This is a genomic window from Paenibacillus germinis, assembly GCF_013141785.1.
GTDB lineage: Bacteria > Bacillota > Bacilli > Paenibacillales > NBRC-103111 > Paenibacillus_E > Paenibacillus_E phytorum.
In genome coordinates this window covers 1-57,671 of record NZ_WHOC01000191.1, presented here as the reverse complement: position 1 = coordinate 57,671, position 57,671 = coordinate 1, and the positions used below count along the sequence as shown (strand labels likewise).

35 protein-coding genes and 2 pseudogenes (1 of these 37 running past the window's edge) are annotated in these 57,671 nt (G+C 44.3%); 9 read left to right on the top strand and 28 right to left on the bottom strand.

The window, feature by feature from the left end; translation table 11 throughout:
- The 4 genes from GC102_RS37375 to GC102_RS37360 form a co-directional block, all read right to left on the bottom strand.
- A protein-coding gene (locus GC102_RS37375) for a helix-turn-helix domain-containing protein (RefSeq protein ID WP_171694006.1) crosses the window boundary here: on the bottom strand, nucleotides 1-802 show its 5' portion. Its footprint begins 392 nt before the window's first position; 802 of the gene's 1,194 nt are visible here — the first part of the coding sequence; it begins with the start codon at nucleotides 800-802; its stop codon lies off the left edge, out of view.
- A gap of 77 nt (nucleotides 803-879) precedes the next feature.
- The gene (hutH, locus tag GC102_RS37370) at nucleotides 880-2,439 is read right to left on the bottom strand and encodes a histidine ammonia-lyase (protein WP_171694005.1); all 1,560 of its coding nucleotides are present in this window, start codon (nucleotides 2,437-2,439) and stop codon (nucleotides 880-882) included.
- 96 nt (nucleotides 2,440-2,535) lie between these two features.
- Nucleotides 2,536-3,867 carry an MFS transporter gene (locus GC102_RS37365; RefSeq protein WP_171694004.1) on the bottom strand — a complete coding sequence of 444 codons (1,332 nt, stop codon included), beginning with the start codon at nucleotides 3,865-3,867 and terminating at the stop codon, nucleotides 2,536-2,538.
- A gap of 605 nt (nucleotides 3,868-4,472) precedes the next feature.
- Nucleotides 4,473-5,684 (bottom strand): MFS transporter, encoded by a 1,212-nt coding sequence (locus tag GC102_RS37360; protein WP_171694003.1) that lies wholly within the window; start codon nucleotides 5,682-5,684, stop codon nucleotides 4,473-4,475.
- A gap of 141 nt (nucleotides 5,685-5,825) precedes the next feature.
- On the opposite strand from GC102_RS37360, the gene GC102_RS37355 reads away from it, so the two are divergent.
- Nucleotides 5,826-6,707 carry a LysR family transcriptional regulator gene (locus GC102_RS37355; RefSeq protein WP_171694002.1) on the top strand — a complete coding sequence of 294 codons (882 nt, stop codon included), beginning with the start codon at nucleotides 5,826-5,828 and terminating at the stop codon, nucleotides 6,705-6,707.
- Between the two features lie 60 nt (nucleotides 6,708-6,767).
- Here GC102_RS37355 and GC102_RS37350 read toward each other — a convergent pair whose 3' ends face one another.
- Nucleotides 6,768-7,640 (bottom strand): AraC family transcriptional regulator, encoded by an 873-nt coding sequence (locus GC102_RS37350; RefSeq protein WP_171694001.1) that lies wholly within the window; start codon nucleotides 7,638-7,640, stop codon nucleotides 6,768-6,770.
- A gap of 142 nt (nucleotides 7,641-7,782) precedes the next feature.
- Here GC102_RS37350 and GC102_RS37345 point away from each other — a divergent pair, with 142 nt between their 5' ends.
- On the top strand, nucleotides 7,783-9,360 hold the full coding sequence (locus GC102_RS37345; protein ID WP_171694000.1) for a HEAT repeat domain-containing protein: 1,578 nt from the start codon (nucleotides 7,783-7,785) through the stop codon (nucleotides 9,358-9,360).
- A gap of 290 nt (nucleotides 9,361-9,650) precedes the next feature.
- Nucleotides 9,651-10,523 carry an AraC family transcriptional regulator gene (locus tag GC102_RS37340; protein ID WP_171693999.1) on the top strand — a complete coding sequence of 291 codons (873 nt, stop codon included), beginning with the start codon at nucleotides 9,651-9,653 and terminating at the stop codon, nucleotides 10,521-10,523.
- Between the two features lie 109 nt (nucleotides 10,524-10,632).
- On the opposite strand, the gene GC102_RS37335 is transcribed toward GC102_RS37340, so the two are convergent.
- From GC102_RS37335 to GC102_RS37320, 5 genes and pseudogenes are all read right to left on the bottom strand, one after another.
- On the bottom strand, nucleotides 10,633-11,376 hold the full coding sequence (locus tag GC102_RS37335) for a LutC/YkgG family protein (protein WP_171693998.1): 744 nt from the start codon (nucleotides 11,374-11,376) through the stop codon (nucleotides 10,633-10,635).
- Between the two features lie 19 nt (nucleotides 11,377-11,395).
- A pseudogene (locus GC102_RS39900) lies at nucleotides 11,396-12,180 on the bottom strand (LUD domain-containing protein); the annotation flags it as partial.
- Nucleotides 12,181-12,639 (bottom strand): annotated as a pseudogene (locus GC102_RS39895) (heterodisulfide reductase-related iron-sulfur binding cluster); the annotation flags it as partial.
- Nucleotides 12,640-12,661: 22 nt separating this feature from the next.
- Nucleotides 12,662-13,624: an aldose epimerase family protein gene (locus tag GC102_RS37325; protein ID WP_171693997.1), complete on the bottom strand. Its 963-nt coding sequence runs from the start codon at nucleotides 13,622-13,624 to the stop codon at nucleotides 12,662-12,664.
- Entirely contained in the window at nucleotides 13,621-16,959 is a 3,339-nt protein-coding gene (locus GC102_RS37320; protein WP_171693996.1) for a DUF5107 domain-containing protein, read from the bottom strand. The genes GC102_RS37325 and GC102_RS37320 overlap by 4 nt, the downstream gene beginning before the upstream one ends.
- A 108-nt stretch (nucleotides 16,960-17,067) precedes the next feature.
- On the opposite strand from GC102_RS37320, the gene GC102_RS37315 reads away from it, so the two are divergent.
- Nucleotides 17,068-17,958 (top strand): AraC family transcriptional regulator, encoded by an 891-nt coding sequence (locus GC102_RS37315; RefSeq protein ID WP_171693995.1) that lies wholly within the window; start codon nucleotides 17,068-17,070, stop codon nucleotides 17,956-17,958.
- On the opposite strand, the gene GC102_RS37310 is transcribed toward GC102_RS37315, so the two are convergent.
- The 7 genes from GC102_RS37310 to GC102_RS37280 all read right to left on the bottom strand — a co-directional run bounded on the left by GC102_RS37310 (nucleotide 17,927) and on the right by GC102_RS37280 (nucleotide 27,508).
- Nucleotides 17,927-20,017 carry a hypothetical protein gene (locus GC102_RS37310; RefSeq protein WP_171693994.1) on the bottom strand — a complete coding sequence of 697 codons (2,091 nt, stop codon included), beginning with the start codon at nucleotides 20,015-20,017 and terminating at the stop codon, nucleotides 17,927-17,929. The genes GC102_RS37315 and GC102_RS37310 overlap by 32 nt on opposite strands.
- Before the next feature lie 393 nt (nucleotides 20,018-20,410).
- Entirely contained in the window at nucleotides 20,411-22,342 is a 1,932-nt protein-coding gene (locus GC102_RS37305; RefSeq protein WP_171693993.1) for a DUF8034 domain-containing protein, read from the bottom strand.
- A gap of 18 nt (nucleotides 22,343-22,360) precedes the next feature.
- On the bottom strand, nucleotides 22,361-23,788 hold the full coding sequence (locus tag GC102_RS37300; RefSeq protein WP_171693992.1) for a hypothetical protein: 1,428 nt from the start codon (nucleotides 23,786-23,788) through the stop codon (nucleotides 22,361-22,363).
- A 15-nt stretch (nucleotides 23,789-23,803) separates the two neighbouring features.
- Nucleotides 23,804-24,445 (bottom strand): hypothetical protein, encoded by a 642-nt coding sequence (locus tag GC102_RS37295; RefSeq protein ID WP_171693991.1) that lies wholly within the window; start codon nucleotides 24,443-24,445, stop codon nucleotides 23,804-23,806.
- Nucleotides 24,445-25,563 carry a glycoside hydrolase family 88 protein gene (locus tag GC102_RS37290; RefSeq protein ID WP_171693990.1) on the bottom strand — a complete coding sequence of 373 codons (1,119 nt, stop codon included), beginning with the start codon at nucleotides 25,561-25,563 and terminating at the stop codon, nucleotides 24,445-24,447. The genes GC102_RS37295 and GC102_RS37290 overlap by 1 nt, the downstream gene beginning before the upstream one ends.
- A 24-nt stretch (nucleotides 25,564-25,587) precedes the next feature.
- Nucleotides 25,588-26,490: an aldo/keto reductase gene (locus tag GC102_RS37285; RefSeq protein ID WP_171693989.1), complete on the bottom strand. Its 903-nt coding sequence runs from the start codon at nucleotides 26,488-26,490 to the stop codon at nucleotides 25,588-25,590.
- Between the two features lie 34 nt (nucleotides 26,491-26,524).
- Complete coding sequence (locus tag GC102_RS37280) at nucleotides 26,525-27,508, bottom strand: Gfo/Idh/MocA family protein (protein WP_171693988.1); 984 nt, start codon at nucleotides 27,506-27,508, stop codon at nucleotides 26,525-26,527.
- 158 nt (nucleotides 27,509-27,666) lie between these two features.
- Between GC102_RS37280 and GC102_RS37275 the strand changes: the two genes are divergently transcribed.
- The gene (locus GC102_RS37275) at nucleotides 27,667-27,822 is read left to right on the top strand and encodes a hypothetical protein (RefSeq protein WP_171643284.1); all 156 of its coding nucleotides are present in this window, start codon (nucleotides 27,667-27,669) and stop codon (nucleotides 27,820-27,822) included.
- On the opposite strand, the gene GC102_RS37270 is transcribed toward GC102_RS37275, so the two are convergent.
- The 6 genes from GC102_RS37270 to GC102_RS37245 all read right to left on the bottom strand — a co-directional run bounded on the left by GC102_RS37270 (nucleotide 27,781) and on the right by GC102_RS37245 (nucleotide 40,484).
- Nucleotides 27,781-32,025: a right-handed parallel beta-helix repeat-containing protein gene (locus GC102_RS37270; RefSeq protein ID WP_171693987.1), complete on the bottom strand. Its 4,245-nt coding sequence runs from the start codon at nucleotides 32,023-32,025 to the stop codon at nucleotides 27,781-27,783. The two genes, GC102_RS37275 and GC102_RS37270, sit on opposite strands and share 42 nt — an antisense overlap.
- Before the next feature lie 543 nt (nucleotides 32,026-32,568).
- Nucleotides 32,569-34,410, bottom strand: coding sequence for a heparinase II/III family protein (locus GC102_RS40470; RefSeq protein ID WP_171693986.1), 1,842 nt, complete (start codon nucleotides 34,408-34,410; stop codon nucleotides 32,569-32,571).
- A gap of 140 nt (nucleotides 34,411-34,550) precedes the next feature.
- Nucleotides 34,551-36,056 (bottom strand): ABC transporter substrate-binding protein, encoded by a 1,506-nt coding sequence (locus GC102_RS37260; RefSeq protein WP_171693985.1) that lies wholly within the window; start codon nucleotides 36,054-36,056, stop codon nucleotides 34,551-34,553.
- A 113-nt stretch (nucleotides 36,057-36,169) separates the two neighbouring features.
- A complete protein-coding gene (locus GC102_RS37255) occupies nucleotides 36,170-37,072 on the bottom strand; it encodes a carbohydrate ABC transporter permease (RefSeq protein WP_171643288.1) in 903 nt (300 codons plus the stop codon).
- 13 nt (nucleotides 37,073-37,085) lie between these two features.
- Nucleotides 37,086-38,000 carry an ABC transporter permease gene (locus GC102_RS37250; RefSeq protein WP_171643289.1) on the bottom strand — a complete coding sequence of 305 codons (915 nt, stop codon included), beginning with the start codon at nucleotides 37,998-38,000 and terminating at the stop codon, nucleotides 37,086-37,088.
- A gap of 195 nt (nucleotides 38,001-38,195) precedes the next feature.
- Nucleotides 38,196-40,484 (bottom strand): helix-turn-helix transcriptional regulator, encoded by a 2,289-nt coding sequence (locus GC102_RS37245; protein ID WP_171693984.1) that lies wholly within the window; start codon nucleotides 40,482-40,484, stop codon nucleotides 38,196-38,198.
- A 1,173-nt stretch (nucleotides 40,485-41,657) separates the two neighbouring features.
- Between GC102_RS37245 and GC102_RS37240 the strand changes: the two genes are divergently transcribed.
- Both GC102_RS37240 and fdhA read left to right on the top strand, forming a co-directional pair.
- Nucleotides 41,658-42,509, top strand: coding sequence for a sugar phosphate isomerase/epimerase family protein (locus GC102_RS37240; protein ID WP_246321345.1), 852 nt, complete (start codon nucleotides 41,658-41,660; stop codon nucleotides 42,507-42,509).
- Nucleotides 42,510-42,525: 16 nt separating this feature from the next.
- Nucleotides 42,526-43,740, top strand: a complete 1,215-nt coding sequence (gene fdhA, locus GC102_RS37235; RefSeq protein WP_171693983.1) for a formaldehyde dehydrogenase, glutathione-independent — start codon at nucleotides 42,526-42,528, stop codon at nucleotides 43,738-43,740.
- Between the two features lie 178 nt (nucleotides 43,741-43,918).
- Here the strand turns inward: fdhA and GC102_RS37230 are convergent, their stop codons facing one another.
- The 5 genes from GC102_RS37230 to GC102_RS37210 form a co-directional block, all read right to left on the bottom strand.
- Nucleotides 43,919-45,187 carry a Gfo/Idh/MocA family protein gene (locus tag GC102_RS37230; protein WP_171693982.1) on the bottom strand — a complete coding sequence of 423 codons (1,269 nt, stop codon included), beginning with the start codon at nucleotides 45,185-45,187 and terminating at the stop codon, nucleotides 43,919-43,921.
- Between the two features lie 313 nt (nucleotides 45,188-45,500).
- A complete protein-coding gene (locus GC102_RS37225; RefSeq protein WP_171693981.1) occupies nucleotides 45,501-50,717 on the bottom strand; it encodes an OmpL47-type beta-barrel domain-containing protein in 5,217 nt (1,738 codons plus the stop codon).
- A gap of 139 nt (nucleotides 50,718-50,856) precedes the next feature.
- Nucleotides 50,857-52,437 (bottom strand): ABC transporter substrate-binding protein, encoded by a 1,581-nt coding sequence (locus GC102_RS37220; protein WP_171693980.1) that lies wholly within the window; start codon nucleotides 52,435-52,437, stop codon nucleotides 50,857-50,859.
- Nucleotides 52,438-52,498: 61 nt separating this feature from the next.
- Nucleotides 52,499-53,374: a carbohydrate ABC transporter permease gene (locus GC102_RS37215; RefSeq protein WP_171693979.1), complete on the bottom strand. Its 876-nt coding sequence runs from the start codon at nucleotides 53,372-53,374 to the stop codon at nucleotides 52,499-52,501.
- A 12-nt stretch (nucleotides 53,375-53,386) separates the two neighbouring features.
- Nucleotides 53,387-54,364: an ABC transporter permease gene (locus tag GC102_RS37210; RefSeq protein WP_171693978.1), complete on the bottom strand. Its 978-nt coding sequence runs from the start codon at nucleotides 54,362-54,364 to the stop codon at nucleotides 53,387-53,389.
- Between the two features lie 239 nt (nucleotides 54,365-54,603).
- Between GC102_RS37210 and GC102_RS37205 the strand changes: the two genes are divergently transcribed.
- Both GC102_RS37205 and GC102_RS37200 read left to right on the top strand, forming a co-directional pair.
- Entirely contained in the window at nucleotides 54,604-56,889 is a 2,286-nt protein-coding gene (locus GC102_RS37205; protein ID WP_171693977.1) for a helix-turn-helix domain-containing protein, read from the top strand.
- 161 nt (nucleotides 56,890-57,050) lie between these two features.
- On the top strand, nucleotides 57,051-57,671 hold a 621-nt coding region (locus GC102_RS37200), incomplete at its 3' end, for an AraC family ligand binding domain-containing protein (RefSeq protein WP_281367750.1).

Sequence of the window (57,671 nt, the reverse complement as noted above, 5' to 3'; positions counted from 1 at the left end):
ATTTGTCATATCGAATGGTACTGTACAAGTCTTGAAGCATTCTCGCATTTTCAGATAAAATTTCAGAAGCGTTACCGCCCAAATCGACAACCATTCTTGACAAAGAAAGTACTAGATCATAGGCTTCCGACTTGAATAGATCAATATTATGCTTATACGATTGGGAAAGACTTTCTAATAACTCGACCAAATAAGCGATTGACCCTTCTTCATCGCCGATCCTCACACGTGATAGCAATTCTATCTTCTCTTCGTGTGTCACGGGCTTTGCACTTTCTTCTTGAATGTTTCTTTGTCCTTCATATTGAAAAATCATCCGGTTTCCTTGAAAGAAACGGTTGATTAATGATTCTTTGGCTTCGCTGTAGGAAAGATGAAGCTTGTAAGGATCTTCATAATAGGTGCCAATCCCAGCTGAAACGGAAAAGCCCTTCGTATCTACGAAGTTTTGAATTTTCCGGACCATGCCATACGTCACTTGCTTATAAGACGGTTCTACGGGTTGAACCTTTTGGAGTTCCAATAATACGGCTAGTACGCCTTCCCCTACCCAGACCCACAAGAATGGCAAGGTGATACTCTCAAAAATGGCTTCCACCAACACCTGCCCGATCTCAATACTCCATTGTAATGATTTATCCAAAGCCAAATCGGTATAACGGTCGATGGACAAAACGATAACGACTTGGGGCCGCGGTTCGATGCCAAGCCGCTCCCGCATTTCATCAAAATCCGCTTCATGGATTAACGTCCCGGAAATGAGAAGTTGCGAAAAGGAGGCTTGAGCCGTATCCAATTTCATTGTGTAATCACCTCCCCTATCTTAAAAAAGGAAGCCGTTTTGCTCTAAACTTCAGAGAAAACTGCTTCCATGTTATTTTATTCTATTTCACCTATCATGTCTTCAACAACCTTTACGATGTCGCCTTCATGAATTTGTTGATAGATCGTTACGATGTCTGGATAGAAAAAGCGGTCTTCCTCCACCGTTGGCACTTGCGTTCGTATCAGGTTATAGACCCCCTCAATAACCGGAGAAGATTTCATCGGCCGATGAAAATCGAGAGCTTGTACAGCCGTCATTAATTCAATCGCCAAAATATACGACAGCTTCTTCGAAATCTGGTACGCTTTCTTCGAGGCCGCATACGCGAAACTGACAACATCTTCTTGATTGGCGCTAGTGGGAACACTATCTACGGAAGCTGGATGAGAAAGAATCCTGATTTCCCCCAACAGCCCAACAGCTGTATATTGTGGGATCATATATCCATTGTTTAATCCCGGATTTCTCACTAGATAACTAGGCATCTCACTCAGGTGAAAATTTACTAATCGATCGATTCGTCTCTCAGCTATTTTCCCCAAATTGCCCATGGCTATACACATGATATCTGCCTGGATACCGACATAAGTGCCGTCAAAATTGCCCCCCATTAAGGCAATCCCGTCGTCTTCCTCGGGAACAATAACAGGATTATCACTTACAGAGTTAAGCTCATTATTAATGGTATAGGCGGCATCCTTTAAATTTCTTTTAGAAGCTCCATGAACCTGAGGGATACATCTTAAACTTAAAGCATCCTGCACGCGATAGTTTTTATATGTTTCGGCAATTTCACTGTCTTTAAGGATTCGCAATAAATTTTGTGCTGTCTTAGCCTGCTCCTCATGTTGTTTTAAAGCATGGAGCCTTGGATCGAAGGCATGAATCGTACCTTTTAAAGCTTCAAATGACATTGCGCCCGCAATATCCGCTGTTTTCACCGCTTGAATAGCATTAAATAGGGTTAATATGGCCATAGCTGTGACGGATGACGATCCGTTGGTCAGTGCCAGCCCTTCTTTACAACTTAATGTCGTAGGGATTAACCTTGCTCTTTCAAGCGCCTCTCTGCCTGGAAGGAGTTCTTCCTTGTGCCAAGCTTTGCCCTCCCCAATTAGTACTAACGCCATATGTGCTTCCGGGGCAAGATAACCGACGGATCCATCGCCTGGAGCAAACGGCGTGACTCCTTGATTTAAGAGCGATGCTATGAGCTCTAGCAGTTCCAATCGGACGCCGGAATAGCCATGACCCAAATGAATGAGCATCATCAGTTGAATCGCTCTGACAACTTCTTTCTCCAGTGGATCGCCTACGGAAACCGCATGAGATCTAACGATATTGCGCTGCAGGGCTTCGGCATCTTCGGTTGAGATGATTTCAGTCACATTGCTCCCGAAGCCGGTCGTTACGCCATAAATGATGCGGTTTTCGTTTAAAAATTTCTCGATAAGACTTCTGGAATGATTAACGCGATCGCAATAACTCGGCGAAAATGATACCTTTGCCCCGTAACGGGCTACGGCGACAAATTCAGCAATAGAGACCTGATGATCGCCAAGAATTACTTGATTTATGTTTTTAGGATGAGTGGGAGCAGAAGCAATTTTCATGAGAACATCTCCTTTTAAAACCAATACATACTATGCAATAGTTGTCGGTTAAATATTCATACAAGAGATGCCTTCCGACATCTCTTGTAAAAGTTTTTAATGATAATGAATGTCATCATCCAGGGCAAGCGATTTCGTCTCCGGCGCCCAGGCAATGGAAACAATGGTCCCGATCAGCAGAACTATTGTCATACCAATCATAGAAGGGGTTAGTCCCATGGAATTAATTGTTACCGGCAACAGAAATGTTCCTACCGCCGAACCGATGCGGCTTATTGCAGTCACGACACCGACACCAGATCCCCGGATTTCGGTCGGAAAGAGCTCGGCTGGATATACTAAGGTAAGATTTGAAGCGGCTGACATGACGAAGGTAAATAAACAAAAGATCGTAATAGCCACGAGGTGTGAACCAGCAGGTAAAAGAGTAAGCGCAAGCAAAGAGATTGTAAGGATAATAAACGTGTTAATCGTAAAGCTTCTGCGCGAATATTTCTCGGTAAACCACAGACCGGCAATCGAACCGACAAGCAGGAATAAATTTAAAATCGTGTCCATAAGGAACGTCTCTTCAAATCCCATTTTAGCTAAAATATCCGGTAGGAACGTATAAATTGCGAAATAGGGAAGGACTTGACAGACATAGAAGAGACCGCCAAAAGCTGTACGCTTCCAAAGCTGTTTTCCGAAAAGGTCTTGAAAACGGTACGTTTTGGAGGTATGCTCCAAACGCGTTTCATCAAGCTCTGCAAGTGGACCGATATGCTTCTTCACGATTTCCCTTGCTTCCTCCACACGCCCCATGCTAATGAGCCATCTCGGGGATTCAGGTGTTCCGATCCGCATTAGAAGAACGATAACTGCTGGGATAGCCGCACTGGCTAACATCCACCGCCAGGAATCCGGGCCGGTCTTTAGCAGATAATAACCGACAATGTTGGAGACTACATATCCGACAGTCCACATGACATTCAAGAAAGAAAGTAGAAAACCTCGATGTTTTCTAGGCGCGAACTCAGCTAGCAGCGTCGACCCAATCGCGTAATCGCCACCCAAAGCAAAACCAATCAATATACGCAGGATGAACAGAATCGTAGGATCTTGTACAAAAAATTGTAAGAAAGACGCTAAAGCAATAACTACGAAGTTACCAAGGAAGATTTTCTGTCTGCCTATACGGTCGGATAATCCTCCGAGAAGCAGACTGCCGAAAAAGAGTCCGATCAACGCTGAACTTCCTATTAATCCGCTCCAAATCGGGCTAAGGTTCATTTGAGGTCCAATCAAAGTCAGTGCCATTCCTATAATACCAAGAGCATATCCATCGGAAAAATTAGACCCAAAAGTAAGCGCTGTAATTTTAAGATGAAATTTATTGAGTGGAGCGTCATCAATCTTGTAAGGTTTCATGGATGTTTGTACGGACATTGAAGTAACCCCCCGTTTATGAAAATCGTTTTTATAAATGTCTTGACTAAGCCCTCCGGAGGCAAGTAACCAACTTTTAAACATGAATAAATGGTACATCTTTTCCTGCAATTTTCTAAATGTTAATTAACTTAACAAGAAACGAATCGAATCATTAAATCGAAATATTTATGTTAAGTTTATTAACATTAGAATACCTTCAAAACAGATGCATGGAACTAAACAATATTGCCAAACACTAGCACGATTTTGCTTTCCAATTTAGAACCAGACTATTTTGATCATTTCTAACTTTGACTAATAAAGTGATACAATCCATTCCTTTTCTTAGTTTTCAAAGCGATTTAAGCGTTTTCAAAATAGCAATGTTCCTTTGAGATACGTTACTGTAAACAAATTATAATCGCTCATTAAGGATTGTGCTCTGGATAATAATTCGGATCACTAGCACAATATTGTTGGAAAGAAATATAGCTGGAAAGGTTTATGAAATGATTTGGAGCTGCCATAATTCATTCAGCATACCCAATTTCACAATAAAAATAACCATACAGCAGTAGCTGAATGGTTATTTTTAAAACTTCAAATCAGATCATCCTCTTCTATCATCGAGATGACGAAGTCGCCGCTTGACCAGGAATCTCCAGGCTTGACTGCTCTTTTTTATTGCCAATGATAAGCTGGAGCAGCATCATCAGCACGACGACTATGACCATTCCGCCAAATGCCGGAACGAAGCTGCCTGTAGCATCATGTAGCCAACCAACAAAGATCGGACCCAAAGAGCCTATAACATACCCACCAGACTGGTTCATCGCTGACCAAGCACTCGCGGTTTCCGCATCACCTGTTTCTTCGAGCGGCAGCATTAAAACGATTGGGAACAGTCCGCCTGCACCGATGCCAAGTAGGATGGCACAGTACCAAGGGCTACCGTTCAACATGAAGACAAGCAATCCTGCAAGCTGAAAAACAGCGCAGCCCAATAACCAGTACATCCGTTTAGGAAAGCGAGCAATAAGGATTGGCAGCACGAAACTGACGGGTATTTGAATAAACGTGAACAACGTCAGCATTCCCCCGGCAAATGCTTTATCGTACCCCATGCTTTCAAACGCGGGAGCCAACCAGGCTGTTAAAGAATAAAAAATGACCGCCATAAAGCCAAAGAGCAGCGTTATGATCCGCGCTCTCTTATTTCTCCATGGGAGCTTAACCCTTTCTGAAGTGCTCTTTGAAGCAGTTGAATTCGAGTGCGATGCATGTACGGCCAGCCGCCACCATACTGGAAGTGCAACAATGGCGAATATAGCCCAAGAAGCTAACGAAGCGCGCCACGAATCGTGAAAAAGATGCTGAATCGGCACGGATAATCCTGAACTAAGCGCTGCCCCAATTACCATTGCTGAGGAATAAATTCCTACTAAGGAAGATGCACGATTAGCAAAATATCTTTTAATAAATCCTGATAGCAAGGGTCCAGTTATCGCAATGCCTACCCCCGCCAGAAAAGCGGTAAGCAACAACAGCAGCGAGGATGCCGCAAAATAGCGAAGAATAGTGCCTACACCTATAAGCAATAGAGACCAAGTCAGTGTCTTCTCCAACCCCCACCGATTACTTATCTTAACGGCTATAGGCGAAAATAAACCCATGCACAGCACCGGAATTGAAGTAAGAAGGCTGGCCAAAGCCCCGTTTATTCCAAGATCTTTACGCATCGTTTCCAATAATGGAGCAATCGACGAAATGGCCGGACGTAAATTAATGGAAGCAAGAAACAATGCACATACTAAATATCCAAACCTTAATTTCATCTTGCATTTCCCCTTACACTTCATTTTGTACGATCGAGCAGCGCTCAATTACACTAGTGTAAAAGAAAACGAATAATTGATCAATATTATCATTCCTATTATAATCATAAGCAATACTTATGATATATAGAGGTGAAACGTTTGGAATTTCGTCAATTAGAATATTTTATCGCCGTATGCGAGGAATTGCACTTCACTAGAGCTGCGGAGAAAATAGGAATCTCACAGCCTGCATTAAGCCAACAAATCCGCGCGTTAGAAGATGAATTAAACATTCCTTTATTTGACCGGATTGGCAAAAAAATCGCGATCACGGAGGCAGGATCCATTCTTCTTGAGCAAAGCCATGTTGTCCTGCGAAGTCTGAAAAACGTCAACGAATTTATCGGTGAACTTCATAATTTGCAGAGAGGCACATTAATCGTAGGTGTATTACCCTCGGATTTGGATTACAGAATATCAAAAATGTTAATTGATTTTTACCACGAATTCCCCAAAATTAAGCTCAGAATCGTATCCTCCGTTGAAATTGTTGAACAAGTATTGGCAAATGAAGTCGATATAGGCATTGGAATCATGCCTCAGCCGGATGAACGCTTGGTACGAATTCCTCTGTGCCTTGAAGAATATGTGCTAGCGGTTTCCGAGAACCACGCCTTAGCAGGCAGACATTCTATTGATATTGACGAGCTGCGCTATGTTGAAACCGTCATGCCTCCTAAAGGTATGATTGGTAGAGAGCTCGTTGACGATTTTTGCCGTGAGTATGGGTTTGAATTAACCACTATTATGGAAACCACCTCACCGACTTCCATTATTAATTTAATAAGGGCAAACATTGGAGCGAGCGTCCTCCCACTTCCTTTAATCCAATCCATTAATGAACCAGATCTGAGATGCATTCACATTTCCAAAAATGCGCCTAGCCGAAATATCGGCGTCATCTACCGATCCGATCGGTTTCTTGGTCAAGCAGCTAAAGCTTTTATTCGCAAAGTGACTGATCATTTTAGTCCGGAATAAACCGCCTCTAGCCGTACATAACGATCCGACTCCACATCATTATCCATATACACCATAACCTCAAAGACCGTCTCTCTTCGCTTCTCGGAACTCCCGTGGTGATAGACCATTTAACTTGCGAAACAGCTTCGAAAAATAATGCAAAGACGAAAATCCGTGCTTGTCTGCGATCTCGGTGATGTTCAGATTCGTAAAGAGGAGGTCCTCCTTCGCCCGGTTGATCCTGAATTGGATGACATATTGAGTTGGCGGCAATCCGGTTGCATCTTTGAACAAATCAAAAAAGTAACCACGGCTTATGCGCAGCTCTCTGTAATAGATTTCCAAGGGCTGCAGATTGCCTTGTACCAGATCCTGATCCAATCTCTCGAGCAACTTGGACATGCGGAGATTGGGGATATGCTCCTCTTTCAGGGCAAAAGTTAGAAAAAACTCGATAAACTGTTGGAAGCTGCTCTGGACCTTTAGGCTGCGAACGTACGTCCGCTGGTTTGTATAGTGATTTTCGGTATAAAACTTCTCGAACAAATCTATCCACAACCTCAGCTTCTCCACTTTCACATGCTCGGGCAATGAATAAGGAAATGCAGGTCCGATCAGGGTAGGAACCAGAGTGGCTGCATCATAGCAGATCATGCTCGGGTGGGTGAACTCAGCCCTACGATCTATGTATGACCAATCGAAATAACAGCAGATGTGGACCATCGGGTCTTGGCTATCGGCAACCCAATGGTGGGGCTGTCCTGCTGGTATGTACACGAGTGAGCCGGCTTCCGTTTCATAAGTGCGACCATCGGTGTGAATGACACCTCTTCCCTCGCTGATCAAATATAGGGAGGAGGCATAACAGATCCGATTGTTGCTAGTCTGTCCTTTGGAGAAAGGATACCGGGTTGCAAAGTACACGTAAGGATGTAAGTCCGCGAAATCCATCCACGATCACCGCCATTTTCACAAAAATAAATTGTAATTGATATGACGATTGTACAAATAATTGACGATTTTGCAAATACAAAATAAACCGAATACTGTAATATTTCTAAGTAAGGACGAAGATTCCTAAGGAGGATATAACATGTTAGATAGCAAATATTTGTTGACGGATGAGCAAATGATGCAATTTATTACCAAAGGATATCTGGTACTTCAGAACGACATGCCTCATCAGCTTCATTTGAGCATCATGAACCAGATCAATCACGTTATGCATAATGAAGGCAACCCTGGGAACAACATTCTGCCTCGTGTCCCGGACATTCAGCAGCTGTTCGATACACCGATTGTCAAGGGAGCCTTAAGCAGTGTACTTGGCCCAGACTTTTACATGCATCCACATCGCCACTGTCATTACAACCAACCGGGAAATCAGACGCCAGGTGGCGGAAAATGGCACAAAGACGGCTATTGGTCTTCCATGCGCAGCCATCGACCGTGGTGGGCGATGATTTTCTATTACACCCACGATATTACCGAAGATTTAGGGCCTACTGCGATCATGCCAGGCACCCAATACTACGAAAAATTTCTCGGCGACCAAGGTGAGACGCTGATGCCCACAGGCAAGGCGGGTACTATGGTACTAGTACATTTCGACTTGTGGCATAGAGCTTCGCTTAATGTATCAGAACTAGATCGTTATATGCTTAAGTTTCAATTTCTCAGATTGAGCGCCCCGGAATTTCCAAGTTGGAATCATCAAACCAAGGAGATGATAGTGCCGGAAGGAACGCCCGCTATCCATATGAATTTATGGCAAGACGTATGGGATTGGCTCCGCGGAGAACCTACGTCAAAGCAGGTTGTCACGGCAACGTCCAAGGATCGATTGTTGGCATTACGGCAAGAACTAGAGTCAGAGAACCCGACCGAACACGGGCAGGCAGCCGACGAATTGGGGCTCATCGGAGCAGAAGCAGCTTCTTGTGCTCCCTCGCTAGCGCTTTTATTAAACGATCAAGTGGAAACGACCGCTTTGAATGCAGCCTATGCGCTTGGGCAACTTGGAACTCAAGGGATCGACATGCTGATCAAACAAATATCGGAGGGGTCAAGCCTGACAGCAGAACGGGCTGCATACGGATTGCAAGGAGCTGGCATTGAGGCGATCCCTGAACTTCTCCGTGTTATGAAGCATGAGGATGAGAAGCGTAGGGCGTTGGCGATTTTCGTACTGGGGATGATAGGATCTTCCGATGGTGAAGTGGTACCCTCGCTTATCTCAAGCTTGCAGGATCAGAGCGAATGGGTTCGCAGGAATGCGGTAGAATCATTAGGTATGCTCAAGAATGGTGGTGAACAGGTTGTTTCGGCATTAGCAAAAGTATTGAAGGCTTCTATACGATGTGAAACTGACGATGCTTCAGAATCAAATCATACGGAATCGAAAAAGTCATATGTAGGCGATCAGCCATACATTACCAATAAGGTCGGATATACTGCGGCACTTTCACTGCTGCGCACTGGTAAGACTGGCGACGTGAAAGATGCTGTCCACTCCTTGGAGCAAGCGCTTTACAGCAAGGACCGTTACGTTAGAGCTTATGCAGCGGAAACACTCACCCATCTGCGAACGGAGGAAGCGGTCGATATCTTGATTCGATATTACCGCACTTCCCGCTGGTGTCCGGATACAAGTAAAGTCAGTACTTTTTAAGGCTCCGAGTACTAACTCAATACGAAAGCTGGGCTGTCCTATACGTAGGTAAATCTACTTATAGGACAGCCCTTTAAGTTCTTTTGACCTTCTGGAACATTCGAATCGTATTCTGCATGAAATGAATACTCCCATTGGAAATTTTCCAATGAAATCGACTCTCATGCTTCGAAATTCTCAATCTGAAGGGGTAACGATGAACATTAGAATAGACCCTACATAATTGTGCACGATATGTCGGATGGATACATTCAATTCCTGCTATTCTTTTGATAAAGGAGGACAGATAAATGGATTTGCTTAAAAACATGAATGGTGCTTTAAAGTACGTTGAAGAAAACCTTACGAACGATATTGATTTTAAAGAAGTAGCAAGAAGGGCTTTCTGCTCCGAATACCATTTTAAAAGGATGTTTTCCTTCCTTGCTGGTATTTCGCTATCGGAATATATCCGCCGCAGACGCCTTACTCTTGCTGCATTTGAACTCAAAGACAGCAGCGTAAAGGTCATTGACATTGCAGTGAAATACGGGTACAACTCACCAGATTCTTTTGCAAGAGCTTTTCAAAATTTGCATGGTATCTCACCGTCAGAAGCCAGAATTAATGGCCATTCACTCAAATCCTACCTACCAATGACCTTCCAGTTATCCATCAAAGGAGGAAATGAAATGATCTATCGACTTGAGGAAAAAGAGGCATTTCGCATTGTCGGAATTAAGAAAAGAGTTCCTATCCAGTTCAACGGGGTAAATCCGGAGATTGCGTCTATGTGGAAAAGTTTAGATAGCGAAACGATCAATAACCTTAAAAATCTTTCTAATGTCGAGCCTATGGGACTGCTTAGTGCATCCACGAACTTTTCTGAAGGTAGGATGGAGGAAAAAGGGGAGTTTGATCACTATATTGGCGTAGCAACAACGAATGAGTGTCTTGATCACCTAACACAGCTTGATGTGCCTGCTTCAACATGGGCTGTATTCGAAGCAATCGGACCCTTTCCTGATACACTGCAAAATGTATGGGGACGCATTTATTCCGAATGGTTTCCATCCTCAAACTATGAAGCCATAGAAGGTCCAGAGATCCTTTGGAATGAGAATAAAGATGTAGCCTCACCAACTTTTAAAAGTGAAATATGGATACCGATTTTGAAAAAGTAAAAACGGAGCCCGCGTGGCTCCATTTTTTTTGCGACCCCCTACTATTTCTCGAGACTGTTTAAGAAAATGACCGGTTCTGTCCCTAACGCATTGATTTTTATAAAGGCTTTTATTCAATTATAAGTGCATATACAATACCCGGACCATGAACTCCGATGGTTAAATCATTCTCAATATCAGCGGAACGACTGGGGCCAGAGATAAAATGAATACCTGAAGGCATGTCCGTCATTTCTAAATCATCGAAAGGCCGGAGCACTTCACCCAAACTTGTCTTTAGTCGCTCCACAGGTATGATAGCGATAAGCGTTGTGGGCAGCAAGCTGACACTTCTTCCCCTAGTCGGGGCTGAAGTAATAACAAGCGAACCTGTATAAGCAATTGCATACTCAGCGGCTATAACGCCAATGTCGGCTCCTGCGGCGATAGCGATGAGTTCATCTTTGCCGTCGCAATCAACTCCTTGCGCATTCCAAACCGCGATGTCAATTTCAGTAACTTTAAGTGCGGTTCCGAGGGATTCCAGTTCGGGTTGATCCTGGATGATCAAGTGCTTTGCTTGTGTCTCTTCAATGAAATGTTCAATAAATGCTTCGGCTTCAGCCATTCCTATCAATCGTTTGGCATGGCCACCAGTCTTATGCCAGTTCGACATAAATAATTGTATTCGTCCGTCAAGAGGCAGATCCACCAGATCCCAAAATTCAGGAGCCCCCTTCATGCTGTGTACCGGAGCTGTTTGCAAAGGCTTTGCTCTTCCGAGCCGTGCAGCAATATTTCCGAAAAATGATGTCTGGTCCTTGCGTGCTTCTACTTCTAGCTTCTGGAGAAAAGACATATCTGATTTAGCCATGATGATTTCCTCCTTCCTCTTAACGAGCGGCCACAAGCTTCTCCATTCGTGCATTCATCACCGAATCAAGCTCAGGCAATGCGCCTTCGAATCCTTGCTCAATATCTTTCCAAGATTCTCGGAACGTCTTCTTAGCTAGACTTGGTGCATAACGATACGAATTCCAACCTTTTAATGGGCCAACCCTGGCTTTAATACGTCCGTCACGGACTAACAATTTCTGCCCAATTCGCCCAAACTTGATTAATGCCTTAACTCGCTTGGCATCTGACATCAACAAGTTAAAGCCTTTCATTCCGGCTTTTTCCACGAGATCGGTCGCCCCGCTCTCCACTTTACGCTGACGCAAGTAAACCAGCATATCGTGCAGCGGAATCTTCACCGGACACGCCTCATAACAGGCCCCGCAAAGACTCGATGCACTTGCAATGTCATCCCATTGGTCGACATTTTTATTCAGTGCAGGTGTCAGTACAGCACCTATGGGTCCGCTATACACACCACCGTAAGCATGACCTCAAATATGACGATACACCGGACAAGCGTTAAGGCAGGCGCCCCGGTAGCGGAACGCGGAAGCAGGGTCGCCATCACTTCGAGATCGTCTAAGCTGGGAATGATCCGTTCCATACCCATAAATGTAATTTGTGTTTTCGGGATGGTGCTCACCATACGGGCATTCCCTTCATTTTCGAAAAGAACGATAGAGCCCGTCTCCGCAATGGCAAAGTTGCATCCCGTCATACCGATATCGGCTTCTAGAAATTTCTCCCGCAGCTTTCTGCGTACATAACCAGCCAAGATACCACGGTATGATAAATTTCCAGCAATGTTCATCAAGCATCCCATATCCAGACCCACCAGTACTTCTGCTTCCATCTCCAATACATGATCGGATTTCTCGGACACCATGGCACCGGAAATATCACACATTTTCACAGCAAACGTGCCCCCAAACCCGCAGCAATCCTCTGCATGCGGGAGTGGTACAAGATCCATGTCACGAACATACTGCATGAGAAGCTTTGGCTCCTCTTTTACGCCTAATAACCGACTACCGTGACAAGATGGGTGATAGGTAACTTTGTGAGGAAACATAGCTCCCAAGTCGGAAACACCCAGTACTTGAACGAGGAACTGCGTAAATTCGTACGTTTTCTCAACAAGACGGTTCGCCTTAGCTAAAATCACAGGATCATGATCAAAAAGCTTCGGATAATAATGATGGATCATACTCGTACATGAACCAGATGGCGATATGACAATGTGATGAATAATGAAACTTTCATGAGATCTTATCCCTTCTGTTAATCACATCACGCCATTCTCCTGCACCTATCGCAAGCTCTAAATGCCATTCAAAGGATGCTTTTGCCGGTATCATTTGTGCAGTCCCATTACCGACTGCCATTTCAAGTGAATCGTAATATCCTATACTCGGCTCCAATGCACAAGTAACCCGATCATTGAACATACCTTCGTCCATCCAAACACCTAAGTAGGGGACCTTGTTTTGTGGGACCGTAACAATCAAAAAGTTGCCGCTTTCTACACCGTATAACCCTGACCAACCTACCGGCACTTGACCACCGTAATAAAACTTTCTCGCATCCCCTGTAATCATTGGGGAAAGCAGCGATAAATCATCCCAGGCATACAATTCCCCATTCTTAAGGGTATGACCTTCGTACACACATAGCATCTCCTCCATAGATTCCGGAAGAAGAATACGTGTTGGTTCCGTGACAGTGAATTGTGGATGCGGCACCCACAAAAATGGTATCGGTTGGTCACTATCATTGTCAGCACGATAATCCAGCCGTACACGATCCGCAGAAGGGAATGAAATTCGTCTCGTGAACCGACATGGAAACTGCAGACTCTGGACCGAGCAAACTACCTCGTTCTCTTCGATCTTATACGCCCAAGGAAGCGCCCAAAGCTCACCATGGTCGGGTAGGTTAATGTCCTTATCCATTCCTGATTTACACGCATTAATCGTCGGAAAACATTCATCCCAACCGCTCATATCCCAATCTGTGAAGGTGGATCCGTGTATCGGCTTTTGTAAGGAACGGTGACCTGAATCCAGCATCCATTCCTTACCTGTTGGCTTATAAACGATAGAAACCAATTTCCCTCCGAGTTCCGGTACCATTTCAATGCTGATCTGTTTATTTTCGATTGTTATGGAAAAGAAGCTTTTATAGGTTCCCGTGGTTACGTGGACCATATTCTCTTTCTTCATAAGCACATGACACGATGAATGCGCGATCCAGAATGGTTAGGTTCCAGACGAAGCGCATTCTCAAATTGATCTTTCGCCAGCTCCAAATTACCTAGACCGAGATGCCCGAGTCCCATCATGTATCGGCAGTGAACTTCATTCCGCACGTTCAGATCGTCCTCGAAAACCAGGAAGTCCGGCAAGGAAACCGCGAAATAGTCGAACTTCACTTCGTCGAACAAGTGCTTCTCCGCGTAATCAATTAGCTTATTGAAGCGACGCTTCGCTTCCTTGTCATTGCCTAGTGCAAGCCAGGCCATCCCTTGATAGAAAATCATATCAGGCGGTTGATCGTTGTAATACATCGCGCTAGCCGGCTCCTCCAATCCTTGGGAAGCAATAAGGAAACATTCTTGTGCTTGTTCATCCTCCTGTAAGCCTTTATGAGCGAGTCCGAGATAGTAATAGACATTGTTCTCTTGCGCACCCGACAGCTTACCTTCTCCTAAACTTTCTGGATAGACAAGCGCTTGCCGTAATAGGGTGACTGCCTCTTCAAATCGTTCTTCGGCCAAAGCTCGCTTAGCCAGCTCGATATGGGCAAAAACATGCTGCCCCGTCACTTTGCCCTCCCCACCTTCCCAAGGGTGGAAATTGCGTGCATGCAGTGCTCGAGCTGCTTTCAAGTGATAACCTTGCGCATTCAGCAGGGTAATGTACTCCACGAAGAGATCGTCGCGCTTGTTAACCAAAGCTTGATGTTCCTCAAGCTTCCCGCAGCGAATCTCATCCTTATAACCAAGCTTTTTATACAATTGATCAAGCTCATAGAAGACGCGTGCATCATCCGGTCTGCAAGCAAAAGCATTCTCCATGGCAATAAGCGCTGATGCTGCATCTCTGCGTTTGTTGAAATATGCAAGAGACAGATTCCGATTTACCGTCGCGAAATCATCTCGTAAAGAACGCGAAGCTTCCCAGTGGATAATCGCAGCTTCGTGTCTTCGTTTGTCGTAATACCAATTCCCCAGGTAATAATGTGCTTTATCATCCTTAGAATCGGCCTTAATGACACTTGTCAGCACTTGCAAATCGAATAAATTATTGGGGAAACAATAATCAGATTTAGCTGCATTTCCTGCCTTTCTGTAGAGCTGAGCCAGTTCCAAATTTCCTGCATTCTCATGCAGATAGCCCAAGGTGTAATGGACCATCGGGTAGACTTCTGACGAATCGTGACCTTCCACGATGCGACTCAGCAATTCTATCGCTTCCTCGACTAACCCACAGTTGGCATAATCGGATGCCAGGTTCAAATAATTATGAGCGTCTCCGCGCATGAGTCGCACAAGCTCCGCTTTCGCTTCGCTAGCAGTTACTTGATCCCCTTGTGCTGCAAGCGTAAGGAATCGTTCGTTGGCAGAACCGAAATCAGCGATATCAAGCAGCAATGTCTCCTGCGAGTAGACTAATGCTTCCTGCAGCTGACCCAGCTTGCGAAGAAGCGCAGCTTTCAAGTGCCTTGCTTTGTAATTACGGGAATTGCGAACGAGAGAACGCTCTACCAGTTCCAACGCTTCTCCGCAAGCACCCTTCTCGCATGCAATTTGTGCCAACGTGAAGAAGCCAGCATCCTGCCAAGCCGCGGACCACGTCGATTTGTATAGCGCTGCGAAAGCCTCTTCCAGTTGTCCTTGCCCTTTAAGCGCAATCCCTAACTGATAGAGAGCTTCACTGTCATAAGGATTTGGATTCCGCCAAGTAAGTGACTTTATTGCCATACGGAAGTAACCTTCTGCCTCGGTAAATAACCCGCGGCGCAGCAAGAGTGTACCGTACGCCACGTTAATGCGGCTATCGCTTGGGTCTCGCTTTAATCCTTCCAGATAATAAGCTTCTGGCTCGAACGTTGCATGACGATACTGCTCTAGATGCAAACCAGCGAGGTACAGCTGCTCATTTGTCTTCAGCTCTTCAGGTGACTGCAGCTGCTTGGCTGCATCCGGCACCTGCTCGATCGATGGCTTCGCAGGCTGATAGGCAATGAGTAGGGTGCCATTTGCATCCCGAACTGTCAGCTTCAAGTCATGTGGTTGATCGTTATCATCAAGCGTAATCACAGACTTGAACGTTTTGGTTGGTGACAGCTCGATGACTTCCTTCACATACGTACGGCTGCGCCCTTTTAGCTCTACGACAGCGCTTTCGAACAAGGAGGTTGCATAAGCAAGTACGACAGCTTCACGCGTCTTCTCGTCAACTTCCAAGTTGACTGCAGCATCGATGGACGCATTTTTCACGACACCGATATTTTTGTAAGGCATGAAATATTGCTTGAATGATTTCTCTTCATACGGCTGCAGCCACGTGAAATCCGGTTGGTTGTCGGTGTAGACGCCGGTCATGAGCTCGATGTAAGGTCCGTCCTCATCCGTCAGGTTGCGATCCCATGCTTGCCCGAATTCACCGTTACCCCACGTCCATTGTTTCTTACCTGGTGAAACATGATGGTTCGCCACGTGCAACAAACCGGCTTGAACGCCATGATCATAGCCACCGACGAAATTATAGTCGGATTTATAAGCCATATATGAGGTAGGTACCGGAATATTCTTGTAGCGTGAAATATCAACGCCAGCGGAGTAGTCCATTTTGTAATACGTTCCCGTTGCGATTGGAAACCTGGATACATCACGTTTACCGTGGTCGAAAACAGCCGTTACATCTGGCGGAAATACGGATTGCGTATGATCGTTTACCGCAACAGCTGGGTTTGCCCACCACAGGAATGTTTGTGGTTCCGGTGTCCGATTATACAGCTGTGCGGAAATTTCCAAATAGGCTTTGCCCGGATATAGTGTAAAACCAGCTGTAACCTTCGTCCCATACATGCGGTCAATCTCACTCACCCATACGGTTGCACTTCCGTCTTCATTTTCGGTGAGCTTGTATTCAACAGGACCATACGTATTCGGACGGTGATGCTGAGGCCAGTTAAACTCGATACCGCCAGAGATCCAAGGACCAGCTAAGCCAACCAGTGCCGGTTTAATAACGCGATTGTAATAGACGAAATCGTAATCATTCGTTTTGTCTAACGCACGGTAAATACGTCCGCCTAGCTCAGGCATGATCTCGATGCGAACATATTCGTTTTCCAGAATCACCATCCGATAGGACTGCGGTTTCTTCTCATCTTCAATTTTATCGATAACCGGATGTGGATATACCTTACCGGAGCTTCCTTGATAGACACGCTTCTCTAGAAACATCGGATTGCGATCTGGCTCTCCGATGCCATACGTCGGAATCAAAGTCTCTTCTTCCCAAATGCGAACTTGCTGACTCACAATCATCACTCCCTTATCTTATTGTCTCTACTTTACCTTGAGAGAAGCCAATCGCCAATTGACAAAATGCTTAATGTAATGGATTATATTCTTATTCAGATGGGAGGCTCATAATTGGATAACACTAGAAAACCAGAAGGCTTTGAAGAAGAAAAATTATTTGTGCTGCCCGACTACATGCAGACAGAACTATCCCGCTCAGAGCTAACGCGTGATTTATTCATCAGCGATATTGGATTTTTCCCGCGTGCCCGTCATCATTACCGGGAACGGCCTGAAGGGAGCGACTCCCATATTTTCATTTTTTGCTCAGACGGAGAAGGCTGGATCGAGTTAGATCAGCATAAAACATTCCCTTTGACCCAGAATCATCTAGCTGTCATTCCTGCCAAAACGCCGCATCGATATGGAGCATCCTCAAATGCCCCATGGAGTATTTACTGGTTTCATCTTCGAGGCGACCACGTCGCTTCTTTTATTCGCATGTATGGCATGGATGCCGGCACACTTCATCTACCGATTGGCGCCATTAGCGAGTTCAATGATGTGTTTGATAGGTGCTATGCCCTTCTATCTGACAAAACCTATTCGTTGCCCATCCACACGCACGTATCGCAATCTATCCGGCAGTTGATTAGCGGCATTGGCATTAGCGCTGGAGGCACAGCAAAAGACAAAAAAAGAGAGCAGTATCTCGAACTCGCCATCCGGTACATGAGTGATCGTTTGGAGGATTCGATTAAGCTCCCTGAATTGGCCAAGCACACGGGCTTGTCGAAACAGCATCTCATTTTATTATTCAATGAAGAGACTGGATTCCCGCCGATTGAGTACTTCTTGCGTATGAAAATTCAGAGGGCTGCCCAAATGCTTAGTTTAACAGGTCTAACGATCAAAGAAGTTGCTGCATCCATCGGGATCACGGATCCTTATTACTTTTCAAGATTATTTAAAAAAATGACCGGTTCTGCCCCTAGTGCCTATCGGAATGTTCCGAAGGGGTAAGGTCTTTCTCCATTGAGAAATGAAGCGTTATTGCGTTCTTCGCATCCTTACGAATCCATTGTGCGAGACGATAGTTGCCATTTCGATTCGGCATCAACCCAGGAAGAAGCTCTAGTTCTACATCGTCTGATTTATCTTCAGGCTTAATCACATAACTAATATTGGAATAAGAGACAATAAGCTTATTCCCATCCCTTCGAATAACGCTCTCATCTGTTCCGTTTGATACAAGCACCGGAACCGTTACACCAATTGCGGATAATTCCGTCTCCTCTGCAACTTCCACCGACCAAGACGTCGTCACTCCCTCCTGTGCAATTTGATAGGATTCCGTGATCGCCGCTACACCCTCGATCCCTGGCCTTGGCAGCATATCAGCGACGCCTCGCTTATAGGCTGGATGAAGATCATCATCCGGTATTCGCAAATCCATATCATTTAAGAGCTGGAGTCCCGTTGAAACGTAATGGATTTGGAAAGTTAGCTCATCGTGAGCCACCTTTACATCGTCAAGATGAACTTGCCAATGCACCTTCTCAGGATTAGTTGGCACGCCTTCCTTATTCAACGAGGCAAATGTTTCATGCTTTCTTCTACCATAGCCCGCGAGCCTATGCCACACACCATGCCCATCCCTCCAAGTCAGACCGATAGCTGCTGACGTATGCGGACGTGGTATGATTTGTTTGGCCACAAAATAATTCAAATGAATATTGCCGCTGAGTCCAGGTATCCCCATCGACAGAGCCGTTTCCTCAGGATAATCGGCTTTATGCAGCCTCACCCAACCGGTTGCATCATGCCCCATTTGCGCAGCCGTATCAATCGCTACATGATAACCACCTTGCTGCGGGCCCGTTGTTGCATAGATCCGATGAAAGGATTCAATTGGTACCACATACCCGCCTATATCCGAAGGGACAGCCTTTTCAGGAATGCTTTCGTCCGCGGTTTCAAAGCATGAAGCAGCGATTTGAGCCGCATATAAACTGTACGTCGAATAATAAGCGTAAAATTCCCAACCATTTCGAAGCTCGCTATCGAATCGATTCTTCAACAATCGAAATTCTACTGGATCTTCGATCCAGCGCATAATCGATTGCAGCGCTTTGCGTGCAGCTCTCTTAAAGATGCACGCCCACTCGAGATCTCCTTCTCTCGCATAACGCGCAGCTTCGCGTTCACAGAGATTGGCAAAGGTCAATTCATTCCAAATAATTTGATTGCTTCGGCCTCCACAGCTCGTGCTCCCCGTAGTCGACTGCATAAACAGCATTGTTTGCGCGCCTTTGCGAAGCTGCAACTCAAGAAATCCCTTCCATTCACCGTTATATCCGGCATCAATTAATCCGCTAAGCTGTTGACGCGCCGCCAAATCATAGGCAGTAGGTAGATTCGGGTCGCGATATAGCCCTTCCCGCGTGAAACGCGTCATTTGCGGCTTCAAATATTTATCGATGAAAGCCATAGAGTTCGTGAACCCTTCTCTATGCCTCATCATTTCTCCATGCATGGCATAGGTAGCCCAGTTACGGATAGTACGAATATCAGGGAAATTCCGAACTGTTTGGCAATAGAATAACTCTGGCTCAACTTTGGACAAATTCATTTTCCAACCATCGCTCCGCTTCGAATCGACCTCTGGCGTCAGAAGTTGATAGGCCCGAACCAGCATGTATGTCGTGAAATCAGCGTGATCGTCAGGAACTCTATTCTCGCCTAAACAGGTGCAAGCCCAATCCATCGCAAGCAAAATCTGTTCTTCTAAATCCTTGCAGCGACCATTCGCTTTAAGAATCGCCCCAGCTTTGGCAAAAGAAGCGGTAGCATATTCATGCTCTTTCCCATCGCTAGGATCCAAGATCCCCCCGTTTTCACTTTGAAAGAGAACAAATTGACGGACTCGCGCTTCGGCAAAATCCAAATATATGTCACAAGATAACCCGGTTTCTTCAAAATTATCTTGTTTACTTTCTTGTTTAAACCTATCGATGTAGGGTTGAATAGGATTGGATCCCGTTAAACTTTCTAGATAATCCATTTCATCTGTGGAAAACATGCTGCACCTCCGAAAATAGATGAACCTGGACTGAAGTCTGATGAGTCCAGTCCAGGTTCATCTTTTATTGAATAGTTACATCATCAAATAAGCTGTGTTCGTATTCCCTGACCATAGATCCCCAATTTGAATCCTGTTAAAGCTAGTCAAACCTGTCGGTGATGCAAAAAGTGTACCGTCAATGTACAGATCCACTTTCGTGCCTGACGTATAATACCACTTGAATTCATGCCAACCGGCCGTACGTGTGACAGAAGTTGCAGTATGCGTCCCGCCTAAGCGAATGCAATACTACGTCGTTGAGGTCGGTGTATTCACCTCAATCCCACGGTTCGCAACGCCATCATCCACAAAACCCGCTACTTGCATATTCTTTTTTCCAGACTTCCATTACTAAAGCTTTCTACCTTCGAGCAAAACATTCTTTTCACGATCTGACCAAGGCATATCATAGGAAGGTGTATTCACAAACCGATCCATGCTTAATCGCAGTGTCACTCCAGTGCCTGCCGGAAGATCGACTAATAGCCATTGTGCGTTAACGGAAGTCGTTTCTATGATAGCCCCTTCCTCGTTCAACACATGGGCTTCTTTAAATTGATGTTCCCCAAAGGTACCTGCCTGAATGATCGTCGAACGCATATCAAACAAACTTATATTCACAAGCTCTAGGATGACAGAGTCAGCTGTGAGTTCCTTTACCAGAGCAGCAACCGACTTCGGAAGTCCCGGCCTTTTCGCTTCTGCATCATAATAACGAACCCTCGCATGCTGGAATCCCCCATGAGAAATATGCATCGGACCGCCTAAGGTCAACTGGATAAGACTTTCCATGTAAACCGGGCACATTTCCTGCCATGCGTGGATACTTGAGAAATCATCTTCACTATATTGATTCGTCCAGTTCAGAGGATCTCCCGCTTCAGAACGCATTTTCGTAAGCTGTTGTTCAACCAGTCTGATATTCGCGTCCAAGATCTGTTGCGGATACCCAGGATTCAACCCTCTGATATATTGGAACCACGGCTGCGTATTGCCAATGTAATGCTTGGTATTTCTTCCTGTCTTCTTATCGGTACCGGAGAGCTTCGGAACGATCACCTCATTCCAGTCATGATCTCTTGGGATACGCTCAATCCGTTCCAAATCTTCATCCGCCATCGACATGATCCACAAATACACAGGATATTTCGGCGAAGCTTCGCGATAATCGGTCCACCCAGTATCAAAATGTTTATTCGGAACAACCCACATGCCATCCTGCTCCTTGCGCAGCGCCCAGTTGGCATCCAACTGTTTACGGGCTAAATCGAGCTTGCTCATATCCCCTGTGAGAAGCACAGCGTTCATGCAGGCGTTCGTTAGCGGCTCGATGATCGTCATGAACCCGTGCGGCCAACGCCAACCGTAATAACCGCCCCACCATTTGCCGTCATTGTATTGTCCGATTTCGCCGGATAGTCCTACATTATCCGGTATGATCCCGCCATTTTGCTGCGTTCTCTTCTCCCAAACTGATAAATAATCCAGCACCCAGCTGCGATATTTCTCTTCGCCGGTGTGTAGAAAAGCGTTGGCCACAAGACCCGTCGCATTGAGATTAAGCGGCACATCCCCACGGGTCATGCGTTCATTCATCATTCGTATAATGTCCGCATACACCGCATCGTTCGACCATTGACATTTGCCGCTTGCAAAATCCACACCAGGGATATCCTCATAAGGCGCCAAGTAATCATCCAAAATACCCCTATGAGTACTCCAATCCTCTGCTGTCAGCTCAAACTGCGGTCCCCTGCTGCCTGTAATCGGCGAGCGGATCAGCTTGTGCTCAGTATCATAATTAAGAGCCTCTTGATCCTCCCCTGTGTACATGCCTGCAAATCGAACGGCGCGCTGACGATCCTTTAAGGTTACAGGGCCTGCAAGCCCGAGGAAATAAACATATAAATACCCTTCCCCGTGATGCATCCAATCGTAGTAGCTATCAAACTCCCGATGAATTTGGCCATATTCCGTCCACTGCCAAGTAATGCCTTCCCAAATTTTCCGTGCCAGCTCATGCAGCTTGCTGCTTCCGCCAAGCATGTATAAAAGCGCCAGATTCATAAAGCCTTCATAGGGGTCGTCCGACCCATCCATGCCCGGCCAATCCTGACGCCATATCAAGGTTCCGTCTGCTCGCGTATAGCGCGCGACAAATTCTATTGCTGCCTTATCCAATTGATCGATTAGCAGGCGCTCCGTTAATGCCCACTGCGGCGGAACCACTTGCCGGCTAGCCGTCATTCGCGGAATCGATTGCCGGATTTCAACATCACTCATAGATAAACACTCCTCCATTCATTCCCACAAGCCTAAATAAGGTACCGCGGCGATGCTGCTGACTTCAATTTCTTGAGCAGCTGTACGGTCCGCTTTTAAATAAATGCCTTCATCTGTTTTCACAAATATGGGCTGATTCGGGAACAAGAAGTGACTCGGAAGCGCACGTTCTCCACCGACCCAACCCGTATCACGGCCAAAAACGGCCTCGTCCTTACGGCCAATAAGCTTATGGACATCCTGCCAATAATAATCGTTGATTGCCCAGTGTTCGCCATCCTCCACCCACATGCATTGCTCGCCAAGCAGAACGGACATCCCGTGATAAGGCTTCCTGAGTTGATCGGCCATATGCTCTACAAGACCATGACGATGCAGCAGATAATAAAAATCATGTGCGTGCCAAGCTGAGCTCGGCGCTATATCTGCTTCATTGTGCCAACCAGTTGCCGAAGCGAAATAACCTCTGGGCGTTTGATAATGGGCATAGGTTTCATCGCATTCCTTTAGAATAAGAGTCAACTCTTCTTCCTGCTGGTGCTCTACATAGCGCGCAATACCATAAAGTGTCATCCCCATTCCCGCGATCAGCATAGGACCGTTCATCTTTCTCCACTCGGTTCCGCTGCGCAGCCACATGCGATGTAATCGTTTCTGTCCCCTATGATCGTTCCAAGCGCAACGAGCCACGTGACGGCATAGCGCACCGGCGTGATTCAAATATTTGGGATCTCCGAACATTTCGTAAGCCAGCACCAACGGGGCTATCATCAAGCCATAATATTCGGCAGGCTCAACAATCGTGGAATCCCCCAAATATCGGTAAGTGGCTTCACAGTCCTGATCGGGAATTCCGCTTACATGGAAATGTTCAATCATAAAATTCAGATCGGTTTGAATGTCTCCGGACCAAGGGGAGTCAGGAAATGCCGATTGAAAAAGCAGTTTCCCCCATAGACGACAGTACTCCTGGTTGCTGATATTCCTTGTTTTTTTGAATGGATAAATCGCATCGCAAGCATTCATATTGCGCAGGATAGCCGTCCGGATACTTGTCAATGCCTCCACAGGAAGCCATGAGCTTCCATATATCGCCGTTAGCCCCAGAGCCACGTTAGGCATCATATTATGAATTAAACCCTGATTCAGCATCTCGCCAACCTGAAAACCAATGTGCTTGTATTGTCCGTCTTCCTGGAACCGGCTCGTTTGAAAACGAATCATTTGCAGCACTTGGTCTTTCAGCTCCGAATCCCCCTGCTCCGCTGCAATACGGCTGAGAGCAGCCATCATAGGACTGGCCCAGGTGCTGTGTCCGCTAGTGAAGTCGGCCCACCGGTACGGATTGGACCCCCACACTGAATGATTATGAAAGCCGTAAATGGCTCCGTCCTCTTGCAACCAGGACATCAGCCAATTTCCGATTGCGCTTATATCCGGTTTCATTGAACATTTCCTCCTTTAAAATCCATATATGAATGCTGCCGGCTGCCAGTATTCTTGACCATCTGCCGCATCTCCCCATGGGACAAAATGAGGCTGCATGACCGCATGCCAATCCTTAGGCGAGTTATTCGTCGAAAGCACTCCCTTTCTCTTGCTTTCGCTCAAGCTTGAAGGCAGTTCATAGTAAGAAAAAAGCAACGGACCATGCGCGCCGATGATATACGTTTTATTGAAGCTATCTGGCGTCTCTTCCTGCTTTTGATAATGATAGAATATATAACTTGCCGCCATATCCGGTTTCAGCTTTGCAAAGGAGCCAATTCTCTTTTCCACATCACTCGCTCCTCGCCAGGACGCAGGATCAGCCGGCACTCCGTCATGGAAAATGTCAATCATCGGTACAGAAAGGCGAGCTTCGCCTTCCCCCGGCCATTCCTCCAGCCAGATCCGGTAGGCATCCGGCCAATCCCACTCATACTCGTTGTCCAACAATTCCAAATATACGCCTGCATGGCATCCGATGATGAAAAGTGAAAAGGTCAGTACTCCCTTTGATTCCAGCTGATTCCTGAATGACTCCCCGTCACGTTCAATAGCAGAACGAAACCCGTCCGATGCATCCTTTCGTAATTGCGCGTAAAACAGGTTTCTTTTCATTACCAAAACAACTCCGTACGCCCTCTAAGCTTCGCAAGAGCTTCAGCAAAGAAGAAGTCTCCATAAATGATCGGCACATTGACAAAGGTTCTCTTCGGAAAATTAGCCGTAGCCATGGTCAAAATGCCCTCTTCCTCTTCATCCCATGTGGCATATCGCTCAATTAGCATGAATAAAATACGCTTCGCTGCTTCTGTATATACCTGCGCTTCGTGCTCTGGGACCAATCGGCTGATCTCTAACAGTCCGCTTGCCGCACAGGCAGCCGCTGACGTATCATAGGCCGTTTCTTCCTCTCGCGGAGCGCGAAAATCCCAATATGGCGCAAGATTTGCGTCCATATTCGCGATAAAGAAATGAGCTGCGCGTTTCGCCGCATCCAAGTATCTGGCATGCCCGGTATACCGGCAGCTAAGCGCCATCCCGTACAAAGCCCACGCTGTACCACGTGACCAAGCCGAATCGGGCGAGTAGCCTTGCCCGCCTCTTGCCTCGATCCTCTCCCCGGTCTCGGGATCAAAGCATACAATATGGTGAGAAGAACCGTCCGGGCGAATAAATTCGCGCAATACCGTATCCGCATGTGAAACCGCGATATGACGGAAGCGTGGATCGCCTGCTGTTTCACTTGCCCAGTAGAGCAGCGGCAGGTTGAGGAGGCAATCGATGATCGCCCAGCCTTGCTGATTCTCGCCATTCCACGCCCTTATAAACTGTCCCTTGACATTGTATCGTGAGGCAAGGTGGCTGGCCGCCATCAGCCCTCGTTGTCGTGACCGATCCGTACCCATAAGCTTGTATTGAGCTACTGAAGCCAAGCTCCACATGAAGCCCACATCATGATGGAGCTTCTCGTAACCTAACAAGGGTTCGTCCATTTGCTCTTCACAGGATACAGCGATGTCCAGCAAGTGCTTGTTCCCATTTTCCCGATAGATCAGCCAAAGCAGCCCTGGCCAGAATCCCGCTGTCCACCATTCCGCCGGTTCCGCGTTGTACTTGCCATCCAAAGATACATAAGGGAAAGTTGCGCCAATCCTCTTGCTCGTTCTCTCAACTTTGGCAACAATCTTATCCCAAACTTCCTCTACCCATGGTTCTCTTACTCCCGTGTTCATATCTAAATCCTCCCTTTCATCCTGTTAAAACAATCGTTGCCCAGGGAACAAAGTATACAACTTCTCCAATTCATGAGCCGGCAATCCAACCCCATCGCAATAACTCGCATTTAAGCGCAAAGAACGAATGGAAGTCGTTCCCATCAAAGTAACCGCAATGTCGGGACATGCTAGGCTGAAACGAAGCGCCGGCTCCACTAAGCCTTTCGGATCGCTTTTTCGCAAAAATTGCAGCTGCGCCATTCTCCGGTTCGCTTCTTCCAGCAACGCCGCATTATGCTGTAAGAAAGGGGCCGGCTGATCTGCCAATATGCCCATCGCCAGAGGGCTGCCATGGATGACGCCAATATTCTTTTCCTTGGCGAGCGGCAGCAGCTCGTCCTTGGCCGTATAATCAACCAGCGTATATTTGGCGTAAGTCTGAATGGTATCTACCAAATCCTCCTTGAGAAAAGGCATCAGTAGTTCAAGCTTGCCCGCATTCACGCCTATCGCTCTTACTTTCCCTTGTTCCTTTAGTTTAAGAAAGGCAGGCAGTGTCTCATTCACCGCCTGTTCATACGTCGTTTGCTCTAACTCGTGCAATTGAATCAGATCAATATAGTCCGTTTGCAGTCTACTCAAGCTATCTTCCACTGACTTTATCGTATTTTCATAAGAGTAGGGGTCCCCCCGCATCACTGCCTTCGTCGCCAAAATCACTTGATCCCGTTTGCCCTTGAGCGCCTGACCAATTCTTCGCTCACTTTCCCCTCGGCCATATAAAGGCGCCGTATCGATGAAATTGATACCGGCATCCAAGGCTCCATCTATCACACGAGTCACGTCTTCATCGGTCGTCGCACCGAAATCGCCGCCGAGCGGGGCGCCGCCCAAACCGATCTTCGACACCTTGAACCCTGTTTTCCCCAAAATCGCGTATTCCATCGTTTCTCCCGCCTCTTTTTGTAAAATGTAACGCTTAAATGTCAACCGGCTTCCCGGTTTTCACAGATTCCAAGGCCGCTTGAATCATCCGAATCACCGGCTGGAAAGCAAAGATATTCAAACTGGACTTTCGTCCATTCTGAAAGGCGTCTATATATTCGTTAACGATACCTGCACGCAATTCAAAGCCATCCGATTCGCAAGGTGAAAGAACTTCCTCCTGCCCCTCACGATTGATGAATTTTAATGTGTCGTCACAAAGCTGCAGCGTCCCTTCCGAGCCATCGATTTGAAACTCTCCGAGCCACGAAGTAACCGCGCCGCCGCCATGAGCGGCCCACGAAGCATAATAGTTGAGCTGCAGCCCCTCTTGGCCTTGTGCAATCAGCGATACCACCGAAGGGGATTGCTCCATTGACCAGGAAGGCAGCACCGAGGTCGCATATACCTGATTGAAGCGTTCGGCTCCGAGCAAGTAATGAAGAACACCGAGATGATGATAAGTTAAATCCTCCAGCATGACATGCTCGTATGCGTTCATCCATGACGCCTGGATGTTAGGCCGCTGACATCTCCATGCGATCTGCTCAAGCTTGCCGAGCCGCCCGCTTTGAATGACCAGCTTGGCTTTCTCTACAATCTTATCGAATCTATAAGACTCTCCAATCGAAACCTGTCTGCCGGTCGATCGGCAGAGAGCCGACAGTGTCGCCCCGTCTTCCCAGGAACGAGGTCTGAATTTTTCAAGAAACACATCGTAACCGCATTCCAGAACCGTTCTAATCGTATCCGGACACGTTTTTTCGTGTGGCGGAGTCACCATGGTCACAAGATCAGGACGAAGTAATTGCAATGTACTCGGGATATCCTCAAACTGCGGTATATTGGTAAAATGAGCACCCGCCTCTTGATAAATATCAACTACACCTATAATCTGCACATCAGGGCAAGAAACCCAGTGCGAAAGCCAATGATCCTGCAAGCCGATGCCAAACACTCGGAGTGGTCGATTTCCCATACGGTATCTAACCCCCTTTCACTTCATACTGCTACTGCTCTTGCATTATTATCCCGTTAAATCAACACATTTTACTACTGTAATAAACGGAAAACACTATACTTTTCCTCCATACAATGAGGAAAAGACTGTGTTTTTACGTGGAGGCACCACGAATAATGAAAACGCCAGATACAAGTCGAATGACTCGTATCTGGCAGCAGCATTTTCTTGCTTATTTATTGAATACTGACATCATCGAAGTATGCCGCGGGTTCTCATCTATTTCTGCTCTACTTGCTGATCTGATTCATAAGGTAGGCGATATCGCTTAACAGCAAATCCGCAAATTCCGCGTTGATCTTTTTGCCGGATTGCGCTTGCACCTCATGTTCCAGGGCGTTCAATTCATTCAATACTTTCGTGCTGTCGCTTTGCTGGTTTTGGACTGCATCAACTTTTGCAAGCAGACTGTTCAATATGCCATGATTCGTTATCCATCCTTGGCTGCTGGCTGCTTGAAGTACTTCGTCCAGGTGATGGATATCCATCGTCACCTTCAGCACGTATTGCTGTACCGTGATGTTGCCGGCATTGTCTTTGGCGGTAACGATAATCGGATGATCTCCGATGGCTAACGATAATGGCGCCGCGGCAATGGGCTGATTCACGACTGCACCATCCAGCTTCACTTCCGTTCCGGCGACGCCGCTTAAGGCATCATTGATCACAAACGGAATGTTCACTGCATCCGAATGGTACACGATAATCGTCTCTGCGGATTGATACACGGATGTCGTTACCGTTGTTTGAACGACGGGAGACGTCAGATCGATTCTCACCGTTGTCTGTTTGACAGCTTCCTGACCTCCTGACGAATTGATACTGTAATACTTAATGATATGGATGCCTTCCTGATCGACGGTAACCGTATTGCCTTCTACAAACTCGCTATCGTCCACGCTGTAGAACGTGCGCATATTGCTGTTCAACCCATTCGTTACAGTCAAATGAACAGTCTGCGAAGTGTTCTGCCAAGCCGGATTCGCATCATCCGTCGTAAGTGGTATAAGACTCGTTATATCTGTAATAAAAACATTATCAAAATTACCTGTACTTTTTACACTATTTGCAAAGAAATCTCCCAGTGCAATCGTATTAAAAGAAGTAATGGTGCTGGAAGCCGCTACCCATGTATTATCGATGTATATATCCACATGGGTATTGGATGAATAATCAAACGCCAGCGTATGCCAGCCTTTTGTACGATGAACACTGGATGTTGCCCATGTTCCTGTACCTAGCGTATACGAGTAATACTGTACTGAATTGTCTGTATTTACTCCCATACCATACATTTTGCTTAGCGTCGATAAATTTGCAGTTCCACTATTATCCACATGTGCGATGATGTTGTTGGATTCAGACAAGTTGTCATAGAAATCTACACTGGCAACTTTGTTCAACGCACCAAATGTTTTGTAGATTGCACTCTGATCAGCACTTCCATCCAGTTGAAAGCTGCGTGTGCCTTCCTTATAAATGGTTCCGTCCAGTTGCGTCGGGTTACCAAGTCCCCATGTCCAGTTGAGCGGGTTCCATGTTGGATCTTCAAAACCATCCTTATAAATGTAGGGTGCCGGATAAGCAGGGGTTGTACTCTCTGCCAAACCAAACTCATCCACATAACCGGTCAATCCGCCACCACCTGCTTTTTTTGCGTAGATGGTCACACTGGTATCGCTTGGTCCTGTAGTAAAGGAAAAGTTGCTAGGACGGCTTGTTACACCCTTAGTAAAGGTAGTAGTAGTAATCTTATTTGACACTGTACCATTGACAAGCCCGCTAGCTCCTAGCTCAATGTAATCTGTAGCTGGATCAACTGTAGAATCAAACAATGTAAAATCAGCAAAATAGCAATTCAGAGGAACCGTTGTATTCGTATTAGAAAAAACTAAATAAACGTCTTGAGTCCCTGATACGGCTGATAATGGTATGGCATTTCTATAATACCATTGGCCTTTTTGTCCCGCTGTGTCATCGGAAAGAGGATCCGTCGCAACTAGAGTACCCCCGTTCATGGGGTCACCAATGTACATCTCAATCTTGCCGGTACCGGAAGCAGCAACTGTAGCAAAATATACTTTGTCGTACAATCCTGCCCCGAAATCAACACCTGTAAATTTTAGGGTAGTTTTCGTTCCCGGAATCATGTAACCAGCCATTGAGCGATAATTAACAGGAGTAACAGGATCACTTCCAGCGGCCATGGTGGTTGCTGCAACTCGTTGTCCCAGTACCTTACCCCAAACACTTACATTGTAGGTGGTGTTTGGTTTCAAACCTGTAACTGTCTGAGAAATCCCATCGCCTTCATTCAAGGCAACACCATATACGCCGTCTCTTATCAAACCGCTGGCTCTGAAATCCCATCCATTATGTACTACGATTTCTGGCGTATTCGTAGTAGTCCAACCGGTCAGATCACCTGTAGGAAAACCGGCATTTTTCAGCAACTGCTTATAAGGAATATCGTTTAGCTTGAAAGTCGGGTTGATGTTTGCTGCATTGTCAAAATTGTGTCCCGCTTTCCATGGCACGCCGGGTTGAACCGCACCCCTTACAGGTGCAGCGGAAGTAAATCCGTCGGTAACACCGGGAATCACGACACTTCGTTGACTGTCTGGGTTTTTAAGTGCAAAATTTTTGTTGACTGGGTCTACAAACATATTCTGAATATTGGCGTCTGTATCTAAGGTATTGAGTACTTCATATGCACCGTTTGGAGCTGCAGTTTGAAACCCAGTATTTTTCATGATATTGCCCATAAGAACGGTTCCATAAGCACCGATTCCATCGGCGGCAGCATCACCCCAATGTCCAAAAGCCTTATCAGTAGTGTTGTATACTGTATTATTTAACAAAATCATCCGTTCATTGGCTGTGTTAATTAGCATACCTACCTTAACATTCCAGACAATGTTGTTATAAACCGCGGCATCGAAACTCAAGTTATCAAAATAAATTCCTTCACCCGACAGAGTATCATGCACGGTATTGTGGTGAATCTCTGAACTGCCAAAATCGCTGTTCACAACATAAAGAATACCACCGTCATAGGAAATCTTCATAACGTCATAGATGTCGTTATACGCAATGACTGTGCTTGTGAAACTGCCACCAATGGCAGCACGACCTCCCAAATGTATACTATTGTGGCTAATCAGATGATTGTACCCATTAACATTGATCCCATCGGCATAGAGACCATAACGGTTAAAATCGTGAATGTCATTGTTAATCACATTGTTGTCGTGGCCTTTGACAATGATTCCATAGCCAAACATATTTTTTACTTCACAATCACGAATCGTGTTGTGGTCACCATCCAATACAAAACCAGATACAAATCCCGACAACGGTGTATCAACAGCAAAAGGCTTGTTGTAGGAATCCACCATTTCAACGGTAGCACCTTTGAACATGTTGTTACTGGAATTTGCAAAGTTGACACCAGCAGCCCGTACATTAATTCCGCTGATGGTAATTCCTGTACGACCGGCTAAGTCAAAAGTAAACTCTCGTTTCTTGGCCTCAATCTTACCGGTATTTGGATCTGCTCCATCGGGAACAGCAACATACAATTTTTGATTCGCAACGTCCTTATACCATGCGGCTACTCCCGGTACGCCAGCTACGCCAGTAATCGGATTTGCCACATCATAAAGCAGCGCCTGATAGGAATTTGTGAGGTATAGACCAAACCCGGGAGATGCAGATTTGGGAAGGTAACCGGAAGTATAAGGCCACTCAAAACTCAAAGTAGTGCTACTGCCTGTAACCTTTCCAGTATAGATGACGAACCCATTGGCTGCTGATGCAACAATCAGAGCATCTTTCCAAGCATCTGTTGTAGTATTAGGCAATGGATTTGCAGCGGCAAGGGCGATATTGCTCATCTGCAGATTGGCTCCCCCGTTACTTATCGTACCGTTAATAGCCGCTGTCGATGAAAATTTGCCATACTTTGCCTTGTTAAACATCATACTGTCAGGGATATTGGGCCATCTAGCTTGACTTAGCGATGTATTATTTCCCGCAGCATCCGTGTAATAGACAATGTTGCCATAACCGTTCTGGTAATCCCACAGCATAGGTGCCGAATAGATACCAGCATCTGCTGTGGGCGTCCAACCAGTGACCAAATCACCTCCGGACACGGTTACGTTGTCACCATTGTAGTTCTGAAACGTCACCCCATTACTTTTTGGTGTGACTGTTTCACGGTAAACACCGGCCATAATTTTGACTTTGTCGCCAGAAGCCGCAATATCGGCAGCTTTTTGGATCGTCTTAAAAGCTGTCGATGCGGACTGACCATTGTTAGCGTCGTTACCATTCGTGCCATCAACGTAGAAGTTTGTTGCCGTCGATGCAAACGCTTTGGCCGGTATCGATAAAACTGGTGAACAAATCATTAGCAACGCTAACACCAAGGCCATCCATTTGTAAGTCTTAGTTACACTTGCTTGAAGCATTCTCATTACCTCCTATGTATAATTCATCCTTCTGACGATCGTGCTCTAGCTTCTTTTTTGGAAATCAGTCAGTTGAAAGCGTTACCAATAATTAAAAAAATATAATCAGAGTTTGCTGACAGATTCTTGTCTCCAAAGCTTAGTATTCTTGATGCTGTATGCGATAGGCTGCCCGCAGGCAGCAACTGCAGCCTCACGGGCAAACCTGAACTGCCGGAGTAACTATCCCCGTTGATTCGTGATCTTAAACCGGAATTGACTTTCCATACTTGCGCTGACGCTTTGCGATTACACACCGGTTGCAGCCTTTACTTCCCTCCTTGCGGCGTTTAATCGTCGTTGTATGCCCTTATTATTGGGGGAAAATTGTACAAATAACTACTGTAATAAATGAAAAACACTCCACTTTTCTCCCGTACAATCCCGAAAACACTGTATTTTCAACTAAACATGAAAAAAGAAAAGCTTTCCGGGCACTTATACAATGGCCAGCTTCCGGGGCGTACCATATTGCTCGCAAGCCTGGAAAGCGAGACGCCGGATTCAAACAATTTCGAAACGAAATTCAGAGGCTATCTCCGGTTTCAGATTTTTACAGTTCAATAACACACGATAAAACTGATGGCTTACATGGTAATGATTAACTACCGTTATAGTCTCTACGTCCACATTCCACGCCTCCGGATCGTAGTTCAACATCACAGGGCCTATCTGAAGTCGTCCTGAACCTGCCTCTTGGGGCAACCTACTACTGATGAACACTTCCTGAAAGGATGCGGGCACCTGGGAAAAGGCCGCCTTATCTGAGATGACTAACTGAGGAATCTCATTCTTGGATCGGCTCCATACAAATTTACGAGTGAAACGTTTCAATGAAGCGCAATCATAAGCTTTTGTTAGATCCAGCAGGACCTCAACTTCATTTTCTGATATTTCGCTGAACAGAATCTCCGACCGGTACGATTTTCCAAACCCTTGTCTGCAACCGTCTACGATAGGGACAGAATGACCATGAGAGCCTGCATTGATCAACTCATACCGATACTTAGGTTGAAAATACTGTTTGGTATAGACACCAATGCCGGTGTCTGCCAGTACATTCTCGCCATCCACATGGATTATAAAATGCCCCAAATCATTATGGTTGTGTGGCTCTTCATTATATCCGCCTTTGGCAGCAAAGGCATACGTGCGTCCTTCCGCATAGCTGACTTTGGAAATCACCCACTGATTACCGGTGAATATTTGTTCCCGAATCCCTTGCTGATTTTCTTCAGAAACCAGCCGGTCCGGTGACCATAGCATGAGTCTGGAGGCATCGAGCCAACTGCATGCAGACGGGTCCAACCAATAGGCATCGGAGGGCAGTTGAAGTGCAGGCACATAGCTTTGCAAGCGATGAAGGAGTCCTGTACTCATCCGAACTTCGTCGGCTGAATCCGAGAAATTGACCACTTTTCCGCCGGACAACATACACAATTGAGGGAATTGCGATATGCTTCCTACCTTGGCATCCTCAAGGAGCGAGATTCGTCCTTGTGTACGCTCTTTCAACAATTCAGCGAAATAAACAAAATGAGAGAAGCCGTAATGCCAGTACGCCGGTCCCTCCGGGGTCGCCCCTTGCTCGTCAAAGCCTGACAAGTAATTTCGGAGTACACCAAGCACACGCCAGATCATACCTGCAAGTTTCTCGCTATCATCGATCAAGTAAATCGCTGCAGCTCCAATGCTGGACGAGCAGACTGCAGGCCAATTATTGGTTTTCAGCTCCCAGTTTTGAGGAAGGGGGCTATGGAAATAGACTTGAAATATGCGCCGATCGATCTCTTCCTTCACGCGATGGACGACCCACGGGTGCAATCGGTCTCCCTGCAAATGGACGATTTCCGCAAGGCTGAATGCGGTCATAGCAGCATTCAAATCCACGGTTTCGCGCGGCGGGACTGGCTGATCCCATATGCCGTTCGGATAATCGTTATGATAAAGCCCTATATGCGCAGGCAGCACCCATGTATATTCATTACATTTACCCCAAATGGCATTTTCCAAACCCGTCTTCCATTCCGGTCTGTTCTCGGTTATGGCAAGCATACTGAATGCATAGAGCCCGGCATCATATTGATTTAGCTTCGTCTGATAAATTCCTCTGTCGCCCGAATCGCCAAAAAGGGTAAATTCGGAGAAAAGCGGCGGACTAGGCGGATTTTCCATTACTTGTCTTGCCTGTTCCTCTTGCTTTAACCAATAAGATTGATATCTGGCATTTTCCCTTGCCCTCTTCCAACGTTCGGGAGATCTTGCTTCCGCGAATAGCGAATAGGACTCGTGCTTCGTTTCTTCCAAAGCATTCTTCAGTTGCCGAAGCGTCAATTGATTTAACACGTTAGTAACCCCCATATCAAGGAAATACATTAAATAATAGATGCGGATCAGACTGTACTTCCTATAAAATGAATCATGCTTACGGCAGCATAAGCTGTCTGATCACCGTAAGCATGATTCTTCAATTATGCATGAATGTTTTACTTTGTTTTCTTCCAATCATCCAACTGTTTCTGCATTTCAGCAATGACCTTATCACTGCCCGCTTGCTTCAACTTGTCTTGGAATTCTTTTAATTTGTCGTCGGCACTCACAGTACCCGTTGTCAAACCTGGCAGGTATTGGTCGATAACAGTAGCTATATTCGCAATTTCTGCAGTGACTGGGGTATTGTCGAATTTGTAACCCATTAGTGGAGATGGTTTAGCTGTCTCGTTTTCTTTCTTCGTTTGCTCCACAACGCTTGCGTCCGTACCCTCAACGAGCGAGGCATTAAACGTGTTGCCGAATACCCAGCTAGCGTTAGGGTTATAACCAGCGTCTTTGTTTATTTTAATAACGTTATCGGATACCTTCGTATAGTGCTTTCCTTCCAAACCATAACTGATTGTGTTATAAAGCTCTTTATCCGTATTCAACAAATTAATAAACATCATCGCACGATCCGGATTCTTGGAAGTCTTACTGATCGCCTGCATCGTCGTGATGATAGAGCCTGTGTTGGCGAATGTTTCTGTAATTGGTACATAAATAATATCTTGTCCGCCGTTTGCTAATTTTGTTGAAACCTCGCCGCCTGGTTTAAGAACGTTGTGGTATTGGACTACAGCTTTACCTGTTTTCTCGATGTCCGCTTTATTTTTGAGCGTCGCGGCGTTGTCATTGATATAACCTTTATCATGCCAGCTTTTCATCAAATCCAAATATTGTTTAAATTGTGGGGATTCATAGTAATTAATCACTTTGTCCGGATTCTTGAGATCAACCCCGCCAAAATTACCTGTAATTCCCTCCAGCCCGTAAGTCCGCATCATGTTGCCGAATCTTCCGAGACGATCGCTGAGGAACGGAACGACATCCTTGGATTCGCCGGCTTTCACTTTCTGTAAGAAAGGTTCAATATCTTCAAGCTTTTTAATGGAAGCTGTGTCCAAGCCGTACTTGTCTGCGAACCTCTTTTGAATCATAAATCCTTCTTTATTCGTCACCGTTTGATAGTTTGGAATTCCATAGATTTTCCCTTGAATCTTGGTTGCATCCCAGACGAATTGCGGCATTGACTTTGGAAGTGTAGGCGCATTTTTGCTGATTAGATCGTCCAGGGGCAAGAATGCTCCTTTGGATTGATTTTGCACATAGTCCCAGTTCCAGTTAGACACCCAAGCAATATCGTAATTTTCACCGGAGGCAACGACCGTATTCATCTTTTGCTTGTAGTCTGCGAATGTTTGCGGCTGCAGCTTGACAGTCGCATTAATTTTCGCCTTCGTAATTTTATTGACGGCCTCTTGCACGGTTGCCAGATCCTGCGGAATGGCGCTCAATGGGAAATTCCAAATCAACTCGACAGGAGACAATTCTGCTTTTGCCGTCGAAGTCGGACTCGTTGTTGAAGTTCCGGACTTCGTACTGCCACCGCCACACGCCGTTAAAACCAAAGCCATACTCATAGCCCCGGCAGCTACCTTAACCAATTCTCTTTTCAAATCGATTACCCCCTACTAAATGTTTTTTCGAACTGATGTAAACGCCTACATTTCATTTATATCAATTGCAGCTCCGCTAATAGCGCGCTGCAATGTGATAACGATCGTCTTAATTAACCCTTAATTGCACCAACCGTAAGACCGCTGATAAAAAATCTTTGGAACATCGGAAAAATAATCATCATCGGACCTGCCGCGAGCACCGCCATGGCCATTCTTGCCGACAGACTCGGGAAGTCCGCCATATTGATGTTGACATTGACCGTACCGATATTATTGGACAAGAAATCAATTGTACTCATAATGCGATAAAGCAGCAACTGAAGCGGGACCAGGTTAGGGTTATCTATGAACAATAAACCCAGCCACCAATCGTTCCAATACTGGAACGAGATGAACAGCCCGATCGTAACGAGAGCGGGAATCGACAATGGAAGCACCATGGTGAAAAAAATGCGCCATTCATTCGCGCCATCTATTTTAGCAGATTCGAAGATTTCAATCGGGAGTTTATCCATAAAGCCTTTCATCACCAGGATGTAAAACGGACTGAGCAAATAAGGAACAATGAGCGCCCAGAACGAATCCTTCAGGTGTAAATACTGCGTGACCAGTATATAAAACGGAACAAGTCCCCCGCTAAACAAACTTGTAAAGAAGACGTACATGGTCATGACCCGGCGATACCGGTAATCGCGCCTCGAAATCGTATAAGCCGTTAAGCTTGTGAGCAGTAAGCCGATGAACGTTCCAATAACTGTGACCAGAATCGTTATTCCATAAGCATTCAGCAATGCATCAGGAGCTTGCAAAATGATTTTGTAGGCTTGTAGGCTAAATACCTTCGGAAATAAATGATACCCTTTTTCGAGGAGAGATTTTTCATCCGTTAACGAAATGGATATGACCAGAACAAGTGGAACGATAAAAGCCAGAGATAATAGACAGAAGAACACATTGATTACTCTCGCTGACCAATTAGATCCGTTTCTTTCTAAGCCGACCGAATTTGACATAGACATTCCCCCCTTACCAAAGCGCATTATCCTCGTTTATTTTTTTGATAACCCAGTTAGCGAGCAAGACCAGAACAAAGCCAATGACGGCTTGATAAAGCCCGATTGCGGTAGACATACCAATATCGCCGACAACCTTGAGCGAACGGTACACATACGTGTCGATAACGTCTGTCGCGTTATACAGGAAGCTCGTATCGTTAGGGATAAAGTAAAACAAGCCGAAGTCGGAACGGAATATTTTACCCACATCTACGATGAATAAGATGACAATCAGCGGCGTCAGCAATGGCAGCGTGATACGGCGTATCATTTGCCACTTGGAAGCGCCGTCAATCCGGGCAGCTTCATAATAGCTCGAATCAATGGAGAGAATTCCCGCGTAGTAGATGAGCGTAGAGAACCCAACCGCTTTCCAAATTTGAGTCAGAACAATAATAAATGGCCAGTATTGCGCTTGCTCATACCATTTAATCGCCTCTTGTCCAAACATCCCCAGGATGACATTCATAAATCCATTCTGATGGTCGAGGAACCCGAATACGACGTAGCCGACAACCACCCAAGATAAGAAATAAGGCAGGAATAAAACCGTCTGATGCAATTTTATCCATTTTCTCGAAATTTCGTTCAGCAGGATCGATAGCGTCAATGCAATAACCAACGTTAAGAGAATAAAAGAAACATTGTAAAGAATCGTATTGCGTGTAACCGTGAATGCAGCATCCGATTTAAAAAAGAACTGAAAGTTTTTAAATCCTACCCATTCGCTTCCCCATATGCCAAGATCGTACCGATAATTTTTGAAAGCAATCACTAAACCAATCATGGGCAAGTAATTGAAAATCAATTTATACAGAATTGCCGGCAATGACATGACGAACAATTCCCGATTACGCTTGAAGTGTTTCCACTCCGTCTTTAGCATTTGCTCCCCTCCTTGTGTGTTCAACCTTTGTTGTATGCCCTTATTATCACGATAAAACTGTATAAATTACTACTGTAATAAATGAAAAACGCTCTACTTTTCCCCCGCACAATACCGAAAACACTGTATTTTCAATAAATCCCCCGTTTATCCATAGAAAAAAAGCTTTCCAGGGGCTTATGTGCCCTAGAAAGCTTATTCATCGATGACTCTCTTGAAACGGTATTCTTTCGGCGTCGTACCAAACTTTTTCTTAAAAAGCTTAAAAAAATAGCTTTCATTACTATAACCGACCATTTCCATAATACGATTGATGCTGTAATCGCTGGTTTCTAACAATAGCAGCGACTTCTGCAAGCGGACATCATTCATGTATTCACTGATCGATTTCGATTCATACAATCTAAATTGTTTACTCACATGTGCAGATGACAACTTCATTGCGGTAGAAATGCTTTGAAGGCTCAAATTCAAATCTTGATATTGTTCCTCGATCATTTCTTTGATGGTATCGATCAAGATCTGATTGGACTGTACTTTGACATCTTGGGAGCGCTGCTTCTGAATTTCTTGAAAGATCTCCAGAAAAAGGGCATATATCGGTTCCAGTGTTTCCTGCTTCAGTACGTACTGAAACTGCCATTTTAAGTCCAAATTGATTTGCCTGACGGCACGGCTATTCATTTCCCTCACCGCGTTGTTGACTAGAGCCAATAAATGCAGGATCGAATACATCATATTGTTATAATGCATTTCTCTTGATTGTTGAAACAATAGCTCCAATTGTTCTTTATAATCCTTTTCTTGGCCAGACATAATCGCTTCGGTAAATTTTTTCTCAGCATCAGCCGGGAACTGAAACGTAATATTTTCTTTATTATTTTGTACGAGCTCTGGTGTAATAACACTTCCCTTTCCGAAGATCATTCGATAAGATGCATTTTCCATGACATGACCATATTGCTGTGATATCTGTTGATATGGATCCACCGCGTCCCCGATTGAAACGGTAAGTGAAATCCCGTAGTACTGAAAGAGGGTTTGTTGAAGCTCCTTCACTATTTTATTCAAGTCAACCTTTTGCTGCGTACCAACGAGTAAAACAAAATGATCATTTCTCATAGACACAACTTCACAACTCATGCTCTTGGATACATGCTCCTTGGCAATGTTGGTAATCGCGAACTTATAAAGTCTCTTCTCGGAATCACTCGTCTCTGATTCATATTCGTGGAAATCATCGATTAGCAGCACACACACACGCAAAGGCTGGCTTAGATCAATATCCCAATCGACCTGCTGAATTTCTTCCGGCGTAGGTAAACTTGCATCTGAAATAAGTCTCCTCAAAGCGAAGGTTTTGAGCGCATCTTTGGTAATATGCTCTTCCTTTTCGTGCTTAATTAATTTATGCATGGCTTCTTGATATTCCGACGATATGAACTTCAGTTCATCCAGATCGGACCGCGTTTCTAATCCTTTGCGGCGGTTACCTGACATTTGCTCCAACATATTATTAATCGGACGATACAGTTTATACGCAATTATAAATGAGCCTATTACTGAAAAAATTAAAAATCCTACGATGATGGCCAAAGAGATCGTTCGCATTTTGCTCAGCTTTCCGAGTACGTTGTCGTAGGGCTGTACGCTAGCAATAGTCAAGTGGCTTTTGCTCGACGACATGAAGCTTATTATTGATTTGTCTTTTCCTGTGCCATAAACAAAATAATCCTGTGTTTCACCGGCATTAATCTTGTCTTGAATCGCCTTCCTGATAGCCTCAGAGGCAGTATAATTGCCCTGCGGCTGTGTCACTAACGGAATCCCAGCCGTATCTGTAATAAAAATTGTACCTCTTATCTCCGCCGTAACTTTGTTAATATTATCAATGTTATCAAACAGCCAAGACGGCTTTGCTGTAACAATCAACTTACTTCCTGCCCTATTTTCATAAAGAAACATCGAGAATACCGGAGTAGCCATTGTTTCATTTGCGAGCGGGACAAATGTCAGCATCGGAATGTCTTTCTGAGAATGAATGTACGTATCGATCACACCGTTCATTCCGTCATCCTGACAATTAAGGCTGCTCAAGGTCGAATAATAACAACCCGTTTTGGCATTATAGATCGTTATACTTTGCAGAAATGATGAGTTCGTAACCGTTTTTTCAAGTCTGTTTAATTTTTGTACAAGCTCACCTTTATCCATATCTGCGATATTTGACAAATAGACAACATCTGGATCAAATTTTGTCGAAACAGTAATATTTTTCATAGTTTCATGCATATAGTCAATATTATATTTGATTTGCGACAGTACCTTTAAGTCCGCTTGCTGCTGCATTTGGATCATGGTCTTGTCCGAAATGTAATAAAGAAGCGTAGTACTTACAGATAAAAACACCACCATCAGCAAAGTAATGGAAAGAAGCAGCTTAAACAAATACTTTCTTGACTTATACATACGAAGTAGTTTCATATTCGGCCTCTCTAACTATTATGTCTAAATCAATGTTATCCATACTCATACTTATAGCTTAAACTGCTATCCTACCACAACTTTAATATACTTGACTAATATTATAATACCATCTCTATGTTTCATCAAATCGGACTGAATCTCTCAGACAGAGAACTTCAGTCCGATTTGATTATGGTAATTCTCATTTTTTCATGATGCCGATCATCCCCTATTTTCCTAATCAGATTCGGCTAACAGATTGTCAATTTCGGTCGCGGCACGGTCCAAGCCATCCTTGGCTGGCAGTTCACCCAAAAATATTTTACGCAAATATATTCCGCTGCTTACTTCCTTTCATAATAACCATGTTCTCGCCGCTTATAATGGAAGAAGGGCCGCTGCCGTTTGAAAAAGGAACAGGTATCGTCAGTTTAAGAGCTCGCTCCAGCTCCACATCATTCACATTCAACGGCAGCGAGTAAAATTGATTATGATAAAAGCCACGATCATAGTCTGCCGGCGGGATTTCGCACTAATTTCCTCGGAATTCAACCATTATTGGAAAATGCTTTCTGCACGGTATTATTCCTACACGTAAAGCAGGACAGATTATTATTACGGGACTGCGTACGTCGGACGGGATCGTCATCACCGTTTCCGATAACGGGCAAGGGATTCCTGACGCTCAGCTCGTTAGTCTTCAGTAAAAACTGGCCAGCGGGGTTAATTTAGAGGAAAAGCATATTGGTTTAAAAAACTTAAATAAACGGATTAAATTACTATTTGGCGATGAATACGGGGTGTTCATTTCTGGATATTTACACAAAGGCACAGCCGTATTTATCGTTATTCCTGAAAATAAAGACATCCATGACATCGTGTAAGTCGCATTAAATAAGAACAGCCGGTTAAGAGTCGCTTGACTCCTAACCGGCTGTTCTTACGATGATTGAAACATTGGAATTCAACTCCTCCAATCATTCATCTGATAATAGCAGCATTTCTACAACTAAATAGTAGACGATTTATATTGTTTAAACAATCAGCATAAAAACAATCTTCATAATAGCAGGATTACATGATAAATAAGCAAGATTATTACTTCATCTAATTTAAAATTCAATTTACACTATAGATTGAGAGATGGATGTCACTTACCATCCCATGACTTCGAGATAAGGGGCGAGAAACATGAACAATCAATTAGAAGTTCAAATGTCGTGGTGGGCCATGGATAATCTGGATGTTTTTGCAGGAAACGCACTGTCCGACGAAGCGAAAATAGCCTTAATCGCTAGCAATGGTTATGACGGCATTAATGGATTCCTTCCTTCACCAGAGAAAGCTGATTATTGGAAGCATCTATTAGACAAGTATCACCTTTCGTTCAGTGTAAACGCTTACCCAAGATCGGTTGAGGATTTGGCTGATTTCCTAGAAAGAGCAAAAGCCTTTGGTGGTATTGGATTTATTAATGCACAAGTCATGCAACCATTCATGACAGGTCAATCTGCCATTCAGCTCTTGAAGGGAATTGAGCAACTGTCTCAAGATGCGGGAATTCCTGTTTTCATTGAAACACATAGGGGTACGATCACCCAAGATTTAATACGTACCGTTGAGTACGTTAGGGAACTAAAGTCTCTACCTTTAACAATCGACTTTTCCCATTATATCGTCGCTGGGGAACTGCATACGGTTTCTCAAGAAGCGGACGAGTTACTGCTTTCGTTACTTTCGAACACTTCTAGTATACATACACGAATATCGAACGGAGAGCAAATACAGATTGACCCTGGTGAGGAAGAAAATCATCCGATGTTCTCCCATTTTAAGAAATGGTGGCAATTGGGAATGAAAAATTGGATGCTTCAAGCTAATACAAATGATGTATTCCCGGTCGTAATTGAACTAGGTCCACCACCATATGCAATAACGACGAATGAAGCAAGCGGGAGAAACAAAGAGATTAGTGACCGATGGCGGCAATCTCTGTACTTACAGCGTGTAGTAAGAGAACTATGGAGCACGATCAATCGATAATGGGAGGTTAACGAAAATGTCAGGAAACAGAGCTGTTGTATACAGTAAGCCAGGTAGTGTAGAGGTGAGAAATACGGATTATCCAGATTTGGTGCTTAAGGATGGTCCAGGCGTCAATCCATTGAATGTGGGTCGCAAATGTGAGCATGGCGTCATTCTTAAAGTCGTTACAACGAATATTTGCGGCAGCGACCAACACATGGTTAGAGGTAGAACGACAGCACCATCTGGCCTCATTTTAGGTCATGAAATTACTGGCGAGGTAATTGAAGTTGGACGCGATGTGGAATTTATTAAAAAGGGAGATCTCGTCTCCGTCCCTTTCAATATTGCCTGTGGTCGTTGTAGAAGCTGTAAAGAACGAAATACAAATGTATGTCTAAATGTCAATCCGGATCGTCCAGGTTCCGCATATGGTTATGTCGATATGGGAGGTTGGGTCGGAGGGCAATCGGAATATGTGATGGTGCCATATGCAGATTTTCAATTATTAAAGTTTCCGGATAAAGAACAAGCGATGGAAAAAATCCTTGATCTAACCATGCTTTCTGATATTTTCCCAACGGGTTATCATGGTGCTGTTAGTGCAGGTGTGCGTCCAGGATCAACCGTATATGTTGCTGGCGCGGGTCCAGTAGGTCTTGCAGCGGCACACTCTGCTCAGTTGCTGGGAGCTGCCGTTGTTATTGTCGGTGATTTAAATGCGGAACGTCTTGCACAAGCGAAAAGTTTTGGTTGTGAAACGGTTAATCTACGTGAAAATGGTGACTTGGCCGGACAAATTGATCAAATATTGGGCTCTCCTGAAGTGGATTCAGCTATCGATTGCGTAGGTTTTGAAGCTCATGGACATGGGAAATCTCATGGTGAAGCGCCAGCTACCGTGCTGAATTCAATTATGGAAGTAACACGCGCGGGAGGAAGCTTGGGAATTCCAGGGCTATATGTGACTGGCGATCCAGGTGCTGTTGACGAAGATTCAAAAATTGGTACACTAAAAATTCGTTTCGGACTTGGTTGGGCAAAATCCCATACCTTCGTTACAGGTCAGACACCTGTCATGAAATACCATAGAGATTTGATGATGGCTATTCTTAGCGGCAGAGCACAAATTGCTAAAGCTGTAAATGCAACACTTATTTCATTGAATGATGCTCCGAAAGCTTATCAAGATTTTGATCGAGGCGTTTCGCGGAAATTTGTTATTGATCCACATGGCCTTGTTAAATAATTAATCCCAATGAACAAAGTGGGCAGGCATAATGGAAACTACCTTGCTGCACTTTGTTCATTTTTTTACTGTCTTCCACAATGAGTTTCAGCCGCTCATTTACATAGCTGCGCCTCTTCCGATTCCACTCGTTGATCCCGTTACCAATGCAATTTTCCCACGTAAATCTTCCACATGCTCACCTCTTCAATTCATCTATATATTCAGGCATCGAAATAACACGGCTCTCCAAACGCGACTTCTCCGCGGCGAATGCAATAAGATGGCTTTTAACGGAAACATCTGCACTGGTAAGTCCTTTTTCCTTACCCTCACTTTGAACTAGGCGTACGAAGTCTCGCATAATACCCGTATCTCCACCCCCATGCCCTTCCATGTCCACTTCAAGATTAATGACTTCTGTCCCCCGAGTTATGAAGCTAGTCACTTCAATGATGTTCTTCTCCATATCGCCTCTGATCTGGCCGTGTGTGCCCATCAGCTTCACCGATCTGCCCCCTTCATAGGTAAAGGCACTCATCGTAAATGCGACTGTCACTTCATTAGCGAATTCCAAATTGACTACTTGGTGATCTACCACATTGTTATCGCAATGATAGACACATCTTCCGTAAGGGCCTTTCTTCAATTCGCGAAGTACACCCTCATCGCTCGTGTCATTGCTGACAACCGATCGCAATACTTCTCCCACCCAATCATCTCGTTCAATATACATTCTCGGTGCATAATATGGGCATTCATCCTTAACTGGGCACCCGTCCAAACAGTATCTAGGCGCACCCTCTGGTGCATTTTCTTTACGAAAATGGGTCAATGAGCCAAATGAGGAAACTTTCGTACAGTCTGCATCAACCAACCACTGTAGAATATCCATGTCATGGCAACTTTTTGCCAGAATCATCGGGCTCGAAACTTCCGAATCCCTCCAGTTGCCCCGGACAAAGCTGTGAGCTTGATGACGATGCTCCACATTTTCCGTATGTTGAATCGAAATGAGTTTACCTATTTTGCCATCTGTAATGATCTTTTTGATTGTCGCGAAAAAATCCGTATAGCGGAGCACATGGCAAATTGAAAATACACGATTATATTTCTCGGCATATTCGCCCATTATGATGCATTCCAATGGATCCGGTGACATAGGTTTTTCCAAGAGTACATGGTAGCCTTTTTGGAGCGCCTTAATCGCAGGTATAAAATGCATATTATCCTGTGTGCAGATCAAAATAGCATCAGCCAGTTTCGGCCCTGAAAGGAGTTCTTCCCAGCTTGAGAAACTGTTCTCATCTTGAATGCTGTGTGCTTTTTGAAAGTGTTCCCTTCGTTCAGGATCAACATCTGCAAAAGCAACGAATTGAATTTCCTCGGGATATTTCAAAGCATAGGGAGCATAGGCACCCGCACCTCTTTGCCCAGCTCCGATTAATGCTGCAGTAATTTTCTTCATTCGATGTCTCTCCTTTTATCTATTTAGGTTGATCGTGAATCGTATGAATTCGTCCTATCATATAGGAACTGCAGGCCCAGACGAACGCCATGCGTAATTCCTTTTTTTCTAGGTTTCTTCCACAATGATCGAGATGATTGTAAATGTTCACTACGAGGATAGGATGGTCTCGGAACTGTTCTACTGCGAATCGAACGCAGCCGCTCGCGGAATTTTTGAAATGTATCCCAAATCAATGTTCGGTATTCAAAAAGGGAGGATAGTAGAACTACCATCCTCCTGAAGTACTCGTATTGCAAATGGGTTGCTTTTCTTAATGATTTCCTGACTGATCATGAGGTACTGTGACGGTTACAGAAGTATCCGTTTTGTTGCCTGCTTTGTCGGTTGCCGTGTAGGTTATGGTATAGATGCGTCCTTTTTCTGCACGCAAACTAAATGAAGTGGCCGCAGCACCGATATTAGCCCCAATGTCACCTTCTCCGCTATCCGATTGATTGATCGTAATGGAGGTTAACACCACAGATGCAACACCTGACACAGCATCGCTCGAATTCAGCGTGGCATTAATCGTTACCATTTTATGATTCGCCGGCCATATCGACGTTTTATCTAATTGAACGGTTAATATTGGAGCCGTTTTGTCAATCTTGAACTCGATGGTTTTAATCGATTCTACATTGCCTGCTAGATCCGTGCTGCGATAACCGACCTTATAGTTCCCTTCACCAAAGGCAGGAATGGAACCGGTATAGGTAATCCAACCCCCGTCATTCACTTGGTATTCTGTTTTCGCCATGCCATAAACATTGTCACTTACAGATAAGCTTACCGTTACATCCGACGTATACCATCCGTTGCTGCCATTAGGTGTAGCCGGACTTAAAGTTGCGATACTTACGGGTGCAATCTTATCAATATTGCTTACGACAATGCTAGTTACATTGGATACGTTGCCCACCGCATCCGTTCCTCTTGCATACACCGTATCATTTGCCGAAAGGACAACAGGTACAGTATAAGCTGTCCATGTGCCGCTTTCGCCCACTTTGTATTCTTTCACCGCTGCGGCAGCCGGATAGCTGATCGTTACTGTAACGTCGTTGTTAGTAGGTGCTGTAATATCTGCAGCCAATGTCGCATCCGCCGGAGGTGTCATTTCAATTTCCACTCCGTTGATTGCCACTTCAAGCAGATCAAGGGTAGCGGAGTTACCGCCATCAGGAAAGTAAAGTCTTACATATTTGGATTCTGCTTGTACTGTGAAAATATTAGAGAAACCAAAGTAAGCGCCACCTGTCGGCGAAGTAACCGTGCTGATTGTATGCCAGTCTGCGCCATCTGCACTTGTCTGAATTTCAATTTTCTTCGGGGTGTTGAAATAGTTCTGGTTTGATGAGTTAAAATTAATTTCTACATTTTTGATATCGGCTTTATTCTTCAATTCAAATGCAATCCATGATGCTCCAGATCCAGAAACAGACCATTTTGAGCTGTCAAATAAAGTGCCTTCAATCAATTTACCATCAATGACTTTATCAGGTGTATTGCTGCCTTGAGTTCCGCTAGCTGTAACCGTTGCTCCTATAGCTACATTGTCATAAGGATAAAGATCCAGATAAACCCTATTGCTGGTAAATGTTTGACCATCCAATTCAACCTCAGCCCATATTGCAGCTCTTGTCAACTGAGTTACGTGTTTTGGAATAGCTTTACCATTAGCAAATGTAACGATGTCACTTTCTTGTATGGCAATCGGTTGGTATTTCGTTCCCCCGTCTAGATCGACGATACCAGATTTCATCGTGACTGTTGCAGCACCAAGTCCAATTGCGCCACCTTTTAAGGAACGTCCCTCAAGTCTGTAATTTAATACGTCATAGCTAGGAAACTCCCCGTAAACTTCCCGGTCCTCAATCCATAACGAAGCACCAATCATCGTATCTTTCACATAAATTCTGCCGTTCTTAATCGAAACGTTAAGAACATCCGACTTCTGAACACCATCATAGGTTCCGTTTACGGTAATAGATGCCGTACCATTGTTTACCGCATGAACGATACCGTTAGAATCAACCGTTGCTACGTTTTGGTTACTGCTGTTAAATGATATCATTCCTTGCTCGAAACGAACTTTCAATGCGGGATAAGTCATATATCCTTCGACATTGATTTGCAATGAGTCTAATGACAATTGTTTGCCTGTCGTAATCAAATTCGTGAGCTTATACTTTCTTTGGGGACTATTCGTAACTATTTTCACGATCGTATCCACTTGGTCACGCACTACGCCGGTTAAGTCAACCGTAACGCTCGTGCCAGATTGTGTAAAGTTTAATGGTTGATCTTCGTTGAGCCATGAAATGCTTGTAACATTATTATTCACTGGGCTAATGGTAAGAGAATTCCCACTGTACCCCTGTTTACCGTCTGGTCCAACCATCAGATGTAAATAAATATTGTTATCTCTGGAAGTTGCATAACCCCAGCTAGGTCCTTTGCCGCTTTCAAAATTCTTAATATTTCCTTTCCCGTCATCCGTATATCCGAAGCCGCTCAAGAAATACGGCATCGTTCCTGTCGTAGATTCATGTCTTTCCGGCTTGCCTTTCGGTGCAAACCATGCTGCGAGCCCTTCGCGAATATCGATAAATTCCTGCACCGATTTCGGGTATCTTGTTGCAATATCTTCTGGGCTATCCCAGTTGGGTCCCCGGCTCATCAGTGGCATCTGGTCGTTATTATCCACAAAGCCTCTGCCAGCATTCATGATCATTTCCTTTGCGACGATCCTATAATCATCTCGCCTTGCATAGTAAGGCGTGTAGTTATTTTTGGTCACAACCGATTTCCATGGTTCAGCAATGGTTCTCTTAGTCAGATTAGAGCCGCCGCCACCAGCAAACATACCGCTTGACTCAGAAGTTCTGAGGTCGGGATCACCATATTCATCCGTCCATGCATTTGAATTAATAATTATTTCGTCGCTATAGTTGCGCACAATACTATACATTACGTCATAATTGGCATTAGGCATCGCCTGAGGACCATCAAAATAGAGGTATGCTGGATCATAACGTAAAATGAGATCTTCAACATTCTGCACAAACACATCGGTGGAATTATGCGCTAAACCGCCACCCTCAGTTGCATAATAAAGACCAAATTTCATACCATAGCGTTTTACTGCTTCCTCATAGGGTTTAAGGCCATCTATAACCTTACCATTACCATCCTTCGGCAAATACAGATTGCGGATATGCAATGGATCTGCAAATTTTGACGGCCAGTAATAATTCTGTTGTAACGATTCCACAGAAACCAAGGAGTGCCCCTCTGCCTTCGCTCGTTGCGCCCACAGGTCAGCGGAATAATTGGGGTCTACAAACCAGTTGTAAATTGGAATACAATGGCTGAGGGCTGAAACTCTTCCTTCTTCAAACCACTTGTTGGGGCGATCCTGTACTTCAATCGTGAATGCCTTTGTTGCCGTGGCACTGTCGCTGTCTGTAACTTTAATAGTAAAGGAATATGTTCCCTGATCAGCATTGACGAAACCATCGATCGTTCCGTCCGTTTTCAGGGATAATCCACCCGGCAGAGCACCGCTCTGCACACTCCAAGCATAGCCCGGCTTGCCGCCGTTAGCTATAAAACGAAAAGGAGAAGCTGAAAGACTATGCTTAGTCGTATAGTTAGATACATTCCAAACATAAGGCCATTCTGTATAACCTTTTGGGAGCACATTTGTCGGCAGTCCGCTGCCTTCTTCACTGTCATCGCTGCTTAACTCACGTGTATCGATCGATAATGCACTGTTCTCACCTGTAACGGAATAAGTAAGGTTGTCTATTTTGTTGCCATTACTATCGGTAACACGGCCATAAAAACCGAAATAATAAACATTCACATCCTGCGCAATGGCCACTCCATTAGCATTCAAATCCTCTGTGTATGTGTGCTTCATCTGCAACAGGATTTTATTCCAGCCCGCCTTCAATTTAATATTTGCGATTGTCATATCCTTCTGTACTTCAGATGGTATTGACGGTTTGGTTACCGCGATATCATTGACAAACAAACGGTGTTGTCCGCTGGATCCAAATCGAAACTGGACACTTTGCGCGGTTGGGCTGTAAACGTAGGTGTGTGCATATGCATATTTGTTCCGAGTATCGATGCCTTTTTTCACGGTATAATAGCCGTACAAATCCTGATAATCATCATAGTTTCTGTTCCAGAGACGATCATCAAAGTACTCCCAGCTCTTGCTGCTACCATTGCCGGCAAGGGCTTCTCCAGCTTTCGGTATAATATGGGCTAGTGGTTCTGGGGCTACTGGATCCGGAATGTTCCCATCGCCGTCAAAAACATTGACTTCAGTAAAGCCCAGACCCACATTCTTATTATTTTTCTGTCCGTCGTGTACAATCAACAGTTCCACCTTAGTAACACTGTTTACTGGCTGTTCAAGCGTTGCTACGCCAGGGTTCTGTCCCATTGGATCGATATTGGTGATTGATCCCGTTTGTAAGACATTATTATTCGCATCCTTTAACGTGTAGTTCACCTTTTGGACATCCGATATACCTTGCGGCCAAGCAGCATTGTTTCGGTCAAATACCTCAATTTGTTTCACTTTGATCGGTTGATTCCAAGTCAAGTTTAACGTTGGTGCAGGATCCCAAGTCGGCCAAGAAGACGGTGCACCACCCGTATCCATCATCTGAGAAACCCACTCAGTACTCTTATTACCATCAATAGCGAATTTCGGTAACACCGATGAGGAATCAGTTCCGCTAGGGAAATTGGTAGCACTTGTTTTCCACGTGGAGCTTGCAGTCGCGGTGGCTACTCTAGCCCAGTTTCCGTCTATCGGTCTTTCAATCGTGTTGTCGGAAAGAGAATATGCATATACGCCTAACTCGCTGATACCTGTTATGCTTGGATATGGGATGAGGCCTTTATCAATTTCAACCTTCATTTCTACCACATTTTCAAGTGCTGTATTCGCATTGAAAACCGTTGGCTCAGCTGGATTGTTAGACGTACTATTCACTTTGATGGGGAGAGATGTTGTGCCATCGTTAAATTTAAATGTGAGGTGATAATACTGATTGACATGCCTGCCATCGCCCCACTGTGCAATCGTAACATTACTTATTTTTATAGGCGCTGACCACTTATAATTCAACCAAGGTGCATTGTCATTCTCAGTAACCCATTGATTTCTCGTGCTTCCGTCAGAAGCAAAAATGGGTGGATTTGTTGAAAAAGTCGCTGATGAAGCTGTAATTTGTGCCGTCGGTGCCAAATTTAGGTTCTCTGGAATGACTGTGCCATATAAGTCGTCCGCTACTGCCGTATCAAAGGGACCAGCTAACAGCCAGCTATTTATAAACGGCGCGTTACCTGGTGCCTGCTGTGCATCTACCACTGGAACATTCGATCCAAAGTTGAATATTCCCACTGCAATTGATGTTGCCAGATAAATGGAAAACATTTTTTTGACTCGCTTTTTCAGTTTCATTCCAAACCCCTTTTCATTTTAATTTTTTCATTATTAGCATGGTCGCGACACAAGGCTCATTGTGAGCGTTTACAAACTTCTTTTTTTATCAAGCAGACTTCCTCTGTATTACGAGAAGGAAGTCTGCAGTGGTTGGACTCTATTTGTTTGTAGCTTTCCAAGCATCAAGTTGTTTTTGCTTTTCAGCGATGATCTTGTCTGAGCCAGCTTGTTTCAATTTATCAATAAATTGCGGCAAGTACTTATCAGGATCGATGGAACCTGAAGCTAAAGCATAATAAAGCTCAGCAATAGCAGCATCGGTGTTCGCCTTTTCAGCCTTCACAGGTGTAAAGTCAAATACAAATCCTAACGCATTGGAAGGTTTGGCATTTTTATTAAGATCTATCCACATTTGCATAGATTTTTGATCGTTCCCTTTAGCGTCACCCTCTGATAAATAAGTGAGTGTCATATTGCCGAATTCCCAAGGAGCAAAGATTTGGTATCCGCCGTCTTTGTTCGTTTCAATCCGGTTAACATCGACTTTCTTGTAATGTTTACCCTCAACTCCCCAGACAAGTGTGTTGTACACCTCTTTGTCGGTGTTAAGAAGATTGAGGAACATCATAGCTCTTTCTTTATTTGGCGAATTTGCAGAGATGGCCGTGATCGTTGCTGAAGCTTTATCGGTTGTAAGCAGCGGCTTCACGAACTGGAAGTCATAAGACTGTATATCTGGATTGAAGCTGGACATTCTTCCTGATGGTGTCAAGCCAGCTTCTACAGATGCTATGGAGTCAATATCGATCTGGCCCATCATAAGTGCGTTCTTTCCAGCCTTCCGATCTGCTGCGGTTTCTTTTAAGGTTGCAGCGTCTTTCCTTAAGTATCCTTTCGTATACCAATCTCTCATCATCGTTACATAAGCTTTGAATTCTGGTGTCTCATACTGATTGACAACTTTGCCTCCATCTTTTAAGTAAAGATCTCCTGGAGTCTTAGGATCGCCTAAAGTCTCCATGCCGAACATTGGCGGAGCAGTAAGGAACGGATCGATCTGTTGGCTATATTCCCAAGGAATAAGATTAGGCTCGTTCTTCTTGACTGTTTCTAGGAAAGGGGTTAGATCCGATAATTTAGTGACGGACTTCCAGTCTATTTTATATTTATCCGCTACTGCTTTTTGTATTTCATAGCCGTACCCTGCGGTTGACTGTTGGAAGACTGGTACACCATAAATTTTCCCTTTTACTTTTACTGCATTCCAAAACATATCAGGAATACCGCTCTTCATGGCTGGATATTTAGCAATCAATTCATCCAATGGGGCATAAGCGCCATTCGCAACATTTTGAAAGTAATTGTTAAAGTTTCCTGCTGTCCAGACAAGATCGTAGGGCTCGCCAGAAGCCATGACGACCTTCATTTTCTCTTCGTAAGCGCCCCAATCAATGAGCTTAAGGTGAACCTTGGCGTTAATTTTCGGCTGAATAAGCTTATTCACGGCATCTTCTACGGTCTGCAAATCCTTCTGTGGCGAGTTCGGGAAGTAATACGTAAGCTCAACAGGCGCTAATGGAGTTGCTGTGGGTTGAACCGCCGCATCCGTAGCTTTCGGTGCAGGAGTTGCAGTCGTCGTCGTCGTTGTATCCGTTTGTTTTCCACATCCAGCGAGTGCGATAGAGAAACCAAGACTCAGCACACCAAGTGTCTTTGCCATCTTCTTCGTTCTGTTCATTGTCAGACCTCCATATTTGTTTATATATGCTATACGAGCCCAAGCCCGATAAAGCCACACCTTAAGATTTCACTGCGCCTAGCGTAAGTCCTTTGACGAAATATTTCTGCAAATAAGGGTAAGCAAGTACGATCGGCCCCACTGAAATGATACATGTTGCCATCCTGGCTGTCTCGTCGGGTTGGGCGGCTGCCGCCTTCGCAGTCAAAGCATTCCCTTGGAGGAAAGCGATGTTGTTCATAATGGACTGAAGTAGAAACTGCAACGTGTACAGCTTGCCGTCCTCAATGAATAATGCCGCAGTAAACCAGTCGTTCCAAAGAAAGACCGCAGTGAAAAGACCGATGGTTGCGAGCACTGGCGTCGATAGAGGTACCACCAGCTTGATAAAAGTATGAAACTCACCCGAACCATCTATTCTTGCAGACTCTATAATCGATTCTGGAATTGAGGCTTTAAAAAAATTCCTCATGATAAGAACATTGACCGATGAAACTAAGTAAGGTACGAAAAGCACATATAGTGTATCTTTCAGGTGAAGATACTTTGAGAGCAGAATATACCAAGGTACTAATCCTCCGTTGAACAATAAGCAGAATACAACTAAGAAGGACACGATATGCCTATACTTCACTTCATTTCTTGAAAGGCTATATGCAAACAAAGACGAGATAATAAGATGCAAAAGTGTACCTGCGAGTGTAACGATGATGGTGACAAGGAAGGCTCTGACTATGGGTGAGTTCCCATTAAGTATGAATTGGTAAGCATTCAGACTAAATTTCAAGGGAATGAGATGATAGCCGAACTGGAATATAGACTGCTCGTCTGATAAGGAGATGGAAAGTACAACAAGCAGCGGAATCAGACATAAAGCGCAATACACCATAAAACTTAAATTAATTACAGTGCTGGATATCGTAAATCGTTTGTTCATTCTATCACCCTCCTAAAACAATGCGCTGTCACGATCATAGAGTCTGATCAAAAAGTTTGATGCAAGAACCAGGACAAATCCAACGCATGATTGGTACAATCCTACAGCAGAAGACATCCCAAAATCGCTCATACTTTTCAAAGATCTGTAAACATAGGTGTCGATTACATTCGTGGTACTGAACAATACGCCTGACTCCTTGGGCAGGTTATAGAACAGTCCCCAATCCCCAAATGCAGCGTAAAAGATTTTCCCAGCCTGAAGAAGCAGTAAAGTGAGCGTGATCGGTACCAGCATGGGGATCGTAATCTTGATGGCTTGTTGAAACTTGCTTGCCCCATCCATTTTTGCAGCTTCATAATACTCGGTGGAAATCCCTGCAATTCCTGCCGCAAAAATGACCGAGAAGTAACCGATGTTCTTCCATACATAAGCCGCAGGTATGATAAACCGCCAATAGCCGGGTTCTGAATACCACAGAACAGGCTCAATTCCAAATGTGTTCAGAAAACTGTTTATAATTCCTTTGTCCATGCTTAGAAAAGAGAATAATAAATATTCAGCTACCACCCAAGACAAGAGATATGGAAGCAATATGATGCTTTTATAAGCTCCTGCAAGAAAGCGATTGCCTATCTCGTTAATCAGAATGGCAATGATAAGCGATAAACCGATACCTAGTACAATAAAGATTAGGTTATAGAAAATTGTATTAAATGTGATTTGAAAAAGAGCATCCGACTTGAATAGAAACTTAAAATTCGTGAATCCAATCCATTTACTCTTGAAAATCCCTTTAATCGGATTATACTCTTCAAAAGCGATGACAACGCCGAACATAGGCAGGTAATACATGACAAGAATGTAGAGCAGCCCGGGAAGCATCATAAAGTAAAATGTCTTATTCTTAACAAGCTCTCCTATTACAGGTATAGGGTGACGAACTTTTCCTCGTTTTTTGAATTTGTGTTGCAATGTAACATTACTCATTGGCATTCTCCTTAGGTAGGCAGTCTGAATTATTTTGGTACCCCCATCATAAGTCTCGTCTATCCAAATTGAACACAATAAAAAGGGATAAAACTACAATTTTTATAAATTGGATGGCTACAAAAATTAACAAAACTCTAAATAATAAACCTTTAATGGCTTTTTATTGAGATATTTAGGTGGATATAATACATTAAATGTACGTAAGAGAACGAAAATACGCGACGAGGGTGGTCAGCATGAATAGCGTGGTTTCTAGAAGTAAGATAAGTATCTATAAAAAATTATTAATTTCATTTATCGCTATTATCACGTCTTTGATTTTGGTGCTTTCTTCCTTGTTGTACTACAACTACACCACCTCAACCACATCAATGGTTAAAGACATGAACGAGAACATTTTGTCCAAAATCAGCTACAGTTCGGTCTACATGGATAATCTTGCTAAGAATTTTTGTAAATCACTATCCCTTAACAACTACATTATTGCTTTTGCAAACAGTAACAATGAAGATATTCTAACTTTTGGCAACGCCATCAGGACTCTGGATGCGCTCACGATCCCCAACACGTACATTCATTCCGCTTATATTTATAATAGGAAGCTTGACACTTTCATTTCAGCGCCAGGCACATTTTATTACAGTTCCGAATTCTTTGACCAAGAAATTGTTCAAGCTTTACATGTGGCCGAGCAAAAGAAGCTACCGATTCTTTATCCCATTCCACGTAAAATCACAAATCCAAATGGCACCCAGACTAAACTCACAAATGTCTATACGTATATTTTGTTAGATACGAGCGACAATCAAGCAAACTTTAATAATGCCATCGTACTAAATGTTGATGCGGACTGGTTGAGATTGACGATCACTTCCTTGGATAATAAAATGAGCAACGATGGCAATGAAATTATGGTTGTAGATGATAAAGGGGTCGTCATTAGCGAGTCGTCCCCAGATATGTTCATGGAAAATATTGCAAATCAAAACTACATGCATCAAATCCTTTCTTCAACAGCTCCTTCCGGCACGATCATCGATCAGCTTCATCAAAAAAAAGTACTTGTCTCCTATGTATCTTCCGAGATATTAAGGTGGAAGTTTCTGAGTATTACACCGTATGAGACCGTTTTTTCCGCAGTGAGAAGAAACACCTATATCACCTTATTATTCTGTCTTATCGTACTTCTCTTAGGCGTGTTCTTTGCCTTTCTCGCTTCAAGAAAGCTTTACCAGCCCATAGGTGCTCTCATCAATAAAACGAATGATTTGGAAACTATGCAGCGTGACAACACTCCCGTCCTAAAGAACGATTTCCTAAAAAAAGTGATAAACGGGCACGTTATTCTTTCCTCAGAGCGCATGGCTGCGAAAGAAAAAGAGCTTCTTATTAATTTGAATTTTAGAAATAAACTGTTTCTGTATCTATTGAAAATTGATTACTATCAAGATTTTGTAGCGAAGTACACGGATAAGGACCGATCGATTTACAAGTATGCTATTGCAAATGTAGCAGGAGAAGTTACTTCACAACATTATAGTAATGAAGTGATCGATATTGGAGCCGACCAATTAGTCGTTCTGGTAGACCTTACAGATTCACCTGATGCTCCAGACATCTTGTATGAAACGTTTGAGAGCATCGTGGCTGACATTCAGAGCCATAGCCATCAGTACTTTGACTTATCCTTATCGGCATCGCTTGGCTATGTTGTAGATTCAGCAGAACATATCAAGCAGGTCTATGAAGAAACATTGGGCCTTTCCATGTACAGATTGAAATATGGGCACTCTAGCATTTTGACTCCAACACTATTGCAAGAAGTAAATGATGTTGCCTTTATGTTTCCGGCTGCAAAGGAAAAACAGCTTATAGACGCTCTTAAGCTAGGAAATGGTGAAACCGCAAAGGAATTATACCGAGACATGATTAGAACTATGGAGCATGCCTCTTACGGCAACATTATCAATTCTATTATTTATCTGAGTTACTCCCTCCACACTTCCATGAATCAGATCGTCGAAGGGTCACAATCGAAGCTAAATTCAATCTCCATTGATTTTCTTAAACTTGTTACGGGGCTGGAGACATTGGATGAGCTCGAGCGATCATTTTTCAGTTTGTTCGATGACATTATTCATTTAAAAGAAGGTGCCAAAGACAAAAAGAAGAATGAGATCGTCTGCACAGTGGTAGACATGATTCAGAATATGTATCCCGATAAGAATCTTTCCCTAAGTAGCTGCGCAGATGCGTTGTCCATCTCTTCTGTGTACCTCGGCAAGCTGTTTCGGACTTCAACTGGTAAATCGGTAGCCGAATATATAACAACTGTACGTATGGAACATATGAAGCATTATTTAGAGCAGACTAACCTGCCTATTAACGATATTCTAGAGAAATGCGGTATTGAGAAGTCGAATTACTTTTATACGACCTTTAAAAAGCACTTCGGGGTTTCGCTGACAGAATACAGATTAAAGGATGTTAAAGTAAATCAAGACAGAAACACTTCCATTTAGTCGGTAAAGTTGGTAAAACCTAACAACAATGTCCAAAATTTAAAATAAGAAAAGAGCCATTGCTAACTCACATGTTAGGCAATGGCTCTCTTTCATTATATTAAATCTATCTGCTTTATAGTTACACAGTATTGCATGGAATTGTTGTTTTCTTGTCATGATTGATTAGGACATGTTATTTCTTAGAAGATGTAGAACTACATGAAATCCCCTATCGCTTCAGCTATCGCAAGATAACGACTGAGAATTATAAAGGATTCTACCATTGCCATCAGGGTATGGAATTTTTATATGTGCATCAAGGCACTGGGCAAATTGTGGTGAATAGCAAAGTCTACACGATTCAGTCTGGCACCTTCCTCTACCTGCAACCATATCAATTACATCACATTCAAGTTGAAGTTCATCCGGATGCCCCATTCGAACGAACGATTATCTCCTTAGAGCCCTCTATATTTGAACCCTATTTCGCTTCATTTCCACACTTGAATGCTTATTTTCAGCATTTATGGAAAAAGGAACTCGAAGAGCAGGTGCTCCAGCAAAATGATAATAATAGCTTTATCAGCCAATTATTTCAGCATCATCATGCAGGATTTTCCATATATCAGCACGATGCCAAACAGCAAAATTTCGCTTTACTCCTGCTGCAGATTTTTCAATTTCTCTATGTAAAAGGATTTGGAAATCCAATTGAAAATGGAAATGGATTTAATCCACATAGACAGCTTCGTTATTCTGAAAAAACCATGAATTGGCTAGAGGGGCATTATTCAGAAGAA

Bases quoted from the DNA above. Each gene is read 5' to 3' on its own strand.
- GC102_RS37360 (WP_171694003.1), bottom strand. From the start codon at position 5,684: ATGAAATTAAGGTTTGGATATTTAGTATGTGCATTGTTTCTTGCTTCC.
- GC102_RS37255 (WP_171643288.1), bottom strand. From the start codon at position 37,072: ATGTCAAATTCGGTCGGCTTAGAAAGAAACGGATCTAATTGGTCAGCG.
- GC102_RS37290 (WP_171693990.1), bottom strand. From the start codon at position 25,563: ATGAACACGGGAGTAAGAGAACCATGGGTAGAGGAAGTTTGGGATAAG.
- GC102_RS37310 (WP_171693994.1), bottom strand. From the start codon at position 20,017: ATGTTTTCCACAGATGAAATGGATTATCTAGAAAGTTTAACGGGATCC.
- GC102_RS37280 (WP_171693988.1), bottom strand. From the start codon at position 27,508: ATGGGAAATCGACCACTCCGAGTGTTTGGCATCGGCTTGCAGGATCAT.
- GC102_RS37250 (WP_171643289.1), bottom strand. From the start codon at position 38,000: ATGCTAAAGACGGAGTGGAAACACTTCAAGCGTAATCGGGAATTGTTC.
- GC102_RS37320 (WP_171693996.1), bottom strand. From the start codon at position 16,959: ATGATTGTGAGTCAGCAAGTTCGCATTTGGGAAGAAGAGACTTTGATT.
- GC102_RS37270 (WP_171693987.1), bottom strand. From the start codon at position 32,025: ATGCTTCAAGCAAGTGTAACTAAGACTTACAAATGGATGGCCTTGGTG.
- GC102_RS37345 (WP_171694000.1), top strand. From the start codon at position 7,783: ATGTTAGATAGCAAATATTTGTTGACGGATGAGCAAATGATGCAATTT.
- hutH (WP_171694005.1), bottom strand. From the start codon at position 2,439: ATGAAAATTGCTTCTGCTCCCACTCATCCTAAAAACATAAATCAAGTA.
- GC102_RS37340 (WP_171693999.1), top strand. From the start codon at position 9,651: ATGGATTTGCTTAAAAACATGAATGGTGCTTTAAAGTACGTTGAAGAA.
- GC102_RS37300 (WP_171693992.1), bottom strand. From the start codon at position 23,788: ATGAAACCGGATATAAGCGCAATCGGAAATTGGCTGATGTCCTGGTTG.
- GC102_RS37245 (WP_171693984.1), bottom strand. From the start codon at position 40,484: ATGAAACTACTTCGTATGTATAAGTCAAGAAAGTATTTGTTTAAGCTG.
- GC102_RS37365 (WP_171694004.1), bottom strand. From the start codon at position 3,867: ATGTCCGTACAAACATCCATGAAACCTTACAAGATTGATGACGCTCCA.
- GC102_RS37275 (WP_171643284.1), top strand. From the start codon at position 27,667: ATGAAAACGCCAGATACAAGTCGAATGACTCGTATCTGGCAGCAGCAT.
- GC102_RS37205 (WP_171693977.1), top strand. From the start codon at position 54,604: ATGAATAGCGTGGTTTCTAGAAGTAAGATAAGTATCTATAAAAAATTA.
- GC102_RS37230 (WP_171693982.1), bottom strand. From the start codon at position 45,187: ATGAAGAAAATTACTGCAGCATTAATCGGAGCTGGGCAAAGAGGTGCG.
- GC102_RS37210 (WP_171693978.1), bottom strand. From the start codon at position 54,364: ATGAGTAATGTTACATTGCAACACAAATTCAAAAAACGAGGAAAAGTT.
- GC102_RS37335 (WP_171693998.1), bottom strand. From the start codon at position 11,376: ATGGCTAAATCAGATATGTCTTTTCTCCAGAAGCTAGAAGTAGAAGCA.
- GC102_RS37285 (WP_171693989.1), bottom strand. From the start codon at position 26,490: ATGGAATACGCGATTTTGGGGAAAACAGGGTTCAAGGTGTCGAAGATC.
- GC102_RS37305 (WP_171693993.1), bottom strand. From the start codon at position 22,342: ATGAGTGATGTTGAAATCCGGCAATCGATTCCGCGAATGACGGCTAGC.
- fdhA (WP_171693983.1), top strand. From the start codon at position 42,526: ATGTCAGGAAACAGAGCTGTTGTATACAGTAAGCCAGGTAGTGTAGAG.
- GC102_RS37240 (WP_246321345.1), top strand. From the start codon at position 41,658: ATGAACAATCAATTAGAAGTTCAAATGTCGTGGTGGGCCATGGATAAT.
- GC102_RS37325 (WP_171693997.1), bottom strand. From the start codon at position 13,624: ATGAAGAAAGAGAATATGGTCCACGTAACCACGGGAACCTATAAAAGC.
- GC102_RS37350 (WP_171694001.1), bottom strand. From the start codon at position 7,640: ATGGATTTCGCGGACTTACATCCTTACGTGTACTTTGCAACCCGGTAT.
- GC102_RS37225 (WP_171693981.1), bottom strand. From the start codon at position 50,717: ATGAAACTGAAAAAGCGAGTCAAAAAAATGTTTTCCATTTATCTGGCA.
- GC102_RS37215 (WP_171693979.1), bottom strand. From the start codon at position 53,374: ATGAACAAACGATTTACGATATCCAGCACTGTAATTAATTTAAGTTTT.
- GC102_RS37220 (WP_171693980.1), bottom strand. From the start codon at position 52,437: ATGAACAGAACGAAGAAGATGGCAAAGACACTTGGTGTGCTGAGTCTT.
- GC102_RS37295 (WP_171693991.1), bottom strand. From the start codon at position 24,445: ATGAAAAGAAACCTGTTTTACGCGCAATTACGAAAGGATGCATCGGAC.